This is a genomic window from Streptomyces sp. NPDC020965, assembly GCF_044333555.1.
GTDB lineage: Bacteria > Actinomycetota > Actinomycetes > Streptomycetales > Streptomycetaceae > Streptomyces.
The window spans coordinates 686,490-744,160 of record NZ_JBIRRE010000001.1 but is presented as its reverse complement, the minus strand read 5'-3'; the positions used below and the strand labels follow the sequence as shown (position 1 = coordinate 744,160).

The following is a 57,671-nucleotide window of genomic DNA, read 5'->3' as shown; positions in this document are numbered from 1 at the left end:
GACGGCTCCTTCCGGGTCCGGTACCCCGACGACACCTTTGGCCCCGACGGCTTCGAGGCCGGTGACGACTCGGTCGCTCCTGACGGTGAGACCGACGGGGTTCCCGACGAGCCGGCCACGCAGCCGCAGCGGCAGAAGAAGAAGCGTCCCACTCCTCCGGCCGCCACCCGCTCCGCCGCGAAGAAGGCTCGCCAGGGCGCGCCGGCGACGAAGGCGGAGCCGGAGGTCAAGCAGCAGCAGGCGGTGAAGGAGAAGAAGGCGGAGCCGGAGGGCGAGCAGAAGGAGTCCAAGGAGAAGTCGCCCGCCCAGGAGGTCGCCACTTGGTACTACGGGTTCGCGACGGAGCGCCTTGGCCCGTACGCGGGCAAGCGGAAGTCCGGTTGGTTTTTCGGCCTCGTCAAGCTCAGCCAGCAGGCTCTGGACGCCGACTACACGCAGAAGCAGGTGGCGAAGGCCCTCCAGCGCACCGGTGTGCACTTCCCGACCGCCTACCAGTTCCAGCGAGCGCTGAGCGACGAGCGCAACAACAAGCCGGTGCCCGGGATGCACGGAGGTCGACCCGCCCCGTACAGCGACGCCGAGACCTGGGGAACGGACGGCACGGGCGGCCCGCCCACGGACAGCGCCATGGAGGCGAGCCCCGACGACGATGTCACCTTCGGCATCGTCGCCGCCTAGAGAGAGGAGAGCAGGCGGTGAGCACCATGGCAGTTGAACGCTTCATCCCCGAGCGCGAGCCGAAGCCCGTGTTCGACATCGCGGACCGCGTGGTCGCAGCCCTGCGGCGTGGCGGGGCCGACCTCTCGAAGCTCGGCGTGCCCGACCCGGCCGACGAAGACGACATCGACCTGTGGGAGGACGTTTCCGTCCCGCAGGCCAGAGCCCGCGCCCTTGCCTGGACGAACAGCGTGAAGGCCGCCGACCACGACGACTACCTGAAGTGGCGGTTCGCCGACCTGGACGACTACCAGCGGCCCCAGGCGCTGAGCGGGTGGCTCGACTCCCTCGTCGAGGCGAAGCGGAAGGAGGCCCGACCCAGCACCATGCACTTCATCCTGTCCGGGAACATCGGCTCCGGGAAGACGACGGCGATCACGGCGCTGGGCAACGAGGCCAGCGACCGGGGGCTGTTCGTGCGGTTCGTGCAGCACTCCACCTACATCGCCTGGCGTCGTCCCGACGGCGGGCCCGGCGACCTGAGCGCCCACCAGGTCCGCAAGCGCTACGTCGAGGAACCTGACCTCCTGATCCTTGATGAGTTCTGCGGCGAGATGGACGGCGTGCAGACCGAGTACGTCCGTCGGGAGACGACCGATCTCGTCGGCTCCCGGCTGGCGTCGAACAAGCCGACCGCGTTCTCGACGAACATGAAGCGCGACCAGATCCGGGCAGTGCTCCGTGAGCGGCTGGTGTCCCGGATCGAGGACCGGGCGTACCTGGCGAAGGTCGTCGGACCGGACAGGCGCGCCCCCACCAAGGCGTTGGACTGGTGAGCACCAACGGTCGTGACGGTCCGTAACCTGTCGGGGGCAGCGCGCTAGGCGGCAGAGGCTATATCGTTTGGGGCAATCCGAGGGCCGATGAGCATAGGTCCCCGGGAAGACCCGAACGGAAAAGGGATCACCTTGCCGAACCTGTCTACCGTACGTGCCATCACCCAGGGTGAGCGGGAGCTGAGGGACTGGCACCGCAGCCTCCGCATCGGTGCCGCGACCGCGGGCTTCGGGATGATGCTTGCCTCCCTGTACCAGCTCCACTGGGCTGGGATGCTGATCGGTTTCCCCACGCTCGCCGCAGCAGCGATGGCCGGCTCTCTCGAACTCCTCCTCGCGTTCAACGCGGGAGCCGTCACCACCATCCGCAAACGCACCGCCACAGGGGCCGAGGGCGGCTACTACTGGTCGCTCTGGCTCATCTTCGCGTTCCTGCTGCTGATCTCGATCGCCGCGAACGTCGGCCACGCCCTTGTCGCACTGTCCGGGTGGTTCAGCACCGGCGCAGCGCCGGCCGTGATGTCAGAGAACCGTCTGTACGTGTACCTGGTCGGCAGCGCGGTGGCCGCCATGGTGCCGCTCGGCGGCTCGTTCGGCCTGCACATCTCCGGGTTCGTCCGTGCGCGCGGAGCGGGGTCGGACTGGGTCGACGCGGACGGTAGCGGCGCGCTGCTCGACGAGTCGGGCCCCGCGCCTGCGTCTCCGCAGCGGCAGATACCCCCGCGTCCCGTGGCGCAGGTTCTCACCGAGAGGCCCCACGCTCCCGAGGGGACCGACGGGCCGGCACCCGAAGTGAAGAGGGAGACGGAGCGCAGAGGGCAGTTTCCCGAGGAGGCGCCGGAGATCGGGCCGGTGACGGTGCTGCCCGAGGGCGAGCTGTACGGCATCTACAAGAGGGCGAGGGATGCCGACGAGCGGCACCGGTTCGGCCCGCGCGGTGACCTCTGCCCGACACAGCTCGGCCGCCGACTGGGACAGAGTCCGCAGAACGGCCGCAAGAACGTGGGTCCCCGCTTCGACTCCCGCTACCGGGCGGAGAAGCAGGCAGAGCAGGGCGACGGCGTGAGCATGGACGGTCTCGCGGCCGACAGCGAAGCCGCTCGTCCTTCCTGACGTTCCGCACGGCGCGTCTCGCGGCGGGCGTCCCATCCGGGGCGCCCGCCGTTGGTGTGTCCGGGTTCCCGCGCCCCGAGGGCCTGGTGCCGGCCGGGCGCAGGCCGTTCCGGCGGTGGGGAGGCCGGCCTCTGACCTGCGTTGATTCGGTTGATTCTGGGTCCGAACGCGATAGAATAATACAGCGGACGTCAGGGGGAGAGGTTAAGGCCCCCCGCGCCGCACCATCCGGGAGAGCAACCCGGACAGACCCGAATTGAAAGGCCCCGCTCCGTGGCTGGTATCACCGCGCCCCAGCGCGCCCGAAAGAGCCGGAAGCCCACCGGCAAGCCGAACCCTCCGCTCGTCCTGATCACCGGCCCCGAAAAGACCGGCAAGAGCTTCGAAGCCGCGCGCGGTTCCGGCTCCGACCTGATCGGCGTCACCTACTGGATCGAGATCGGCGGCACCGAAGGGACAGCCGACTACTACGGCCGCGTGCCCGGTGCCGACTACGAGATCGTCCCGCACGACGGCTCTTACCAGGACATCCTTGACGCCATCCGCTGGGTCAATGCCCAGCCCCGCACCGACGACCGGCCGAACATGCTCGTCATCGACACCATGACCTCGCTGTGGGACATGCTCAGCGACGAAGTGGCCAGGTACGCGCGCAACCGCGCCATCCGCAAGGCACAGAGCAACCGCACCCGCGTGCCCACCCTCGACGACCCCGTTGTCGTCGACCCCGACCTGTGGAACAGAGCCAAGGACCGCTGGGGAGAGGTGCTGTGGCTGCTCCGCCGACACGAGGGTCCGTGTCTCCTGCTCGCCCGGACCGAGATCGTTACCGCCTTCGAGAACGACAAGCCCACGCGCTCCACCACCCGGAAGGTGAAGGCGGAAAAGAACCTTCCCGCGGCGGTCGACGCGGTCGTCGACATCCACTCCATCGGCGAAGTGTGGCTTACCGGCGTCCGCACCCTCCACATGGAGATCAAGCCCGGCGAATCACAGCGGTTCACCGACTTCACCGTGGACAAGCTGCTACGCCGCCTCGGGCTCCAGGATGCCGCCGTCGTCCGCTCCACTTCTGAGCTGCGCCCCGACGCCGATCTGGGGGAGCGCAGGCAGGAACCTCCGCCGTCGCCCCCGCATCAGCCGTCCGCCGACCGGCGTGACGCCCTGACCGGTGAGCAGGCCGCCGCCCTGATCCGTGGCGCCCTGATGCACCCCACCGATCCGCAGAAGGCTCTCCTCGACGCACGAGAGGAGCATGGCCGTCGCACGCTCAGGACCGTGACGACGGAAACCGCATGGGGGGTGATGAGCGCTGACGAACTGATCACCAGGTCCCTCGAACACCTCCAGGCAAAGGCGGAGAAGGCACAGCAGGAGCAGGGGGGCCACGACGGAGGCGAGCAGCAGTTCCCGTCCGGGGGTGCGGGCGATGAGGGAACCGTGCAGTCGGACACGGGCGGGTCCGATCCGACCGAGGAAGGGACGCCGCCGCCCCCGGACCCGGCCGAGGAGCGCCCCCCTTCCGAACGGATCGAGGAGGTCAGCGAGGCCGAGGAGCCGCAGGACCTTCCCCCGCGTCGGCCCACCCAATCGCCGAAGGTCACCAAGGTGATGTCGGTGCTGCTCGCCGAGGCCGAGATCCAGGCTCGAATCCTGGGCATGACGATGCACGAGCACCTTCAGCCGGTCTCCGGCCCGGACGAGGGCGCGCCGCCGCCGATGATGAAGCTGCGCAACTTCGTCATCGATCACCGCGCGACGGTGATCGAACTGCTGGAGGAGCGCGGGGAGCGGGACATCGCCAACGCCTACCGGCGCGCCGGGAAGCCGGAGCTGAAGATCGCCGAGATGTTCGCGACGCTCTACACCGACCTCGCCACCGTCGGCTGAGACGGCGCGCTCCAGGCGCGCCCCGACCTTTTCGTACCGTGGCGGCGCGCGCCTCGCCTCATGGCGCTACGCCGCCCGACGAAGCGCGCCCGCGCCACTCGACCCCGCGCGGGCGCGCTTCCCTGCCGCTCTTCGGCGCGCGCCACCAGCTCGAAGCGCCACATACGACGGGTGGCGCGCCGGCCGGGCATCAGTGCGGAGCGGGCCGGGCGCGCTCCATGCAAACACGGGCGCACGTTCCCGGGCGCGCGCCACCGGTCGGCGCATCCGAACGGCCTCCGCAGCTCCCCCGTGGCGCGCCGCCACTTTTGGGCGCGCCGTCCCGGGGGCGCGCCGCGCGCTCCGAGCGCGTGGGAAGGCGCGCGCAACCGGCTGACCTGGAGGTTCACCCGGCGCGCCGGAGCCGGGCGCGGCCGATGAGCCGGCCGCGCTCCGTGGCCGCGCGCGGCTGGCCGGTCTCGACGAGAACGCGCCGGTGGCGCTGTGGTGCTCCGGCATGGGAAAGGGCGCGCCCGCTTGGGCGCGCCCTGGAAGAGGATGCGATTGTCAGGCCGTCGGGCGCGCTTGGCGGCGGCGCTCGGCGCGCCGCTGCTCACGCACCTCGGCACGCGCCTTCGCCGCGTCGTTGCGCACCGCGCTGCGCAACTTGGAGAACTCCTCCGGGAACCTCTCGGCGAGGAGCTGCATGGCCTGGAGCCGGAAATTCGGCGCGCTGGGCAGCCGCCCCCAGCGCGCTACTGAGTAGTTCAGCGCGTATTGGAGAAGGCGCAGCTCGGCTTCCAGCCGGGAGCGGAACTGATCGACCCGGGCCTGGTGCTTGTTGCCGGACTCGTTCTCGACCTGGGGCAGGAACTCGTGCGGCGTCCGCATCATGCGGTCGGACAGGGCGCGCGTGCGGGGGGCCACTTCGATTGAGCGGAACGCCAGGCCCTGGACGTAGTCGCGGCCGGAGCGTGAGCTGCCGGCGACCTGCTGGATGAACATCGACCACTCCGTGGCGAACGCTGCGTCGTCGAGCTGTGCCAGGAACTCGATCTCGTCGGCGGCGAGGTCTTCCACGGCGGCGATGATGGGCTGCCGGGCATCCTGGAGCTGCTGGCGAAAGACGCTGATGCGGGCCTGATAATCGCGTTTGGGCTCGCCGTCCCCGCGCTCGACCACTGTCTTGAACTCGCGGGCGGCACGGTCGGCTGCGGCGAGCGTACGGCTGGCCAGGTCCGGGGAGCGGAAGGCCGCCGCCTGAACTGCTGGCGGGGGGGCGCTCCGCTGGCCGGTTCTGCCCTGCACGTACGTGGTCCACGCCTCGAAGAACGCCTGGTGCGACATCTCCTTCAGGCGCTTGACCTCGGCCGTGATCACTTCGGCAGGTGGCTGCGCGACCATCCCTGCGGCTCCTCCCGCTCGTGTACATCGTGGCGATGGCCGCTTCGCAACCGAACCCACCCCGTGTGCCGGGTCATCGCAGGAGCAGCCGCTCTCCGGCCCTGGACGCTCTACACGCGCGCAGTTGCTTGGGCTGTGATCTGCTGGCCAGACCCAGGAGGAAAGGGATAGCCCAAACTCCCGGAACCAGCAGCAACCCTCAAACGCAGTGGGTTCGGCGGCGAAACGGCCACCTAAGTGCGGATGATACCCGTCGGCAGCCCGGCGGGCTTTCCGCCCGCGGCGCTACCCGGCCGGTGCCTCAGCCCTGGGGCTGGTGGCCGACTCGATCATGGGCGCGATCTTGCTGGGCTTCCAGAGCAGGTCGTACGTCGCCTGTGAGGCGGCCAGGACTGCGGCGAGCGTTGCGAAGGTGGCGGTGCCGTACTGGAACCGGTCCCACCCTCCGGCGCCGGCGACGGTGACGAGACCCGCCACCAGGGCGATGACAGAGGCGACGATCTTCTTCGTCTTCACCGACCAGGCCGGTCGCTGCACGATCGCGGTGAGCAGAGGGAGGAGGGCTCCGACCTGGACGCCGGTGGTGATGGAATCGATTGTTGACGACATGATTTTGCCCTTCGTGGCGGAAAACGGTGATGAGGGTTGAGCGGAGTGACGGTCACGGGGACTCGCGCTGCTCGACGTCGGCAGCGATCTCCTCGGGCGGATCGGGCGGCGGACGGTGCAGCACGTCGTGGATCAGGTCCCGCAGCTCGTGGATGTAGTCGATCGCGGCGGCCTTCCAGCGGCGCCACTGCCGCTGCTCCTCCTGGAGGTGTTCGACCCGCCGCTCCAGATCGCTGTACTTGGCTTCGAGGGACGCCATCCGCTCCTGGGTCTGGGTCGCGGCCGAGCGCTGCTGCTCCAGGAGGCTGGTGAACCCATCGATCACGGCTTGAATGGCGCCCACGCGAGAATCGCCGTCGTTCTTCTTCCTGGTCTGCCGGTACACCAGCCCCGCGCCCCCGAGAGCCCCGATCATTCCGAAGAGGGGTGTCAGTACAGGGGCCAGCGAGACAAGCCAATTCACTGGCGCTCCCTCGGTCGGTCGGTCATGGCAAAGGTGCGCGGGAGCCGGGGCCGAGGCCCGCGGCTCCCCGCGGTCGTGAACGGTGCACGACGGAGATCGCTTACGTCCCGTTCTGCGGCTGCTGGCTGGAAGCGGCGGACGGGCTGACGCCGGCAAGGATGTTCCACCCCTGTCTGATGGCGTCGAGGATCTGTTCGTCGGTGATCGCGGCGGCCATGGCTGGGGGCGCGGGGCTGGCGGCGCTCGACGCGGCGGCAAGGAGCGCCGGCGTGACGAGCAGGCTCGGCGCCATCTGCGCAGCCTGTTCGGTGCTGGGGCTCAGTGCGGTGCGCGCGAGGTTCCAGCGCAGGGGGTAGCCGGGAGTCGCCGGATCTTCGCGGAAGACCTCTTGAGCGATGACCGCGATGGCCATGCGCAGGCGTGGGAGTAAAGACGGCTCGCAGGCCAGGTCGCACATCGCGGCCAGGGACAGGGGCAGTACGGTCATGGGTGGCTCCTCACCGCGTGTAGGTGACGCGGAGCGTCGGCGGGTTGGTCTGGCCGACGCCTCGGGCGATCCCGTAGTACGTCGAGCTGGTGCTGTTGGGGTCCAGGGCGATCCCGCGCCACTTGGTGCTGTCGAAGATCGAGCTGATATCGACCCATTTGCCCTCGTTGCGGGCCCAGGAGACCGTCTTCGACTCGCTGTCGCTGGAGAACGAACCGGGACGGGAGGTGTGGGAGTGGGCCTTGATCACGGCCTTGCCGCCGCTGTTCGTGAACCAGTGCTCGTAGTACAGGTAGACCTCCGCCCGCTCGATCGTGGCACCGGACAGGTCGGTGCCCAGTGCCGAGGGAAAGCCGATGAGGCTGCTCTGCACCCCGTTCGTCGAGCTGTAGTAGCCCTGGACGCATTTGGACCCGTAGTAGCTGTTGTACGAGCCTCGTCGGGCATACGAGCCGGACCATGAGGCGGCGTATGTCTTGGTGAACCGCTGGGTGGGCGGGGCGGTCGTGCCGCCCCCGTCGTTGTATCCGCCGGTCTCGGGCAGGTACGGTCCGATGTCCTCGATGTAGAAGTAGCCGGGGTTGTCGCCGGCGCCGTACAGGGTGCAGGTCTGCCCGGAGGGGGCGAGCGCGTTGGTGAAGGAGATCAGGAACCGGTGGTTCCCGGCACCGAGCGTCCTTCCCGAACAGGTGTGTTCGAGCCGGGCTGTGAAGCTGTTGCCCATGGCCATGTGGTGCACAGACGTGTACCGCTGCGTCGAGGTGATGGTGGGAGCGCCCGCGCCTCCGTCGCGCAGGCGCAACTGAAGCTCGCCGCCCACCACCGAGGGGTTGGCCCGCGCCGCGAACACGAACCGGTACATGCGGGTGGCATCGATCTCGGTGGCCAGCTCGACGAAACCCATCTCGGTGCCGGACGCGGTGCGGGTGGAGACCTGGTAGTCGATGGCCTGGATACCGCGGGGGAACTGCGCCAGGTACTCCGTCCAGTCGGTGCCGCCGACGGTGAACCCGTCGGCAACGGCGAGGCGCTGGAAACCGGCGCCACCGTCCTGGTCGATGGTGGCGACGGGAACGCCGTCGGTCGCCAGGGTGAGGTAGTTCGGGCGGCCCGTCACCAGCGCGACGGCCTCGTCTCCGGCGTCGTCGTAAAGGAGCAGCCCCTGGGGAGACAGTTCGGCTCGGGCCCCGGCGACACCGGAGGCCATGACGATGCGGCAGGAGGCGTTGTCGTACGTCACGGTTCCCGTGGACGACTCGACGGTGGAGCAGGCGACGCGGAGTTGCACGGTGCCGGTGGGGGCGGCGTCGGCCGGGGCGCCGCTCATTGTCGTCCAGGCGCCCTTGACCGTTTTTTCGCCGGTCGTGATGGTGCTGTATCCGAGGATCGCGCCGGCCGGGTCGAGCCACTGCGCGTACAGGCTGATGCGCGCGCCGTTCCAGTCGGTGGAGGCCAGGTAGTCGACGGACAGCCACACCTTCTGACCGGGCACCGCGGGCAGTACTGCCAGCGTCATGGAGCGGGTGACGGCGGTGCCGTTGGCGGCGGTGACCTGAAGCGCACGGGCGGTGCCGTTGCCGGGGGCAGCGATGGACCAGTACGGGCTGGTCGTGACTCGCTGGTCGGATATGGGGCCCTCGAAGGACGGGTCCGCGACGATGTTGCCGTCCGCACCGAGGGCCAGGCGGTCGGCGGAAAGCGATCCCGCTTTGACGTGGGTCGCGTCGATGCTGCCCGCCACGATCGCACTCGCTGTCACCGCGTTCGCGGCCAGTTTGTCCGCGGTCACGGACAGGGCCCCGATCTTGTCCGCCGTGATCGCGAGGGCCGCGATCTTCTCGGCGGTCACGGCCAGGGCGACGAGCTTGTCCGTCGTGATGGAACCGGCGAGGATCTTCTGCGTGGTGACCGCGTCGTCGCCGAGCGCGGGGGTGCCGACGGCCCCGAGTGCCAACTTCCCCTCGGTGACCGCGGCCTCGGCTAGCTTGGTCTCGTTGATGATCCCGTCGATCAGGTCCTTCGGTACGGCCTGCCGGGGGGCGCCCTGCACGGCGACCGACGCGGGGCCGGTGATCGCCTCGGTGTTGATCGCGACGAGGCGCACCCACACGGCCGCGTAGCCCTCGACCGCCACGGTCGTGGTGCCACCGAGGACAGCGGTGATCGTGGCGACCAGGGTGGTCACGTCGGGCGTGAAGTCCTCGGTAGGCCCGAGGTGGACCTGTATGAGGGAGAAGTCCGTGGGTGTGCTGTAGGAGTCGGCGAAGGTCCCGTCCCAGCCGATCACCAGTCCGGCGAGGACACTTTCGACAGAGGGCAGGGCGGGCGTCGGCGGGGGTGTGCTGTTGACCGGGACCAGGGCCACGCCGCCGTCCGGCTGGACGCCGACGGAGCCCTTGTGGGTCCCGTCCTCGTCGTAGATGTCGAGGGACCCGCCCCCCTCGATCGCGGTGTATCCGGCCTGGGTGCTTCGCTCCAGGGCCTGGAGCCGCCGGTCGTAGTCAGCGAGCAGCGCCGCGAAGCGCTGCGCGTCGGACTGCGTGTCCAGGAAGTTCGCCATGACCGCGGATGCTGAGTTCCGGGCCCGGCTTGTGTCGCGCCCTGTCGTCGATGGGGAGCGGGTGGACGTCGTTCTCAGTAGACGAAGGAGTCCGTGCGCTTCAGCGTGAGGATGCAGAAATCGTCGGGGCTCAGCTCGTCGCTGACGATGCGGTGCCAGATCGCGACGTCACCGACCCACGGCACGTGGACCTGGACGAGGATGTCGTCGCCGACCGACCAAGTACCGAAGCGGGCGTTGGGATGGTTGCGGATCTGGAGCGCGGGGATCTGCAACTCCTGGCTGTGGCCTGCCAACTCGCGGCTTCCTCGACTGCGTAGCGCCGCGTCGGAGGACAGGGTCTTGTCCACCACGGTGACGACTCGGCGGAGCCGGCCGGTGCGGAGCCTGTGCATCTGGGCCCGCTTCATCTTGCGGCCCTCGCCCTTGCCGAGGACGAACACCTCGTTGGCGTACTCGCTGCCCAGTCCCTCGGGTTTGGCCAGGGCGACGACGTTCTCTCCTTCCGCGAAACGCAAGTCATCGCGCTTACGGCCGAGCCGGGGCCGGCCGAGCCGGATACGGTGCTCGATCTTGTTGCTCGTTCCGTCAGCCCAGGCGTGGGTCTCGATCCAGTCAAAGGGAATGTCCTTGGCCAGGGAGTCCAGGCTTTGACCGCAGTCGGGGTTGTTCCACCAAGCCAGCTCCCACGGGTCTGTACCGTCGGACGCTCCCAGCTTCTCGCCGAGGTCGTGGCTGTCGATCTTCATGCCGAGGTCTCCGTTCGGCCTGCTCTGGACGTGGTGCCAGATGTTGCGGAAGGCGTCGTAGACATCCACGCGCGGTCCGCCGTACGGCTTCGGGGGCTTGGGGACCTTCTTCTTCGGCTTGCTGCCGTCGATGTAGCCGTCGTGGTTTTTGTCCCGGCCCGCGTAGGGGTCTTTGGGGGTGATGAGCCTGCCGGAGAGCAGGTGGCTCTCGTACGGGATGCCGTGGGGGTAGGCGCTGAACCCGTCACAGTCGACGGTGTACTTGGCCTCGTCGAAAGTGGTGCGGGTGACGATGCCGCCCCACCGAATGCGCCCGTCGACCTCCGCGTACAGCGTCGTGCCCCACTCCTGGAGGATCGGCTCGCCGTCCGCGCCGATCATCCGGGCGTATTCAGGCTCGATGCTGCCGTTCATCGAGCCGGGCCCGGACAGGTCTCTGCGAGGGTTGGAGGACAGGGTGAAGGGCACGTCCCAGTCGATGATCTCGCCCCCGACCGCGCGCTGGGCGATGAACCGCCAGCCCTCGGGCATTCAGATCGCGTCCTCTGTGGGGTCCTCGACGAACTCCACGTCGAGGAACACGGCCGCGCCGCCGTCGGCCTCCAGGACACCGGTGTATCCGGACTCGCCGCAGCCTTCGAGGACGGCGTCGTACACGTTGCCGCGCATCGAGGAGGGGATGGAGACGGTGCCGCCGCCGACGAACGTGAACCGCTGGTGCGATCCGGTGAAGTCGCAGTGGAAGCGGGTCTCCGACGTTGCGACGGACCCGAGTTTGACCCGCAGCCGACCGTACGAGTCCCTGGCGTTGCGTTGGTCCAGGCCCGCCCAGGTCGCCATGATCGTGGCGGAGGTGGCCCACTCCGGAACCTCGATGTCCCACCGTGCGCCGTTGGGGAACTCCTCCCACGCCGGATACTTGGTGTTGCCGACTTCGTCCGGGGACGTCCATACACCGCGCAGCGCGCGGACAACCCGGCGACGGCGGGGGCTGGCCATCTCCCGCAGGTCCTTGATCATCCCCTGGGTGATGCTGCTCGTGTGGGCGGGGATGTCGATCCGTGCTAGGGCGATGGCGCTGTCGGCGGCGCGGACCTGCTTCACGCGGGTGGTGGTCCTCGGGACCCCGCTGATGGCCCGGGTGAAGACGTACGGCCCGTTGGCCGGGTCGTTGGGGTGCGGCCACGTCTCGCCGTAGGAGTACGGATTCTCGATCCGCGCGACGATCAGGTCCGACCGGGCGGAGGAGCCGGTGGCCGCGATGTTGATCTGGTCGGCGGACGGGAGCCGGGCCGCGTACGCCTGGTACTTTCCGCCGGACGCCCGGTTGAGGATGGCGCAGGCACCGGTGGTGATCTGCACTCCGGCCGCTGGGCTGGAGAGCGCCCTCACCTGGAGGTCGCTACCGCCAATGATGCCTTCGGCCCCGGCGAACGCCGCGTAGGCGAGGAGTCTGGCGACTTCGCTGGAGTGCTCCGCGCCGCCTTCGGTAAACCAGGGCACGCTGTCCCACGGCATGGTGACTTTCCTCTGCTGCTCGGTGGTCGGGGAGGTGACCGTCTCCTGTGGGAGGCCCTAGCGTCGCGGGCTCGCCGGCGCCGCGGGGCCGCGCGGCTCGCCGGCCGCGCGAGCACCCGCCTCATAGGTAGGCGTAGGCATCTCGCCAGGCGACGGTCATCGACGACAGGCCCGTGGCGTCGGAGCCCCGGAGGACGAAGTCCTGACGGCCGGGCGGCAGCCGCATGTCGGGAAGGCGCGGCGATGACCGGGACAGCTTCCCGGCGACCGAGGCGGACCCGTTGCGCAGGACGGTCAGCGCCCACGGCCGCGTGTCGATCGTGACGCGCTCGCCCTTCGCCAGCGTCAGGTCCAGTGACGCCTTCCACTTGCCGACGACTTCGCACACCGGCTGGGCGACCGGGCCGTAGAAGGTGATCACGGGCCACGTCGGCTTGGTCCCGCCAATGACCGCTTCACCCGGAACCTTGCTGGAGCCCGATCCCGTCATCCGCAGCGGAGTGGTCAGCGGGCCGGCCAATCCCCGGCGCGGGGCCGGGTTCATGGTCACCCGGACGGTGCGCTCGGTGTCGTCGTAGGCGACGCCGTCCAGGGAGAGGAAACTCGCGATGACCGGCGTGTGCCCCTGACGGGTCAGCCTGGACGCGGCTGGCGCGAACTTCCGCGGACGGCCGTAGAAGCGGCGGACCCGTCCGCCCTGAACCGTGCGGAGCACGGCGGCAGTTCCGAAACGCCGCCGCACCGCTTCCCCGTCCCATGCCTGCGCCATCTGAGAGACGGCGCCGAGGTTCGCCCCGTGCCGGCCCCGCTGGGTGTGGGCGGTATCGACGGTGTCCACGGCCACCTCGAAGGTGATGGTGGCCGTGGTGCGGAAGTCCTGGCCGAGCCGTACGCCGTCCCGCCGGGGGTTCGGTGTATCGCCCACGTCCGGGTCGCCGTAGGCGATCTCGAACGGGTCGAGGAGGTAGAACCCGCTCCGGAAGGACCCGAAGGTGAAGTCCGCCCCGGGGTGGATACCGCTGGAGCTGTAGGAGAGGTTCCATTCGCCCTCAGACAGAGACATGCGAGCCTCCCCGACGGATGCGGCGTAGCTCGAACATGGCCCCTCCCAGGGCTTCACCCGGACTCATGGGTGCGCCGGTCATGGTCAGGTGGAGGTCTCCGCCGACGAGGGAGGGGCTGACCGGCTGCGGGGAGGAGGCGCGCGGCGCAGCCGCACGGGTGCCGCGGTTGATGGCCACGGCGCCGTCCGCGTACTGGCGCAGTGCGCCGTTCGCCCATGCGACGACGCCTCCGAACTCGCTGACGACCTGCTCGACGATCGCCTTCGACCGCGTTCGCTTAGAGGGACTTAGTGGTACATAAGCCTCACCTCCGGTCTCCGGCTCCGCCCACAGCCGCCATTCCCCGGGCCGGGCGATCTGCGCGATGTGCCGCTCGGAGCCGGCCGCGAACGCCTTGATGCGGTTCCCGGCCCGCTGGATGCCTCCATCGGCGAAGCGCTTGATGCCGCCGTCGGCGTTCTCGGAGACGTACGGCTTGCCCACCGTGGAGTATTTGATCGTCACGTGCACGGTCTTGCCTGTGAGCGAGTTGATCTTGCCCTGGATCGCCGAGACGTTGCTGCTTGCCGACCCGGTGGGCGCGGTGATCTCGACTCGTTTGCCCTTGAGTTCCTTGACTTTGAACCCCAGGTCCTTGACCATCTGCTGCGCCGTCGCGGTCGGCGCCTCCATCTTCAGCTTCTTGCCCGGAGGCAGATCCACGACCTTGTCGCGGATGGCGGTGAGGTCCCCGGCCGCCTTCTTGATGATCGCGTTGACCGTCACATTTTTCCGGTTCGGCGCGTTCGCGATATCAGTGGCCAGGGCGCTGATGTCGACCCGGGCTCCCTTGGTCGGGGCGGTCACCCTGACGTTCTTGCCGCCGGGCAAAGACGTCACCTTGAAGCCGAGGAGTTCAAGCTGCTTGCGGGCCTCGCCTGTCGGGGCCTTGACGGTGATCGACTTGCCCGGCTTCAGGGACTCCAGCGTGCCGCGGAGCCCCAGGATCTGCGCTGTCGACTCCGGGATGCCCTTGGTGGTCATCAGGGTGGTGACGGTGTCCGGTATGAATCCCATCTGATCCGCGAGGGCGCGCGCCTGCGTCTTCGGAATGCCCATGTCCACGGCGAGCTGGATGGCTTTCGCGCGGGCCCGCTCCATCGCGGCCTGTCCCTTGTCCATCGCGTCGGACATGGGCATCACGCCCTGCTCCGCCGACTGCTGGGCGCTGGTGGCGACGGCGAGCATGGAGTCGCGCAGCTCGCCGAGCTGGCTGTTGAGGGTCTGACCGTTGCGGGAAGCGGTGTTGACCAGACCGTCGCTGTTGACCAGGGACCGGCCCCAGCCGTCCGCGCGGTCGGTGGCGCCCTTCATCGTCTCGTCGATCTGGAGCATGACGCCGTTGAGCTGCGCGGATGCGTCGTGGAAGGACTGTGCGTTGCCGTTGAGGGCGTCGAGCGCGCGGCGGAGGCTGTCGGTGCGCTCGTCGGCGCCCTTGGTCTTGTCGGAGTAGCCCTGCACGGCGGCCTGGAGCCGGTCGTAGGCGGACGTTCCGGTGCCGGAGGCGCCGTTGACCGCCGCGTTCAGCTCCTTCTGCTTCTTCTGGCCCGCTTCCAGCTCGCCGCGCACGGTCCCCAGGGCCTTCTTCGCGCGAAGCGCGGCGAGGCCCTGGTCGTCCCAGGACTGCACGGCGCCGGCCGATGACGCGTACCACTTCTCATGGGCGTCGGCCGTGGCCTGGAGTTCCGCTTCCAGGCCGGCGAGCGTTTTGCCCTGGCCGAGGTATGCGTTCGTCAGCTCCCCCAGGCCGACGTCGGCCTTGCGCATCATGTCGACCAGCTTTCCCTTGCCGTTGGCGAGGTCCGTGTCCTGGAGGAGCTGAGCGGCCTGGGCGCGCACGTTCGCGTCGATGACTCCGCCGGACTGCGCGAGCGCCTGGGCGAGGGAGTTGACGCGGTCGTTGTGCGCCTTGGTCGCGCGGGCGGCGGACTCCTGTCTGGATGCGAGGAGACCGAGTCCGATGGTGACGCCGATGATGGCGAGCCCGAGGGGGCCGCCGAGCGCGGATACCATGCCGCCCATGGCCGTGGACGCGGCGCGGTTCGCGGCACCGACCCCGCGCATGGCTCCGCTGAGCCGGTTGCCGTCGGCGGCAGCTCCCCGGTACGCACCCCCCATGCGCTGCCACATGGTGATCTGGGGTCCCATGACGCCGGGCCCCAGGGTGCCGCGCATGGTTCCGCCCAGGGCACCTACGGAGGTGCCCGCCGCCGCGATCGAGCCGCCGAAGTTCCGCAGCATCGACGTCACGCCCGTGACGACCTTGAGGGCCAGCAGCGTTCCGAGGAAAATGGCCAGGGCCGTGTTCGCGCCGGGTACGACGCTCATGACCCCGTTGAAGATGTTGAGCAGGCCGGAAAAGGCCATCAGAAGGACCCCGAGGCCGCTCCCTGCGGCGGCCAGGTTTCCGATCGCGGTGGCGAGGTTGGAGACGAGGCTGATCAGCGCGGGCCCGATCGACTGACCGATCGAATTGAAGAAGGTCCCGAGCGCGGGCATCAGCTCGGTCCTGATCTGCCGGATCAGGTCTGTGACGCCGTTGTTCTTCGCAGCCCGGCCCAGCCCCCGGAAGAAGTCCGCTACGAGCAGGTTCAGCTCGTGGAAGGTGGGCGCAGCGTCTGAGAAGAACTGCTTCATCGACGTCTGGCCCTTGGCCGAGTTTGCCCACTGCTGGAACTTGGCCATCGTTCCCTCGACGCCGTCGAGGAGGGCGTTCCCGGAGTCCTGGGCCGCCCTTCCGACGCCCCCGAGGCCCTTGACCAGATCCCAGGAGGAGCGTCCGAGCTGGGCCGCCTTGTCTCCGGCGTGGTCGAGGAACCGCGCCAGAGAACCGGTTTCACGCCCGGCCTGGACGGAGGCCCGTGCCCACTGGGTGAACCTTTTAGCGCCGCCGCTGACCCGTTCGACGAAAGGGCCGGAGGCCACCAGGAAGTCGACGGTCCCGACACCGAGGTTCGCGAGCCCATCGGTCATGTGGCCGATCGCCGTGCTGTTCGTCGACGCGATCGACTTGAAGTCCCGTCGGAACGGGCCCGTCTGCATGAACCGCGCGCCCCGGGCGGCCAGGGACCCCATCTGGTCCGAGGTGTCGCCGAGCGAGTCCGACAGCAGAGGGAGAACCGCCTCCGACACGGGCTTGATCTCGTCCGCGACCTGTGAGAAGAAACGTTCCTGCACGGACTGGCGCATGGTGCGCCACGCACCGCTCAGGGAGCCGACGACCGTGACGCTCTTGCGGGCGGACACGGACAGCCCTTCGAGGGACTGCTTCAACGCCGCCTGCTGCGCCGCGGTCTGTTTCGCGCCGGAGGCGGCCTGCTGCTGGGCCTTGAGAGTCTGCTTCAGGCCCTCGCCGAACCCGGCGAACGCCACCCGCGTGCCGATCGCCGCGGTGCCGGCCGCAGCGATCAGTCCGGGCACCGCGCCGAGTACGCCGACGGCGGGTGCTGCGGCCGAGGCGAGCGCGGTCACCGCGGCGCCGTACTGGGTGAGCGCGGCGACAGCGGGCTGCGCGAGGGAGAGCAGGGAGCCGATGCCGAGGAGACGCATCGCCCCCCGGCCGCGCGGCAGACGCATTTGCACCGGCACGGTGACCGGGGTGCGGTCGGCCTCGCTCTGCGCGCCGCCGATCAGACTACGGACGCCCGCGACCAGGCCGCCGCTGCGGCCCTGGCTGTCGGTGTCACCGTCGGCCTGGACCGGCACGCGGACGCCCGCCTGGGCGATACGCTGCGCGATGCCGTCCAGCCCGGCGCGGAGCCGCTGGTCGTCGACCGTGATCGTGACCCGGGCGGTGACACCCTTCGACGCCTCCTTGACGGCGGCTTCGAGCTTCTTGCGCAGGTTCTTGTCGTCGACCTTGACCTTGACCCGGGCGGCCAGGCCCTCGGCGGCAGACTCGATCTTGGTGCGCAGCTCGCGCGCGAAACCGCCGAGGTCGGCGACGACCGGCACGTCGAGGCGGCCGGCCTGAAGGCCCTCAGCCACTGCGGACCATTCCTCTCTGCATCGCTGCCGCGAGCATCTGCCGGTGCCCCGTGAGACGGGGGGCGGGCTGCGGCTGCGCGCCGGGCCGCTCGGCGGCGGCCTCGGCGGAGTCGTACGGGCGAGGGACGGACGTCGGCTCGTCACGTCGCCGGTCGGCGGCAAGGATGCTGACCTCTTCGATCAGTTGCGCCAAAAGCTCCGTTTCCTTGGTCCACCCCTTGATCTGGGCGGACTGGATTCGGGAGTCTTCGGGGAGGCCGTCGACCAGGACGATCAGACGCCTCAGTCCGAGGAAGCCGGGGTCTCCTGGCCGGCGCCAGATCCCTCGGGCGTCGAGTCCGTGGTATCGGCTGAGGTCGGACTCGACGTCTGCCCATCGTTCTCGGAGGAGCCGGCCAGCCCGAAGGATTTTCCCAGGTCGACGCCGTAGACCTTGATCAGGCCCATGGTGAGACGCACGTACGCCGGGAGGGAGGGAGCCAGGTCCTCGAACCGGCTGTACTCCTCTTCGCCCAGGAGGATGCGGTGCACCTCGTAGATCGCATCGACGAACGCGCGCGGCAGGTGCGGCCGTTTGAAGACCAGGTCGATGACGACGGACGCGGTCGGGTTCTCGCTGGCGTCGACGACGTCCCGCAGCAGGCCGACGAGGTCAAGTTCGGTGCTGAGCAGCGGGTCGAGTGCCTTGGCCGGAAGCTCGGCCGGGTAGATGAACTGCTCATCGCGGTAGAGCACCGGTATGCCGTGAGGGTGCTGGACCTCTCGGCGTTCGGCAGCGTCGAGATCGATGACGAAGGACATGAAGGGCGGACCTCTCGTGTGCGCGGGCTGGATCGCGGAGTGCGGCAGCGCGCGGACACTGACAAGCCGGCAAGGCTTGTGTCGCGCGCTGCCGCGGAGAGGTCAGGCCCCAGCAGGCGGAGTGGGGCCCGGGGCGAAGGACGGGTCATCGGTGATGACGTACCAAGGGTCGGCGTCGTCACCACCCTGGACCGCGAGCCTGAGCGGCAGCACGGACTCCTTCGTCTTCGCGAGTTCCTTGCTGACGCCCTCCATCTGCATGGAACGCGGCACCATGTAGCGGTAGTGCTTGCCGCCGTCGATCACCTCAATGCAGGCGGCGATCTCCGTGCGGCTGCCGATCCGCGGCGGAGTGAACCGGTAGTGCTTCTTGGCGTTCTGGGCGGTGACTTCGTCGATCTGCCCACCGCCGTACACGGCCTTGAAGTTCGGTCCGGACCACTGCTGGAGGTCCACTTCGACCGTCGATGCGTCCTGCGTCTGGAAGGTCCGGGTCGGGTAGCTGCTCTGGGCGCTGCGGACCTGCTCGAAGGACGGCTCGTTGTTGAATTTGAGCGAATCCTCGGTGGTGTAGCCCACGGGTCGCCAGCCCGAGGGCATTGTGACGGTGGCGTCAGCCGGCGCGGCGGTCCCGACCACGGCCAGCCACACCCGGGTGATTGCCGGGATGAGGATTTCGTTGTTGTTGGCGGTCTCGCCTGCCATGACAGGTCTCTCCTTGGGGGCTAGTGATAGGCCCCGGAACCTTCGGGAGAGAAGGGGGTTAACGTCGCGTGCTGCCCGGCAGGGGGCTACGGCGCTTCCCACAGAGTCCGTGCGACGTGCTCCGTTCCCGTCGGAGTACGCGGCCGGGACGCGCAGTGCCAGCCGCCTCGGGCGGGGCGGCGCGCGATTATGCGCCAGCCGGCCCCGCGCAGGCTGGCCCCGGACTCGCCGGCCTGCGTGTAGGTGATCAGCCTCGCGTACCCGAGCGCCTGAGTCGCGCGCCAACAGGCTCCGTAGAGCGCGCTGTTCGCATTGCGAACACCGTCTGTTGCGGTTCGGGTGACCTCCAGGGTCTCCCCGTCGTCCAGGTGGCGGGCGACGGGGCGGCCCACCATCGCGACGGCACGCAGAACACCGTGCTGGTCGGCGGCGCCGACGCTGAAGACGGCGCCGAGCGGCGGCTTGTGGTGCCGGTGCCACTGGGAGACGAACTCCTTGGCCTGCTTCTGCTTCACGGGCGTCAGGTGCAGGCGCACCCTTTCGTCGAAGTTCACTGGTCCGCCTATGGGTGCAGAGTGACCAGCAGGCCGAGGAGCCAGCGGGGCTGGCCGTCGACGAGCGGGGACCACAGCAGTGTTCCGGAGGGGCGGACGCCACTGACGACGGGCTGCCCCGGCAGGTGAGGAGCGCCGGGCAGCTCCGTCGCAGCGCCCGCGCAGTCGAGGACGATCTTCCGCAACTCGGCCTGTCCGGGCCAGCCCCCGGGATCGCCGTACGCCTCCAGTGTCACTTCCGGCTCCATGGCCCACGTCAGGGTGCGCATGTCCCCTCCGGGCCCGTGGGAGACCCGCAGGTGCGGCCACGGGGCCTCGGAGATCCCGGACACGCGGCCGGTGCCGCCCAGGGCCTCCGTCACGCGCGGATGCTTCTGGAGCCAGGCGAGCAGCACGGACACGGGGTCGGCGTCGGCGAGCGGGTTCGTCACGGCCGTCAGGAGCGGGCGACGTAGCCCGACAGCCGCAGACGGCGGGCGTAGTCGGGCGACACACGGACCTTGGCGCCGGGCAGGAAGGCGCGACCTCCGATATTGAGGTGGTTGGCCAGAGTGATCGTCTCCATCGGCGGCGCCGGGCGCGCGGGGACAACGGTCGGGACCTCGTCGGCCGACGGGTCGGTCGTGGCGGTCTTGGTGGTGGCGTTCTTGGCAGTCATGGCGCGCACTGTGGCGGCCCGGGATGTTTGTGTCGCGCGCTCCCCGACGCGGTGACGAGGACGGCCGCAGCTCCGGCCGGTCAACATCCCGGCGGCATCTTGTCGAGGATCAGGTCGGGAACGGGCGAGGTCAGCGGCGAGCGGCCACGATCGTCGCGGCGCGGGCCATGAAGTGGGCACCAGCGGCGATGAGGTTGCCGGGATAGACCGTTCCCACTTCGGCTTCGACGACCATCGGGCCGCGGGCGGTGACGGTCACGGTGACCGTCCTTCCGGAGATGACCGGCTGGCCGGTGGTGATGTTCCGGGCGAGGCCGTCGGGATCGATGGCGGTGACGCAACGGCAGTTCTTCAGGTTCGCGGTGGCTCTCGACGACCGGTCGCGGGGCTGGAGCATGTATGTGCTCGGGCCGACGCCGCGGTGCCGGCGGTCCCACTCCATGCTGTTGATCGCGAATCGCAGGTTGCCCGGTACGACCTGCCCGTGCGCCTGCCTGTGGGTGGGGCGGACCTTGTCGTCGGCCATCGTGACCCACCTTTTGGTGGGCGGCGCGAGTCGCCTGGCCTCGATCTCCACCTGGTGGGCGACGCGCCGTATGTGCGGGGCGACCATGCGCGCGAGCTGCGTTTCCAGCGCTGGGTTCGGGGTGAACCTCGCCATTCAGGGCACCTCCGGCGGGTTACGGGTGGCGGTGGCCTGGACGTAGTCGACGGCCGGGCAGCCCGGCACCTGATGGAGGCGGGCCGTGGTGAGAGTCCAGGTCATGCCCGTTTCGTCGCCGACGATGTCGCCGGGCTCGGCGGGCCGGGCAGCCGGGTCCAGGCGCAGGGACCATGAACCGTCCGGCTGCTCCAGCGCGGAGCCGGGCCAGGTGCCGCGTGGCTCAGGCCGCTGGTTCGGATCGGGTGCCACTGGCACACCGTTCGCGTCCCGGGCCCACGGGTGGGTGTGGGCGTACAGCGTCAGCATCCGGTTGGCCAGCACGACCGCCACGGTCAGCCCTTCCCCGGTGTGACCAGGGCCTGCCGGATACCTGCGGTGACTGCGCCGATGTATGTGGTGAAGACGGGGGTGGTGTTCTTCCGGTTCGCGCGGCTCATGTCACCGTTCTGGAAGAACTGCGCACGTTGAGCGGTGGTGAGTTCGAGCTGTACGCCCATGCCGCGAATGCCTCGGTTGGTGATATTCGCCGGATCGTTCCCGTTGAGTTCTTCGGCGGCCACGCTGACCGTGAAGCCGGCGCTGGCCAGGGCCTCGCCGATCTGGTCGCGCAAGTTGTAGTCGAGACCGCCCAGGTAGGTCATCGCGTAGGTGCCGGCTGCGCCGTGCCAGGACACGATGTGGGTGGCGGCCTTCGCCATAGCCAGGCCCTGCGGCTCGTCGAATCGAGTCGACGTGATGTGCAGGTCCGCGTTCGCCCCGGCCTCCCTGAAACCGTCGAGCTGGTAGAAGTCGTGGACATCGCCCGCGGCGGCGTCAGCAAGCTCGCTGGTTCCCTGCTCGATACCGCCTCCGTGAATCGCCAGGTGCAACAGGGTGGAGAACGCGCTCGTCCGCCAGGCCCGCTGGTAGTGGATGCCCTCGATCTGGCCGCTCGCCAGCTCCGCGTACGACTGGTAAAGGTCGCCCATGGGTCCCGCTCCTTCCTTCTGGTCAGCGCCGGGTTCTGCTGGACGAGTACGGCCAAGGCGCGCGCGGCGGACGGGACAGGGGCTGGAACACGAGACGGCGCAGCTTGTTGAGGCTCGCCATGGTCGGCGGGGCGCCCGCCTGCCCCGCAGCGGGCGCGGACTCGTACGAGACGGACTGCCCCTCCGCACTCACCGAGGAGACACGCCGCCCCGGCCCCGTCGTTGCCCCTGTGCCGGGTTCGGATCGCTGTCGGACGCATTCGGCAGCGTGCGCGACGACGTACCTGACCACTGACTCCTCGCCCGCACCGTTGAGGCCGACGAGGAGGTCCACGTCGTATGTCCCGTCGGCGTTGGCTCGGTAGGAGATCACCTCGGCGAAGTCGTCGACGGTCAGGTGCCAGGCGTCGGCGTCGTCGAGGCGATCTGTCCACGACGGCGTGATGCCGCGCAACGTCGTCGCGGTGGGGACCAAGGTCCGTCCGAGATAGGCGGCGACGTCGGCCTGAGCGTTGCGGATCTCCGTCTCGTAGGTACTGCGCTGGGCGGAGTCGAGCGGGAGCGGAATGCCGAGGGCATCGCCGACGGCTTCGGGCGACGCGACCAGACCCTGGCCGGTGGGGAGGTCCAGACGCACCGACGTGTCCGTGACGCTCTGCCCTCCCGAGTGAGGGGTGAAGGTGACCGCGCCCCAGTAGCGGCCCGGAGCGACCGTGGGGAGGACGAATCGGTACACCCCCGTGCGGAGGCGGACGGCTGGTGAAGCCGATGCGACCACGGGTCCGTCACGTTCAGCCGTGGCGTACAGGTCGAGACGCGTCACCTCACCGCCGGCCTGGGCCGGGTCGTAGCGCGCCCCGGCCCACATCGGCGTGTGGTCGTAGACCGACACCCTCTGTCTCCTTCTACTGGGTGCGGCCGGTGCGCGCTGCCTGCGCGACGAGCCGTTCGCGGATACGAGCGGCGATGCTCTCGGACAGCGTCGCGCCCTGGGGCTGGAGGAGCCGGGTGATCGGGTTGCGGTGCGGGCCGAGGAAGGTTCGCTCCACGAGACGGACCGTGCACTGGAGAGTCGAGCCGTACTCGGTGAGCGGCACGAACACCGCGTCGATGTCAGCGGGCGGCTTGCCGGTGGCGTCGTCGAGAATGATGTCGGCCAGGTTCTCCGCGTCCGGGATGACCTCGGTCGGTGTGACGTACGGGCTCTGCACCGGGGCCTCGGGAGCCGCGTCGGCGTGCGGCGGCTCCAGCGGCGCGGACTCCGGCGCCGTGGCCGCGAAGTCGGCGGGGGCCGGGGCGGTTGCGGCCGGCGATTCCTCGGTGGCCGCCTTCGCGGCGGTCTTACGGGTGCGGGTGGTGGCGGCCATGGGTGGCTCCTCATGCGGTGTCGGTCCGATCGCCGCACTCTGTACGAGGGGTTCGGCTTGTGTCGCGGGGTGCGGTAGCGGAGTGCTGACTCGGCCGGGGCCCGGCTCCGCGGGCTCCGGCCGGAGTGCGGGTCAGCCCCCTGCGGGGGAGTCGTAGGTGAAGGCGTCGGCCTTGGACACGCTGCCGCTGTCGTGGGTCAGCTCGACGGCAACGGTGCCGGGGCCGCCGGGCGGCGTCTTCACGCTCAGCTCGGCGGCTGAGCGGACGCGCAGTTCGGTGCCCGGGGCGTTGCCGAAGGTCACCGCCGAGACGCCGTCGAGGTGGGAGCCCGTGATGGTGACCACGGTGCCGCCGACGGCCGGGCCCGCGGCGGGGCTGATGCCGGTGACTGCTGCCTCGGTGAACAGCCGGTCGACGACGGAACGAAGGAGGACCGTCCCGGCCGGGTAGAGCATAAAGAGCTTGGAGCCCTCGGGCCTTCCGTCGCCCTTCCCGTAGGGCTCGGAGACGTAGATGTCCTCCGTGACCCGGACCGGTGGATCATCGAGCGGGACAGCAGGGAACGCCGCCTTCGTGATGCGGGTGCCGTTCTCGCGATACAGGCCCATGGTGTTCTTCCTCCGATGCAGTGGACTGAGGGAGGAAGGGTGTGCGCCGCTGGATGCTTGGGTCCTGCTCAGAGCAGCCGTAGGTGATCCCAGCCGTGCGGGCCGACGCTGAGCACGAGGAGTCCGGCGGATGAGACCTCGCCGCTGCGTGCCGTGTACCAGTCCGAGCCGCCGTCGAGTGTGGGGGCCTGGATGTGCAAGCGCCCGTTTCCGAGCTGCTGCGCACGGAAGTGGTGGAAATGCCCGGTGATCAAGATCGAGGCGTCTGCGATGGGCTGGCGGCCGAAGCTCTGCCCACGCCACCAGTCCCCGGCCTTCTCCGGGCGGGCGTACTGGTGGCCGTGTGCGAGGCCCACTGTGGTGCCGGCGACGTCCAGACTCACTGTCTCGCGCCACTTCTCCGGCATCACGAAGCTGACGTGTCCGTACGCGTCGGTGTTCCGGGCGTATGCGTCGGCGATCTGGGCCAGGACCTCCACGCCCCAGTCGTCGTTGGGCGGCCCCACGGCTTCGCGCCCTCGGCGGACCCGGCCGTGGTTGGACCCGCACGTCGCCGCGACGACACGGCCGAAGCGTGCGGCGAGGCGGTCCAGGCCCTCGAAGGTGATCCGCCTGTGCACACGGATCATCTCGGTCATGCTCAGGTCGTTGGTGTGCGCCTGCTGACCGGTGTTCTCGTAGTTCTCCACGCAGTCCCCGGCGTCCAACCAGTAGGCGGCCGAGGGGCCTTCGCCGATGGCTTTCAAGTCGCGGATGTGGTCGTCGAGCCGGTCCATGCGATCCGCGACGCGCGCGACCAGTTCCGGTGTGCCGCCGCCGCGCCCAACCTTGCCGGCCTGAGCGTCGGCGTACACCACGATCAGGGCTCGGTCCGCGGACTCGACGACGGGTCGGGCCTTTCGGCGGCGGCGCATGGCGTCGCGGACCAGGGCGTCGACGTCGCCTGCGGAGAGCCACGCCGGGGACGCGGGTTCCACGAGGTAGCGGCAGCGCCAGACGGGTCGGGTGACCGCGTCTTCGCCCTGGGAGTCGCGATGCCACGCGGCCGGGTCGTGCCGGGCTTCGACCAGGCGGACCTTCCAGCCGTCCGGTATGACGAGTCCGAGGTCTTCGACGCGCAGACGCCAGTCGTCTTCACTGGCCGGCGGCTGTGTGGCGGCGGGGGCGGTGACCACCATCGTGCCCCCCGCCTCGTAGCGCACTCCGGCTTCCCACCCGCGCGGGGCTGGTGCGGGAGAGTTCAGGACCTCGCTGGGCTGCGCCTGCGCGGCGGGCACAGGCCGGAGCAGGGACTCCAGGTCGTTCGTGAGGCTCATCGTGGGCACCGGCATCCGTTGGCGTTGCCCCGGCGGCGGTGGCGCGCCACGGTGTAGGAGGTGACGGTGCGGCCGTGACGGCTGAGAACTTCGGCGATGGCGGTGGCAGTGACCGTTGGGGTGTCGAGGATGCGGTGCAGTGCTGCCGCAGTGTCCTCGTCGACGCGGGTCAGGACGGCACCGACGGTGCATGGCGGTCCCTTGCGTGCGGGCTCCACTTCGGTCAGTGCGTCGAGGTCTGCGACGAGTTGCTTCTCGGTCACCGGGCGTTCCTCCGTGTCAGGTTGTGCAGAAGAAGTGGGAGAGGGGAGCCGTCGCTCGGGACCGGGACGGTGGGCGGCGGCTCCCCCTCGTCAGAGTCAGCCGGTGGGCTGGGTCCAGGTGCCGATCACGAAGGACTCGGGCCGGGGGACCTCAAGGGCGACCCGCTCGTCCGCACGGAAGGTGATCAAGCCCTTTTCGAAGTTGTCGGCATTCTCCGAGGAGACCGTCACGGAAACCGACTGCCTGTCGTGAAGCTGGGCACCGAGTCCGAACGAGCCGACGAGGAAGTTTTCATCGGACATTGCCGTGGTCTCGACGACGTCCAGTCGCCAGACGCGCTTGGTCGCGCCGACAGCGATTTGGAGCGCCACACGGAATGCGCCCGTCTTGTCCTCTTCGACTTCGACGTGTTCCCACATGGACGGCGAAAGGACGATGCCGGTCGGGTCGTACTCTGCGAGCAGAGCGCGGGTGATCGAACGCCGGATCTGAACACTGAACTGGTCGGTGTTCACGCCCCTGTACGACTGCACGCCCGGGGTGTTGAAGATTCCGGTAAGCGACTGTCCGTCGCCGACAGAATGCAGGAGATCCCAGTCCTCCTGGTACTTCACGCCCTCGACCATGCGCGAGTTGATGAAGGTCTTGAGCCGGGGCTCGTCGCTCAATATGTTCTTGTGGGCATCGAGTAGATGGGCAATCTCGCTGACCGGATACATGACGGGCACGAGGGACAGCTTGGAACGGGGCGCGCGCCCCCAGGTGTCGGACTCTGCGCCGGTCGCCGGGCTTGTGCCGTCGGCGGCGTAACGTTCCTTCACCTGCTTCGCATTGTTCGTCCAGCCAGTCTCGCGCGCTCCGTAGAGAACGGAGTGCTTGGTCGACGACTTCGGGAACAGGTCGCGAATGCGGAACTTGCGGTACTCGCGCTCGGCGATGCCGACGTTCTGCGCGGAACCGAGGGTCTGGTGCGTGACAGTGCCCGCGGACAGGCTGTGGATGGACTTGCCCTCCATTTCCGCGCGGACGTACGGACGGTCACGGAATCCGGCCTGGGAGGCGGACTTGTAGGCGTCACTCTCGACGAACAGGTCACCGAGAGACTTGCCTTCCATCGGGTTCTGCTGCCGCTGCCCGTAGTGGTGTCCCGCAGCGGAAACCGAGTCAGGCTCGGCGAGGTACTGCTTTACCTGGGTCATGCCCTCGGCGTCGGCGATGAGCTGCTTAAGCTCCATCGCATCTGCGGACACCTTCTTGAATGCGGCGGCCTGCTCGGTGGACACGACGAAGCCGCCGTTGTCCTCCACCCGGAAGGTCTGCGAGATTCGCTCTGCTTCGGCGGACTTCTCGGCGAGCTGGACCTTCAGGCTGCTGATCAGAGCCTTGTTCTCGGCCATTGCGGGGTGCTCTCTCCATGGTGCTGGGTGCAGTTGACGCGCGTCGCCCGCCCGGCCAGCACCGGGACGACCCGACAACGCGGGCATTGGAGAGAGCGGCGGTGCTTAACGTCGCGCGCTGAAAGAGCACATGGCCTCTGACCTGCTGTTTTGTTGTATTCGGCGGATGGGGCCGCGCGGACCGGCGACGTCCGGCTCTGCGGCTGAATCGCTGTCGCCTACCCCTGGATCGCGGCGAGCTGGGCCTTCACCTCGTCGGCGTCCAGACGGACGGTGTCCCCGTCCTCCTCGTCCTCGTCGTCGGTGTCTTCTGGGCTGTCCGGGAAGTTGTCAGGGGCAGGTCCGGAGTCGTGAGGCTCGTCGTACGGGTCGTCGTCCCACAGGTCGATGCCGCTGCCGGCCATCGGAGTCGTGGCCGTGGGCTCCTCGTCGTCCTCTTCGACAGGGTGGACGTCAAGGCCCTTGCGGGAGAGGGCGGCGATGAGTTCCGCGACGGGCGCGCGCAGGGGTTCGAGCTGGGGGCCGTCTGCGGCGTGGACACGGGCCGTGGTGTCGGTGAGGGCGCTCACGGCCGGCAGGACGACTCGGCTGTCCGTCGCCTCGTCGATGTCGGCGACTCGTACCGGACCGCCTTGCTCGGGGATGACCACGGTGGTCAGCTCGACGGGCTGCGGGGTGCCGAGGGACATCTCGGGGCCGCTGGTGTCGTACGGGACGGCGTAGGTGACGGGGTCGGCGCCGTCCTGGTGGACGGCGACGATGGCACGGTCGGGGTAGGTCGCCTCGACGCACACCCAGGTGTCGTCCTCGGTGGCGAGGAGTCGCCGGACGGCGGAGCCGACGCGGTCTCGGATCTGCTCGTACGAAGCGGGCAGGGGCTGGATCGGCGACACAGTGACTCCAGGGATGCGGGACTTGGCTTCGAGGACGGCGACGTGGGCGCTCTTGCTCTCGGGCGCGGAAGCACGGCGGTGTCGGCCGCGCGCGGCCTTCGCTTCGAGGACGGCGGCGCGGGCGGACTTCGCCTCGATACCGGACCGCGTTCCATGATCGAACTTGCCCAATTGGGCGAGCCCGTCGGCGGCCGGGTCGGCGGCAGTTCCGGTGAGGCGGACGGGGATGGAGTCGGGGCCGGACACGACGTGCACGGTGTCGAAGGCGACGGGCAAAGGCGGCACGGCAGGAGTGTCGGCAGGCAGGCCGTAGCCCAGGGTGATGTGCGGGGTGAACCCGTGGTTGGTGCGCACAGCATCAGCGAGAGGCGAGAGCGCGAGGACATTGATGATTCGGGCGCGCAGCTCGATCAGACCGGGCACATCGACGGGGACGAACACCGGCTCGCCGTCGCCGCCGTCGGGGAACCGGCCGATGCCGCCGATCTGCCCGGTGAGCGGTTCGACGCCGTCGAGCGCCGCTGAGACCGCTCTCGTGAGGTCGTCGGGGTGACCGGGGAGCTGGTCGGCGTCGCCGAGGTAGGCCAGGGTGATGTGCAGGTCGCGTGAGTCCGTGCCGTCGCTGTGGGCGATCTGCTCGGCAACGGCGGCAGGGAGGTAGAGCGCGACCATCGCCCCCCGGCCGGACTGCTGTTCGGCGGCCTTGATGTTGATGTGGCCGCTGGACGCGGTGGCCTTGTGCTCCAGCCCGGTGGAGTCGGGATCGGCCTTGACTTCGAGCGCCCGCGTCATGGGGTGTGCACCGTGCAGGACCGGGGAGACCTCGAAGAGGTCGAGCTTGGTGATCACGCGGACACCGTCGCCGCGCTTCGTCGCGCCGCTCGGCGGTACGCGGTAGCCGATGGAGAACTGGGCCTCACCGTGGGCGTGCCACTGGCGGACCTGCTCGTAGACGTCTCGGCCCTTGGTCGTGCGGAGGTTGAACGCGATGGTCGCGACGAGCGCTCCGGCCTCCGCAGGCCAGTTCGGGATCTCGCTGAGTCGAGGATCGCCGGGTTTCCACTCGGCGATGTCCAGGACGACGCCGATGGGCTCCCGCCACTCGTGGTGCCAGACCGTCTTTACGGGTCTGGTCGCCAGGGTGTGGGCGAAGGCACCCGGGATGATGAGGTCCGCGACGTCATCGACGACACCAGTGACAGCGAAGATTGCCCGGCATGTGCCCTTACGGGGTGCAGGTGCGTGGGTTGTGGGGGCGGGCGGCACGGCGAGGGACCTCCGGCGTGTGGACAGTTGGCCGCCGGGGACCGTGCCGTGCCTGCCTGGCTACTGTCCTGTGCTGGCCTCAGCCTGGGGGTTCCCGGCCTCCGCAGCCGTCCGGGCGGCCAGGTATCCCTTGGTCCAGTAACGGGCGCCGAACTGCTGTGCCTGGTCGGCGCTGTACTGGTCGTAGGGACAGGCGTCAGATGGGTCGCCCTCCTGGAATGCGGCCTTGCCCTCTTTGAGCAGCGCCAGATAGGTCTGGCGGTTCAGCTCCACCGTTGTCGCTCCTAACTCTGCTGGGGCGGGAACAGGGCGTCCTGGCCGCCGTGTTCGCCGGACGCGGCACCATCGTCGCCGCCGGCCTGACTGTGGGTGCGGGTCATCTGAGCGTCGTCGACGTCGATGGCCCACACGTCGGGGTCGGTGTACTGCCAGACCTGTCCGGTTACATCGCGGACCCACCCGGTCAGTGTGCCGTCCGAAGCTTGATCCAGCCACGCTTCTTCGCCGTCTGCTCCCCGGTAGGCAGCGAACGCGGCGGACGGGTCGGTCTCATCACCTTCGTCGTAGGGGTCCCCGGACCAGGGGCGGGAGTCGTCGTCGGGTCCGGGGCCGGGGGCGCCGGCCCCGTCGTCGGGGACCTCGGCGTTGTCGCCGGGGTGCGCGGCGTCCTCGTCAGGAGCCTCTTCGGAGGTCAGATCCTCCGACGTGGGGGCGGCTGCGGCGGGCTCCTCGCTGAGGTCCGTCCCGCCCGAGTGTGCGCCGGGTTCGGCCCCTTCAGCCGGGGCGTCCTGTTCCTGGTCTTCGTCGTCGTCCCCGAACGGCTTTCCGCGCTGAGGGAGGGCCTTGATGGCGAATCCGTATGTGGTCATCGCCGCAGGGTGTGAACGAAGTGCGGTTAGTGTCCTGCCCTGGGCCCGGGGCCGCCTTCCTTTCCGTGCAGTTCAGCGGCTGTCGAGGACTCGGGTGTAACGGTGCATGACCGCCAGCACGGACTGCGGGTCGGCCCCGTCCACCGTGCGCATCGGGCCGGTCGGTGTCAGCGCGACCCGCTCGCCCGTGTGGAGCGCCACGAGCGCGGCAGCACGGGCGGAGCCGACCACCGGCCGGTCCGCGGCTCCGGTGACCTGCACCTGGTAGGCGGAGCCGTCTTCGAACCGGCCGGTGACGGTCTGGGGCATTCTCATCTCCTTCATCGGGTGGCGAGCAGGCCGAGGAGGAATGCTCTGAGGTCGTCGTCCTCGTACCAGTCCCCGGCGAACATCGCCTGCAAGGAACGACCGAGGCTGTCACCCGTGTCCGTCTGCGTCTGCTGCTGCGCCAAGAGACGCTCCAGGGCGGAATGGTCCAGCGTGCGGGCGCCGGGCCGGCCGGTGTGTGTCCGCGTGAACCAGAACGCGCGCTGGGCCGAGGCCAGGTCCGGGATGTGCGTGGCGAGGTGCTGCGCCAAGGCGTGCGCGGCGGTACCGACTCCTGCGTCGTCCAGGTCGGCCACGGTCGCGCGCTGCACCTCGGGCTCGTAGCGGCCGGCGTCGCCGTCGACCGCCGTGAGGCGGCGTCCGTGCGGGGTGGCGAGCCAGTCCCGGGGGATGAGCTGCTGAACTCGGCGTACCGCACGCTCGGCGTCCGGGGTGCTCTCCGGGCCGAAGACGACGCCCGCAGTGCCCTGGGGGCCTATGGCGCGAATGTCGGCCAGCGCGGCGCCGACGGCAGTGGGCACCGCTGATGCGTAGCGGGCTCGAAGGTCTTGCCACTCGTGGCGGGCGGTCACGACATCGGTATGTGCCGCTGCGATCTCGACCTCGACGTCCGGGTCCTGGATCGTGCGGGTGCTGCGCGCGGCCTGGAGGTTGACGAGGCGGCGTTCCGCAGCGGCCAGCCGGTCGTCCGCGTCCCGCAGGGCACCGTGCGGGTCACCGTCGAAGTCATCGCCCAGGTCGTCGGCGAGGCGACGGCTCACGGCCTCGTCGACGGCCGTGCCGGCTGCCCGCAGCACGGCGAGGTGCCGCAGGGCGGTGAGGCCCGGTCCGCCGTCGGAGGCACGGTCCGGTACCCACCGTGTTTCGGCGGAATGGCCGGGGAGCCTGCCAGCGGCGAGCTGCGCCCAGGTCGACGGCTTCCACCAGGAGACACGCCGCGGAGCCTGACCGAACCGCCCCATTTCAGGGAGCAGGTCCGCCCACTGGGACACCCGCGCGGCTATTGTCCCGCTAGCCACGTCCGGCACGTCGAGGGCGGCGTGCAGGCGGGCCAAGCGGCGGGCCTCCGGCCAGTTGCGGACTCGTCGGGCCAGGCGGTGCAGGAACGACCGCAGTCGGGCGAGGCGGTCGCGGCTGTTGCGCCACAGCTCGGCGATCTTCCGGGCGGCGGCTTTCACCAGCTCGATCAGGCGGCGGCCTATCCGTGCGAGGAGGGCTATGGTGCGGGCGAGGAGACCGGGCTGCCGGCTGCTGTCCGGGGCTGTTCCGGCCGTGCGACGGACGATGCGCTGGGCGGTGGCCCGGCGCGTGCCGTCCAGGTGACGCGTCAGGAGGCGGGCCAGGGCGTCCGTGTCGGCCGGGTCGACGCCGGCCTCTTCGACCTGCCGCAGCAGCGCGGCCGTCGCGTCGTCGACATGCCCGATGGCGTCGGCCGATGCGTCACCGCCGAGGGTGTGGCGGGTACGCGGCGAGGACGGGATGCCGGGACGTGCGGCGGCCGGGGCGGTGATGTGGTCGGGGATGAGCCGCAGGAGTCCAGCCGCGCGCTGGGCCAGGTCCTCGTCCCGCTCGCCGGGCAGGGGTTCGAGGTCGTTGATCGTGCGCAGAGCGGCGCGGACGGTCCGCTCGTGCGTCTTCTCGCGGGCCCGGCGCAGGGCCTGCTGGACGGCGGCGCGGTCGCGGCCGGTGATACCTGCGGTGTCCAGGGCTGCGCGCGCATCGCGCCGGGCGGTTTCCCGGGCGTTTTGCAGGGCCTCGGGGGCGAGACGCTGGGCGATCTGCTCTCGAAGCGCGTGGATGTCGCCAGGCGGCTCAGTCCCGGCGACGGCCTCGTCGATGATGCGCGTGGCCAGCGCGCGGCTGTGGTCGGCGACGATCTGGCGTCGCATTGAGGCGAGCGGCAAGTTGGGGTCGCGCGGAGCGCGCGCGGTGTCCGGAGCCGTGCCGGCTTCGGGGGCGGGCTCGGGAAGCTGCCACACCGGCATCGCGGCATGAACGATCCGCCGCGTCCACTGCCGGCTCTCGTCTTCCAGGAGGAGGCTGCGCACGCCCCCGGGTCCTTCCTCCACGCCGATGACCCGGTAGACGTGGATCTCGTCGCCGCGGCGTTCGTCGGGCATGGCGATGACATCGCCTTCGGTGATCTGAGCGGCGGTGGAAGGGCGCGGCCGGTCGAGTCCTTCGGGTGCGGGGCGGTCGGCCGCGCGGTCGAGGTGGTCGGCGGCGCGGAGCGCGGCTCGTCCCTCGGTGGTGGCGAGGTCGGCGCCGGCCCGGAGCTGCGCGGCGAGTGCGGCGGTCTGGTCGGTGGTGACGGGGAGGTCCGCGCCGAGCCGGGCAGCGGCCTGTTGGGCGTCGGGATCGTCCTCGGGGCCGTTGCCGTTGTCGGCGATGGTGTCGCGGTCGGCCGGAGTGAGGGCCGGGTCGACGGTGGGGTCGGTGACCGGGTCGATGACGGGCAGCGGCTCATGCACTGTGAAGTCGTCGACGGGGGCCGGTGCGTCTGCCGGGCCGAGGTCGGGGGCGGAGCCGTCCTGCCCCTCCGCCGTGTGGACGACGGCGGTGGCGTCCATGTCGATGGTTCCGATCTCGCCTGTGGTGGTGTCGGTGTAGTCGAGGGTGACGCGGTCGCCGTCCCGGTTGGTGCCAAGGATCTCCACGGTCGTCGGAGCGCCGTCCAGGTCGAGGATGGCGATGTCGCCCTTGGTGATCTCGCTGGCGGGCTGCGGGTTGATGCCGGTGACGGGACTGGTCTCGGGGATGTCGTCGCGGACTTCACCGACGACGCGGAGGCCGGCCGCGTCGCGGGTGGCGGTCCCTTCGGAGATGGTGACGGTGATGCGGTCGCCGTCGGTCTCGTCGACCGGGCCGAGGAGCGCGCCGTTCTCGCCGGCGACGATCTGGCCGGGACGGAGCCGCTGGCCGGTGGATGTCCAGCCCGTGGGGCGGTGGTCGGCAGCGGGGTCCGCGGTGAGGGACGTGGGTGTGACATCGGTGGTGTCGCCGTCGGCCCACCGTACGGAGACGGTGGTGTCGGTGACGCCGGTGACGGTGCCCTCACGGTCACCGTGGTCGGTGACGCGACGGCCGGGGAACAGCCCTCGCCCCTGTGCGTCGGTGGCGATGGTGTCGGGCAGGTCGCCGCTGAGGACGTCGCTCTGGGCGCCGCTCTGCGGGGCTCCAGCGGCTGTGTCTTCCGGCGGCTGAGCGCGGGCGGCGGAGGCGTTGATCGGGGTGTACACGGTGCCCCGGCTGCCGGCGCGTCCGTCAGGGTTCTCAGCGATGATGGTCCGCAACATGTCCTCGGTGCGGCCCTGCCGGGTGACGGTCACCTGCTGCGGAGAGTCGAGGACATACCCGGCGCGGGTCACGGCGCGTCCCTTGCGGGTCGTGCCGTCGATACGGGCCGTGTCGCCCGGATTCAACTGGTCGACGCGGGCCCAGTGCGCCGGCCGGCCTCCGATCGGCTCCGGCTCACCCTGTGGCGCCTCCTGCGCCGGGGCGTCCGGGACGGCATCCGTCGGCGTGGGGACGGGCTCGGACCCCGGAGTGGTGCGCGTGGACGGGACGCTGGTGCCGGGCTCGACTTCGTCCGGGCGCGGACGCCGCATGATGCGGGGCCGCTTCGGGTCGTCGATGAAGAGGAAGCCCTGAAAGTTCGCGGCCTGTTCGCCGATCTGCTCGCCATCGGGGTTGTAGATACGAGTGGAGCTGCCACGGCCGACGGCGTAGTCGTCGAGGGCACCGAAGGGGAAGTCCAGTCCGGTGACGACCGAGTTGCGGGACAGACGGCTGGCCAGACTGCGTGGAGCCACGGTCACGCGCGCGGAGTTCGGGGTGAGGCCACCGCGGGTTCCGGCTATGGCGGAGATGTCGTCTTCGCCCTGCAAGTCGGCGGGCGACACCGGGATGGTGTACCCGGCCTCCTCCTGTTCGCGCCGCCACTGGTCGTAGTGCTCGTCGAGCCAGTCCTCGTCGGCCAGGACCCGGGTCGCGCCCCACTTCGTGTAGTTCTGCGAGTTCTCGTCCTCGCTGTACTCGTCGACGATGCTCCGGGCGAGGGCGACGCCGAACGTGTCCCCGTTGGGCCCGCGGAAGGCGTGTGCCTGCTCGGGAGCGTTCGGAGCATCCCACGGGAACGGCTTTCCATCCGCGTCTGTGATGCTCTCCATCGTGTCCGCCATTCGCAGGGCCTCGCCCCTGTCGCGGTAGGAGAACAGGGAGGCCATAGAGCCCGGCGCGAGGATGTTCCAGCGGAATGCGTCCTGGCTGTCCTTGTAGCGGGCCAGAGCCAGGCGCCCACCCGGGGTGAGCTGGAGAGTGCCGTTGGACGCGAGTGCATCCGCATTGGTGCGCGCCCAGTAGTTGCTCTGTACGCCCGGGTCGTCGAACGTGTCCTCCCGCAGGCGCAGACGCAGTTCGGCCACATCAGTGAATCGCGGCGTGCCAGCGGCCTCGGCATCGGATGCTGCTGTATCTGCGTCCTGCCCGGTGTCGCTCTGCTCGGGCTCGGACGGGACGCTCTCGGGAGCCGTGGTGTTTGTGTCCGCCCCGCTCGGGCTGGCGGTGCCCGCGGAAGCAGCGGCGCGCTGCTGCTCCTCGTACTCCTGCCGTTCCACGCGTTCCTGTGTACGGCGCTGCTTCTTGAACGCGTTGTAGGTGATGCGACCGCCGTTGAGGTCGTACCACTCCAGCAACTCCGGGCTGGCGTACTGCTTCCATCGGCCGAATTGAGACAGAGCCGCACCGGAGAAGAGGTCGTGTTCGCCTACGGGCGGCAGCTTGCGACTTGCGTTGCTGAAGAGGTAGCCGTTGGTGGCGGCAAGGGCAGCGGTGTACCGAGCCTCGTCGAAGACGCCGAATTCCTGTTGCAGGCGTTCCTCGCGGTTCAGCGGGCGGCGCGTGACACCCACGGTGTCGAAGGCCAGGGCGGCGTCCATCGCTTCGCCGCGGCGCTGCACTTCGGCGGCGTCGGCGGCCGGAGTGGTCGGGACGGCCGCTCGTACACGCTGTTCGGCGGCGTCGCGCCGGTCCATCTCCTCGGCGACGCGCATCTGGTCGGCCTCGGACAGCCCTCGGCCCCACGCGTCGGCGAGGTCGCCGTCGCCCAGTTCTGTCAGGTCCTCGGGGAGCGCGACGACAGGCCGGGGCTGCCGGGCGGCGTTGTCCTCGTCGTCGTCCTGGAAGAGATCGCGCAGGGCACGCAGGGCCTCGGGAAGGGTGCGCCCCTGCCGGTCGCGCCACTGGCTGATGGCCTCCGGAGTGAGCGGCTGGAGCCAGTTGACCGGCTGCCCGGCGGCGTCGGTGGCGATCTCGAACAGATCGGCGAGATCACGGGCGTCATCGGCCGACCGCGCGGTGAGCGTGATCTTGCCGAAGCGACCGCCGTTGCGGGCCTGCGCGAACTGCCACCCGCGCACTCCATCCGACGCGGTGTCGTCGGTCCAGGTGACGAGACCGCTGGCGGAGGACAGCGTGAGGGTCGGGTTGGCGGCGAGCTGTGCGAGGAACGCGCGCCGTTCTGGCGTGTTCTCCTCGGAAGTCAGCAGGTCCCCGCGACTCCAGGCGTCCCGGAGATCGGAAACGGTGCGTGGCGGCGTACGGTCGGCTTCCCTGCTGTCGTCCTCATCCGCGCCACGGTCGTCGTACTCGGGGACGTGGGGCGGGCGCGGCAGCCGAGGCCGGCGCAGCTCCGAATCAGTGCCCGGACGGCGACGGCGACGGCCACGATCACGTTCGCGACGGTCGTCGTCGTTCTGGGGTCCGGGAGCGTCGGCGTCGGTGTTGTCCTGGTCGGCGTCGGGGGCGTTGCCGGCACCTGCGGGCGACTGGTCCGTCGCCTCCTCGGGGGCGTCTGCGTCCCGGTTCCGGGGGCGCTGGCCGTCGTCGTGGCGATCTTCGCTGGTCTGGGAGCGCGGGTGGTCCTCGTCCTCCGTGGAGGACGGACTGGCGTCCGGGTCATCTGACGAGACTTCGTGGTCGGGGTCAGGTGCCGGCCGGTCATCACGCTCGTCGTCGATCTCCTCGTCGGGGTATCGCAGTCGGAGTTCGGCATCACGGGCGTAGAATCGCTCGCCGCTGCTGGTGACGATCCGGACTCGGCCCCTGCTGGTGAGCTGAGGCGGCTCGGCGACGGTGTGCGTGCGGCCGTCGGCATCGGTGTAGCGGTCGCCCGGGACCAGGTCCTCGGGGGTGCGGGTCTGGACGGGGCGGAGCTGGCTGGTGTCGCGCCCCTCGTGGTCGGCGAACATGTCCGGGGTGCCAAATTCATCGTCGACCCGGTCGAGCGGGTTGTTCGGGTCGGCGACGGCGAAAGACTCGGGCTTCGGCTCGTCGACGTCGAAGAGACCACCCTCCGGCTCGGCGGGCTCCTGCCTCTTCGGGGCGGGCTTCGGCGTACGCCCGGCGCGGCGGTCCTTCTCCGCCTCCAGCACGGTCATGCGGGTCCGGTCGGGGCCGGTAAGTTCGCCGTCGCTCATCTCCCGTTCCATCAGGGCCACGATTTCGTCGGCGATCTCCTGGTTGGACATGGCCGACGGAGCCCTGCCGCCGGCGGGGCGAATGGCGTCGAGCTGCTGGGCGACGTCGTCACGGTCGAGGGTGACTTTGTCGACCGGGCCCGGCTCACTTGCCCCGGTGGTCGCGGGTTCCGGGGCCGGCTCGTCGCTGTCGTCATCCATGTCCCGCCGTGCGGGCGACGTGTCGCCGTCAGAGGGTGAGACGCCCTCAGGGCGGAGCTGCGTGAGGGCCTGGGAGACTTCCTCGGAGGTGAGCCGCACCCGGCCCTGCTCGGTCTCCCGCTCACCCTTTGGCGGGGCCGGGTTTTCGGCACGCTCGGGCACGGGAAACTCGCGGTCGAACGCGTCGAGGGCGCGCACCGCAGCGCCCACGGCTTCCTGGAGCGGGATGCGCTCCTGCCGGCGTTCTGCGACGAGGTGACTGCGCTGGGCTTGTGTCAGCTTCGGGTTGAGTTCGGTCTCGTCGATCTCGGGAATCTTGTCGAGATCGGCGATCCTCCCGACGATGTCGTCCAGCAGGTTCGCGCGGGATCGGGCGTGCTCGATCTGCGGGGTGAGGTCGGCAGCGGCCTGTGCGGACTGGAGCAGCGCTATCTGCTCGTCGAGTTTGGGTATCCGGGCCCGGTCTGACTGCTGGAGGTCGGGGGCCTTGTCCAAGGCGTTGCCGAGCCGGGTGATCATGCCCGAGCCGGCGCCCCGCTTCTTCAGGTCTTCCGGCTTGCGCTCGAAGTCGGAGCGCGCGAGGTCGGGGAAGCCGACGTGCGCTCGCAGCGTGCCGTTCGCGCCGCGTTCGGTGCGTACGCCGAAGTCGAGGCCGCCGTACTGGCCCAGGATCTTCCAGGGGCCGATTCCGTCGCGGTTGTGCTCCAGAAGCTGGGTGGTGACCTGACGGTGCAGTGCGGCTGCGGCGTCCGCGCGCTCCATGTACGACGAGCCGCCGAGGCTCATGGCGAATGTGCTGTGAATGTCGCGGATGCGGGGGAGGGCATCCTCGCGGCGGGTGATGCCGTCGCGGGTGGTGGCGAGGTCCTGCGTGAGCTCCGCCAGGGCCTCCTGGCGGCGCACTCGTTCGGCGGCTTCGTTGTGCTGGTCGATCTCCAGGTCGCGCAGTGCGCGGCGGGCCTTCATGAGCTGGCCCATGAATGGGTTGCCGCCGATCTCGGCTTCCATCGTCTCGTAGTCGGGGTAGTCGACATCCAGCTCGACGACGGTGTCGTTCGTGTCGTTGTCGGCCATCTCCGGGCGCTGGATGTCGATCAGACCTTCCGCCTTGGAGGCGACGAATCCGGCCTTCCATCCGTCGAGACTGCCCTTGGTCGCGAAGACGTCGATCTCGACTATGGGGTTCTGGTTGCCGTAGCGCAGGACGCGGCCGTTGCGCTGCTCCATCTGCGCGGCGCCCCAGTCGAGATCAACGTGGGTGAGGCTGATCATGCGGTTCTGGGTGTTCATGCCGGTTCCGGCGACGCTGCTGGAGCCGATGAGGACGGCTATCTCGCCGTCTCGTGCGCGGCGGAACAGCTCCGCGACGGCCTCGGGCTTGCCGCTCTTCTTGTGGTCCTGGACGAAGGCGATCTTGTCTTCGGGGATGCCGCCCGCGACCATGTGCCGCTTCAGTTCGGCGTACGCGTCGAAGTTGCCCCTGTTGTTGCCGCCCGGCACCCCCTCGTTCAGGAAGATCATCTGGAGGGCGCCGGGGGTGGGGTGGTCGTCCGTGCCGCCGTAGTACGTCTTGTAGACGCGGTCCTTGTGCTGGTGGTATCGCTCGACGGCCTTGGCGGCGACCGCGGGGAGCTTCTTGCCCGCCGGGGCCTTGGCGTCGACGAGTCGCGGGTCCAGGGCGACGGACGTGCCCTCGTTGGAGACGGCGAGCATGTTGTCCTGCGACCGGTCGACGTCGCCGGCGTGGATCGCACGGCCACGGGCCACGAGCTTCTTCAGGCGGGCCGTCTGGTCCTTGGTCGGGTCGACCATGACGAGATTGGGACCGCCGCCCTTGACCTTCGGGCGGGGGATGCCGACGTCGTCCGCGCGCTTGGTGTCCGCGACCAGACCCCACATGGTCTTCATGGCGCGCCGGTTGCGGAACTCGGCGAACCGCTCGACGATCCTCAGACCCGAGCCGTCGGGAGCGTTCTCAACGCGAAGGGTCTTCCGGCCGAAGGTCGCCGCCCACAGGTCCGGAGCGCCGGCCTTGTAGGAGTCCAGGACCCACGGGGCTGCCAGGGCGAGCATCGTGAACTGCTCGGTGATGCTGTTCGACAGGGGGGTGCCCGTGGCCAGGGTGACCGTGGCGCGGCCCGCACGGCGACGGTGCAGGTCGCTGAGCTTCTGGTGCAGGTCGATGCCGCGGATGGACGCGGGGTCGCCCCCGCCCTCACGCGACCGGAACCCCACCCCCTTGTATCGGTGGGCCTCGTCGACGACCGCGTAGTCGAAGCCGAGATCGTCCCAGTAGGTCTGGCCGGGCTTCCGCATGGGAGCCGCGTTCTTGCTGATCTTGTTCTGGACCGTCGCGATCCGGGCTTCGATCTTGGCGACGATGAACGGGTGATCGGGATTCGAGGCGTCCTGGTACTGCCGATCAAGCTGCTCACGCAGAGCTTCCAGCTCTCGGAACTCGTACTCGTCCTGCGCCTCCGGACTCATCTTGATCGAGCCGAACGCGGGCTCGGTGAAGATCACGAGATCCGGCTTGTTGGCGCGCAACCACTCCAGGGTGCTGTCGCGCCGGCCGTCGGCGAGGTCGCCGCTGGTGATCAGGTGGATCTCGGCGTTCGGGTACAGGAACCGGGCCTCGTCATACCACTGCTGCGCGAGGTGGTCGGGGACGACCGCGAACGGCTTCTCGATCTGGCCGGACGACTTGAGGGCCTGGGTGCCCATGACGAGCGTGCCGGTCTTGCCCAGGCCGACCTCGTGGGCCAGGATCACCGACCGCTCGAACTGCATCCGGGCGGCTCCGCTGAGCTGCCAAGGGTGAGGGGTGCGATCCGGGGTGAGGCCGTCCAGAGACGGGCTCATGCCGTCGTACGAACGGACGATCTGACCGTTCATGATCGTGTTGTAGGAGTCGGTCAGCCGTGTGAGCCGGTCGACATTGGCGGTGGCGTACTTCGCGAACTCCGACCGCATCTGGTCGGCCTTCTGCCGCACCAGGCGTGACGTTTCTTCATCGACGTCACGGCGCTTGTCGTCGTGGTAGACCGTGAGAGAGCCGTGGCCCAGGACCGCGCGGACGATGCCGATCGCGCTCTTGCCCTTGGTGCCCTTCTTGGGGTCGGCTGCGACCCCGTGCAGGACGTTGTTGGCCTTGGGGATCTGGCCGTTGTAGAGAATCCAGCCGTAGCGGTCGTCGTGGGCGACGCGCAGCGTCTTGTCGCCCAGGTAGTCGCGCAGGAAGCCTTGCAGCAGCTCGGGCGGCGTCCAGTGCGCGCCCATTTCCGGGGTGAACTCGCCGATGGTGCGGTCGGCGGGCTGTACCGCTTCGAGCGCGGCGACGTTGACGGCGTAGGCCGGGTCCTTCTCGGCGGCGCGCCGGGCGTCGGCGAGCTTGTCGCGGACGGCGCCGGACAGGTATGCGCCGGCCAGTTCCATGCGGCCGGTGGCCGGGTCGGTGAAAACCTCTTTGCCCAGGGCCCGCAGCGCATCCTGGGGGTGCATCTTCAGGAGGCGGGCGATCCTGCCGAGGTCGACCTGACCGGTCGCGGCGACGACCGCGGACAGGGCCGTCAGCGGGTCGTTGGTCTCGTCGAGCGGCTGGCGGCGTGCGGCGGCGCGCTCGATGAAGGCACGGCTCAGGATGGGTTCCTGCTTGTCCGCGTCCCACCGTTCCAGGGCGAGGACTGACCCGGCGTCCGGGTCGGAGCGGAAGTAGCCCCACGCGGTCGGTGTGCGCTCCTCCGTTCCGTCCTCACGGATGCCGGTCCTCATGGTGCGGAATTGGCCGGGCTTGGACAGGGGCCCGAACTGCTCCACGTACGCGGTGTGCAGATCGCGGAGCTGGGTGCGCAGCTTCTCGGCGCGCTCGTCTTCCGCGTTTTTGCGGTCAAGGGCGCGCAGTTCGGCGGCGACGTCCCTTAGCTGCATGAGGGCGCGGAGCTGGTCGTCGCGTCCGTCGGACGGCTCGACCGTGACGGGGTTGCCGCCGTTGACGTGCTGGTACAGCCTGCCGTCGTCGCCTTCGTAGAGGCGGCCGGTCCAGTCGCTGGCGTGCTTGTCCCGCGCGGTCTGGAGGAACACAGGCGGCCGGCTCTCGCCATCAGGGTGCGGCTCGTATCCGCGTCCGTCGGCCTTCGCCTTCGCGGCGATGTCCTTCAGCGCGTCGCGGAGTTGATCGGCGGCCTTGGTCGGATCGCCCTTGACGGTCAGGCGTGGCCCGTACGGAGACGACTCGGTCGTCAGCTCGCCGAGGATGTGCTCCGGGTGCTGGGTGTAGTAGGCGTTGACGTGTTCGCGGGTGTCCTTGACCTTCCGCTCGGGAGCGGCGAGCCACGATGTGTCGGCGGGTTCCTCTCCGTCGGCGCGGCGCCGTAGCACCAGGACATCGGTGACCACGCTGGTGCCGGCGTCGGTGAAAACCCCGGACGGCAGGCGGACGGCACCGATGAGGTCGCCGTACTTCGCAATCTGCTTACGAGCCTTGTCGCCCTTGGAGTCGAGCGTGTGGCGGGAGGTGATGAGCAGAGTGATGCCGCCCGGCCGGGTCAGTGCCAGGTCTTTGGTGATGAATCCGTTGTGCAGGGATTCAGCGGGGTACCGCTTGTCGCCGAACGGGATGCTGGCGAAGGGGACGTTGCCGATGCTCGCGTCGAAGGTGCCAGGCTCGGCATCGGTCTCGGCGAAGTTCTCATTGAGGACGTTGGCGTCCGGGTAGATCGCCTTCGCGATCTGCGCCGTGGTTGGGTCCAGCTCGATTCCGGTGAGGCGGGCGCCCTCCGGCGACACACCGAAGAACGCGCCGCTCCCGGCACCGGCCTCAAGAACGTCCCCGCGCCCGAACCCGAGTTCCTTCAGGCCGGCCCACATCGCCTCGGCGATGGGCTGCGGCGTGTAGTGCATCGACAGGGTGCCACGCCGGGCCTGGTGCCACTCCAGCGGCGTCAGCTCGTCGGACAGCATCTGGCGGAGGTTGGTGTACTCCGCCCAGCGGGCGTGATCCTGAGCGAACTTTCCGTGCCGTGCGCCGCCCTGCTGGTAGCGCGGCTCCTTCTCGTTCGGCTCCGACGCGAACATGATCGGAACCGCGCCCCACCCGGTCCAGCGGGCGAGGGCGACCTTCTCCCTCTCGGTGGCCGCGCGGTTCTTCTCCCGCTTCAGCCGCTTCATCACCCGGATCGCGTCGACGTTCGCCGCAGCCCGCTCGATCGGGCCCTTTGTCGCGGCGTCGGCCTGGTCCGGGCGGAAGCGCGGTGCTACATGCCGTACACCGCGTCCTTCAGAGCTTGCAGCTCCCGCATCTCCGGGCTGAGCGTCGGCAGCTCCTCGGTCTCCGGCTCCGGCTCCGGCAGCAGCTCCCGCATCACCATCGCCGTCGCGTCCGCCCTGATCTGATTGAACTGACCGACCCGGGCCTCGTACTCCGTCGCGGCCGGCACGGCCTGCTCCAGCGCCTCCTCGGCCACCAGAATCGCCGTCTCGATCTCCCTGCCCTTGTTCAGGAAGAACCGCTCCGGGTCCTCCATCTGAGCCAGCTCCCGCGGCCGGTACTTCGTCCAGTGATCCCTGGCCGTCTGGCTGTAGATGCTCACCATCAGCCCCTTCGTCTGTTCCGAGAGCCGCGCGCAGGGCTGCCTGCTGCGCCTCGATTTCCTCGCGTGAGATGACCTTGCGGTCATCGTCCCCGCCATTTTCACGTACTGCCGCGCGCTCCGCGTCGATCCCGTGCAGCGCAGCGGAGATGGAGGCGAGCCGCGTGCGGGCCTTCGACCGGTCGGAGGAGTCCAGTTCACGGTCACTGACCCGCAGCATCATCGCCCGGGACAGTTCCTCGGTGACGCGGTGGAACTCGGCGAGCAGCCCCTCGGGCACATCCAGGTTGGCACCCTTGGCGACCTTCCCCGTGAGGGGGTTGGTGCCGGAGGACCAGTGGTAGGAGTACCCCTTGAAGAGGCCGTAGAGGGTCTGGCGTTCCTTGCTCGCCGACGGGAGCAGGTCCGCGCGCTGCTCGGCCTGGTACAGCTCGACGAACATCTTGGGGACCCATACACGCCTCGTCGACCCGTAGAAACGAACCGGTTCGGTCGCGGGGTCGGTGTCATAGCTGTCGACGAGCGCGGCCAGGGCCTCGGCCATGCTCGGGAACGCCCCCAGAAGACCGCCGTGCCGCTCTCGCTGCGCATTCCACCCGGCTTTGTGGCCGGTCCCGTACACGGAGTCGGTCTCGCGGTACTCGACCTGGCCGTAGCCGTTGCCGTCGACCTGGACGGAGATTCCGTACGAAGCGGAGAGCGGGTCCTCGCGGGTTTCGGCCCGGTTGACCGTCGTCTCGCGGCCCGCAGTACCGCGGCGGTTCTGCTCGTCGAAGAGGGCCTTCAGCCGCTCATCCAGGGCTTCCCGCACCACGTCCCCGCTGTTGAGAGCCCGGTCCCTGCGGACCTCCTTGAACGCCTTGCTCAGGTCGTCGTCGGTGAGCCCGGTGGGGGCGGGGGCATTGCGGTAGACGGCCGCCTTGCGGATCTGCTGTTCCTCATAGATCGCGCTGCGCCGGGCGGTCAGGACCTTGTTCTGTTCCGCGTCCAGGCGCCGCAGGCGAATGGGGAGACCCTGCTCCTCCTTCTTCAGCTCCGCGTCGTCGAGGTCCTGGACCGGCGGACGCTGAGCGATCTTTCGTAGCGTGCGAGTCTGGTGCTCGGTCTCGGCGGCGGCGAGCCGGCTGGTCAGGTCGTTCCACAGATCCCGTTCCGGGGCGAGGTATTCCTCTTCGTGGATCGATCCGTCCGGCTTGTGGGCGCGCTCACGCGCGGTCAGCGTCTTGATGTGCGCGGAGAGGTCTTCGTCGCCCAAATCCTGTGGATCACCGCTGTGGGACACCAGGTCGCTGGTACGGCGGCGACGGTCGGCGTACATCGCTCGTTCGTCGTCGGTTAGCCGGTCACCGCGGCGAGAGCCGTAGGTGCCCCGCTCTCCTTCGGAGCTGCTAATGGCCTCGGCGAGTTCGGTGTCGCTCATCGCGGCTGCGCGGTCCGGCGCGCTCAATGCTGTTTCGGGCTCGCCGCTGTTGGCCTCGTCGTTCACGGGGGCGCGGCGGCGGTCGAGTTCTGCTTCCACCTTGTGCAGGGCGGCGCGCGCCTTCTGCTTGCGTTCCGGGGTCTTGGCGACCTGTACGTGGATCTTGAGGTTGTCCCGGTGCTGGCGCAGTGTGGCCTCGGGCATCGCGCGCAGGAGCTTGGTGTCCTCGTCGAGCTGCTGCGGGGCGTCCTCAGCGGTTGTGCTGGTCTCGTCGGTGACGCGGACGTTGCGGCCCTGCCGGATGAACGCCGCGAGAATGTCGGCCGCTTTGCGGTCCCGGGTCTCCGGCTTCCACTTGGTGCCGGTGATCCGCGCTTCCACGACGGGCGACCATGCGAGCCTTCCGGCGACACCGACCGCCCGGTCATCTGCCGCGTCGTCCTTGATCGTGCCGCGCACGGCCAGGACCCTCGTGCCCTTGTGCATGGTCCATGCCAGGTGCACATGGTCCGCCTGGGAGGGGTTGGCGGTCGCCAGGTGGTGCCGGGCGATCGTCTGGCCGGCGAGGTTCAGGTTGTCGCCGATGGGCACGTGGACCCCGTCGACCTTGGCGTACCGGTCGTTGTAACCGCCGACGACGGACGCGATGCGTGCACCGTCCGTGCCGTACACGGTGAGGGGACCGGGGCTCCACGAAGTCGCCCAGTAGCCGGGCACACCGTCGATCGGCTCGGCGTCGGCCGGTACGCCTGCCGGCCGCCCGTCGGCAGGCGCTGCGGGCTCCGGCTGTGGCTCGGGAGCGGGCTCGGGGACAAGCTCCGGCTGCTCGTCCGGGACGCTCCGCTGCTCGCCCTGCTGCCGGCCCGGCTCATTGCCCGGGATGCCGGGCTCGTCGGCGGCCTCGTTCCCCGGGGCGGGCGGCTGCCCCGATTCCGCCTTCGGGGCCGGGGCGTCTTCGTCGCCGAAGGGACGGCGGCGCAGCGTCTCGGCGAGACGGGCGGTGGCGATGCTGTGCTTCGGCGGGTGCTTCTGGTCGAACAGGGCGCGGGCGGCGGTCCACTCCTGGTCGTAGTCGCGCCCCTTGGCGGAGCGCCAATTCCGGCGCTGCTCGGCGAACGCGGGGTCCGAGAAGTCGAGGGCGTTACCGTCCTTGTCGGTGATCTTCCCGACGATGTGCTCGGCGAAGCCCTTGGCATCGGCCTGCCGGTCGAAGCCGTATGACATCCGCTGGCCGGTGGCGGTGGCATACAGGTACCAGTCGCCCTCGATCCGGCGCGTGACGAACTGGCCGTCGCCGACAAGCTTGATGCGGGGCTCGTTGACCAGATCGTCGAGGTCACGGGCAGTGCGGCGGTCTTCCTCCTTCCCGGAGGCGCGCAGGGCGCCGGCCCTCTTCGACCAGTTGTCGCGGACCTGCTGGAGCGTGGTGTACCGGCCGCGTCCCTTGGGGCGCTGCTTCGGGGCCGGGGAAGGCGGGGTGGCACTGCCCGCGCGGGCGGCGCGGAAGTCTTCCACCGCGCGACGGATGGCCTGCCCAGCGTCCTCCCCCTTGGTGGATCGCCACGTCAGGAACCAGTCGGCGATGGCGGGGTCTGAGAAGTCGATCGGCTGGTTGAACTCGCCCGGCATGATGTGGCCGTTGCGGACGTTCTCGTCGATGTACTCGGCTGCGGCGTCCGCCTCCGCGCGGTTGGCGAAGTCGCCGACGTCGAGGTAACCGCCGGTGCCGGTCGAGGTGAGATACCAGCGACGGTTGGCGTCGTCGCGGGTGGTGACGAGGCCCCCGGACGGGGTGATGCGCAGATCCTCGTCCCCGGCCAGGCGACGTAGAGCCCGCGCGTTGGCGCCGGGCTGCTCGGCGAGGTCGAGGAAGTGACGGCGCACCGCCGAGGTGTCTGGGTAGCGGGCTCCGGCTCGGGCCTTGTGGTTCGGCAGTGCTCCCGTGTCGACGTCGTGGTCGCCGTCGTCGGGCTCGTCCTGATCGTCGTCCTCGGGGCGACCGTCGCTGGCTGCGTCGCCGATCGGCTGGCCCTCGTCATCGGTGGCGTGCGGCTCATCGGGGGTGTCCGGATCACCGTGGTCGTCGCGGGACAGGCCGAGGCCGCGCCGGTCGTCCTGCTCTCGGCGGTTGTCCTCGTCGCGGACCTTCTGCTCGTTCTTGGTGGGCGCACTGCCGTCGGGGCGCGCCACCATGGTGATCCAGCGGGCGCTGGTGCTGTGGCGTCGCCCGGTGTAGGTGCCGTCGGCCGCGCGGTCCTGGACGAGGACGCGGTCACGCGGGAGGGCGCGGACGATACGGGCGAGCTTGCCCGACCACAACCTCGCTACGCCGCCGGTCTCGATGAACCGGCCCCGCGAGTCCCGCGGGTGCAGGGCAGGGTTCCACGGCCGTCGTCGGACGGACTTGACCTCAGGGGTGCGACTCAGCTCGGCCGAGGAAGGACGATTCAGCATGGCGCGGACCATGCACTGAGCAGCCCTTTTACGTCGCGTGCTCAGTTCGGGCCCGCGCATACCTGGGAATGGATGCGGCTCAGGCGCCCCTGCGGGCCCTGGTGTCGACTCCGGCGCTTGTCAGTGGCCCTGGTGGTCGATGCCGCTGTCGCGGCGTTGTCTCACGAGCGGATTCCCCGTCCCGGCCCATGCGGAGACGAAGTTGGCAGTAGGGGCCGTCGGGGAACCGTTCGATTCGGGCCCTGCTGAACTGGATTGACATTTTGCGCTGAGAAGCGTGGCCCGGCCGATTGGATCACTTGCCGGGTTCGAAGGAGTCCGGGTCATGCTCGGGAGTGACGACAAGTCCCCAGACCCACCATCATCGTCACGTAAAGTGGGCGAGTCGCGGCGCTGTGTGAGCGTGGCTTTGTTGCTTAGCAGGGTGCGACGTTCCCCGAACGGGTGGTTCGAAAGAAATCCCGAACGCGTTACCCCCTGATAGATGAAGCGAATTGAGCACCTGACAACCCGTCATGCTGCTTTGCAGCGGACCGAATAGGGGTGCGCCCTGCGTATGCTCGCTCCTACGAGTTGAGCGCGACGACGGGAGCCCCTGCGGCACCGCTGCTTTGGCGGGCGTGGTGCAGCAGGAGGCTCACCGTGACGGCGCGGCCGACTCGTGTCCAGGATGGAACGCGAAATCATGGAGCATGAATGGCCACACATGGCGAAGGTACCTCTTCATCAAGTTATATGTGTCAAGAGGGCAGCTCTCAGCAGGATGACGTTGGCGGTGCCCTGCTGACGGCACACGCCGCGCTCGTGTTCGTCGCCGCGGCTATTCTCGGCGGTCTCGTGGGCTTTCTGACGCATCTCAGTGTTGGAAATGCGGCTGCGGCGGTACTCGCCGGGCTGACGGCAGGTGGGGTGAGTGCCCCCGTGCTCCACAGGCTCATCGGACCCTGAAGCGCTCGAAGAGATCCCCGGACCGGATCGGTCCGGGGATCTCCCCCCTGGCGGGGGTGAAACAGACGGCGGTCCCAGCCGAAGGTGTCATCAGTTCCATTTGCCGTTCCGGAATCAGCGAACAGGAACGTCCAGGTAGCTGGCCTGATTCATAGGACCTGTTCGACGGTGATGCCTGCGTGGTAGCGCAGTCGGCAGCGACAACCGATCGTGAGGTCTGCGGGGGCGAACGGGTCGCCCGGATAGCGCAGGGCGGACCTGTCGACCGTGTACGGGGTGCCGGCGGGCAGCGTGGTGCCGTGCAGTTGCTGGTGAGCGGGGCGCACACGGTCGTCCCGTCGGGTGACCCATGTCCGAAGGACGGCGCGGCCCGCGGACTCGGCGGCTGCGTCGGCGGCACCGTTGACGGTGGTCACGGCGCAGGACTCGGCGACCAGCGCGGTGAACTTCGCGGCCCGTGCCCGGAAGAAGGCGGCGACGCGCGCGACGAGTTCGTCAAGGGCGGCGTGTTCGTTCTGGGCAGTGTCCAGGGTGGTGGCCAGGTCGGCGAGCAGCGCGGTGACGGCGGCTCCGGCCATGGCGGAGGCGGCGAGCGCCGCCGCTGCCGCGCCGGGCGGCACAGTCGCGGTTCCGGTCATGGCCGTCCCGAACGCGGATGCGGCCTTAGCCGCCGCCTGCTGGAGGATCGGGCCGAGGGTCGCCGTGGTCTCCTCTTCCCAGCGGCCGGCACCGACGACTCGCGCCACGTTGATCGGGTTGTCGCCATGGCGTAGGTCGGTGTCGCCGTCCGGGTGCCAGTACCGGGTGCGCTTGCGGGTCTTCGGCGCGTGGAGCCGTGCGGTGATGACTCCTTCCTGCCGGGCGAGGAGCGCGATGAGCGCGGCGGTGACGGCGCCAGAGACCGTGTCGAAGTCGCCGTCGGTGACCTCGTACTCGTCGGACTCGGCATCGCGCGGCAGTTCCTTGCGCTCGATGACGGAGCGGGCTGCCGATACGTCGGCTGCCGCCTCACCGGAGGTGGGCTCGTCGACGGAGGCACGAGCTGCCGATACGTCGGCGGCGGCATCGCCGGGCAGGGTGAGGGACATGCTCTCCCGGGCCTGTTCGACAGCCGCCGCAGCAGTGCCTCCAGTCATGGGGGAGCCCGTTGATTCACGAGCTGCCGCCACGTCGGAGGCTGCGCCCCCGCCCGGGTCCTGGGCGCGGGCCTCGGCGACAGCGTCAGCCGCAGAGCCGTCCGCCGGCTCGGAAGAGCCGATGGCAGGGGGCGAAGTGCTTTCGCCGGGCAGGCTGGCTGCTCCTGCGGCCATGGGGTCCTGGCCGACACCGAGTGCGGTCGCGTCGTCGGCGTTGGCCGGGACGGGGGCCTTTTGCGGGCTGATCCACAGCGCCCGGGTGTGCGGGACGTCGAACGCGGGGCGCCCGGCGATCACGCGGTACTCGTCGACCGTGATCAGGCCGGCGTTCCACTCCTGGCGGGCCTCTTCCCGCCGCTGGCGCCGGGGGTACTCCAGCGCTTCCACCGTGGAGGTGTTGAACCGAAGCGACCAGCCGTCGTCCAAGTCCAGGTCGAAGGCGGAGGCGAGCAAAGCCAAATGCGGCAGTTCCGTGTGCTGCCAGAAATTCCACTCTTCCCTGTCCGCGTTGGCGTATGTCCGCTCGGAGGCGTTGCCCACGATGGACTCCGGGACGCCGAAAGCCGACAGGATCTCGTCTTTCGCGGTCCGGGCCAGCGTCTCGTAGTTCATGTCCCGCGGCCGGGTGCTCGTATCGACGTAGGTGAGGCCCCCCGGACCGCTGCCGACCACGACGGTCTCGCCGGCGCTCTGCGCGCCCGGTGCGAGACGCTGCTGAATCCGGTCGATCTCGCGCTGGTCCAGGCCGTCGACGTCGATGCCCACGATGCCGGACGGCCTAGCGTCGTTGTCGATGAAGGCGATGTTGTAGGCGCGGGCTTTGACGTCCAGATCGACGCTCAGCCCTGCGGCCTCAAGCGGCGTCACGCCGCAGTAGGGATCGGTCGGATGGGGATCTCTCAGCCAGACGACGCGGCTGGGCTCCAGCTCCCTGATGCGGCCGTCGTATGTCGTGAACTCGAAGTGCGAGATGTAATCGCCGCGCGGGTCGGGTATCGCCTCGACGCGGTTGGGGGGCAGCAGATCGAGGCGAGTGATCGTGCCCCCTCGGCTGCGGGTGATCTCGACGAAAGCGCCCTTCTTCGAGAGCAAGAATTGGGCGGAGAGCCGTTTCTTGAAGACCGGCCCCCGCTCCATCGGGTTGGCCTGCACATTCAGGACGCGCAGCAAAGGGTGATCGGTGAGCGTTTCCGCGAACCCTCGCTCGTCACCGCCACGGCCGATCTCGATGTTCAGCGAGCTGGGGTGCTTGGAGATCGCCTCGATTGCCTTGAACGCCCAGATGCTGCGCTCATAGCCCTCCTGGATGACGCGGTCGAGATCCCAGCCCGCCGCGCGGTCCTCCGTGCCCCAGATCGTGGTAGTCCCCGCGTACGTCATGGAGACGTACGAGCCCCCGGTGGCGGCCGTCTTCTCTTCGAGAGCGATCACCCGGCCTGGGGCGAGGAGATGGCGGAGGCCGGGCAGGAACTGGCGCGGCATCAGACGCCCTCACTGGCCAGCCACGCGCCAGCGGCACCGATGATCGCGCCGGCTTCGACCCAGCCCAGCAGGGGCCAGTACATGAACGCGCAGCCGACGGCAGCCGCCGTCGCGACAGCGGTGGAGACGCGCGTGATCATCCGGGTGACCGGGGTGCTCGTCGGCGCCAGGAAGATGAAGACGGCGTAGGTGCCCGCGGCTCCCACGCTGGTGCTCAGGACTGGGTGAACGGCGAAGAGAGCCACGAGGACGACGAGGGCGCCGGCAGCGACGAGGAGAAGGCCGGCGACCTCGCGGACGAGGCGTCGCGGGGAGGGTGTCTCAGGCGGTGTACTCACGGCGCGGACTGTGGGCGCGGTGAGCGGCTAGTGTCGCGTGCTCGGCGGGAATCGTGGGTGAGGGGCGCGGCCGGGGGGTGTCAGCGGGGGCGGCTCACTCCGGCCATGTAGGCGCCGATACCGCGGCGCTGTACCTTCTCCCCCGGAATGATCTTCGTGCCCTTCGGGACCGGTGGGAGCTTGCGCTTCTTCCGCGTCGACTGGTCTCCGCCGATGAGGTGCCGGTTGTCCATCTTCTCCGCGCAGTCCCGGCCCTTCACGTCGTCGAACGGGCGACGGCAGCCCTTGCAGTACACCTCCAAGGCATCGACGCGCTGTCCGGCGGCCGTCTTGAAGGAGCCGCGGTAGTCCGCGATGCTCGCGATACGCGGCTCGACCTGGATCTCAGCGGCGACGACCCAGGTGTGGGAGAGATCCGGTTGCTCGACCGGTCGAGCAACCGGTACTGCGGGGGCCTGGGCATCCGGCACGGGCGTCTTGGGCGCGGGCTCGGGCCGTGGCGGGAACAGAGGTTCCTGCCAGAAGGCCCGGCCCGCCATCGTTGAGAGAGGAGCAGTAGCAGTCGTCACTCATTCCTCCGCGCCGTGTGTCGACAGGGTTGACATAAGAGGACAACCCGTTCCACAGCGCGGAACGTCAGTGAGGCCGGATCTGTTACAGCTTCCGCGGGGTCGGCTCGCCAGGCGGGGGCGTTGCGAGGGCGGGCCTCTCGGTCCTACCGGGTCAGGCGCAGGTCCCAGCCCTCGCCGTCCGGCCCTTCCGTGGGAATGAGGCTCGGGGAGTAGTCGGCGCGGCCGGGTTGTCCAGCGGCGTTCCACCCGGCGATCCAGTCCCGGACGACGGTGAGGGAAGGGGAACCGGGTGCATCCGCGATGATCCTGCCGTTCTGGGTGAGAGCGGCGGCCGAGGTGGGCGTGGAGTGGCCGAACAGCCATCCGCTGGGGAGACGGGCGAGCGTCTGCCCGGGGTCGGCCGTAGCGGCAGCCCAGAACTGGAGCGGCTTCCACGGTGCCTCTGCGGGAGCGTCCTCGCTGTGACCGGGATTGATCAGGCGTTCCAGAGTGGTGCGGGCACCGGAGCGGTGCCAGTCGTCGTTCTCGCGCCACGCGATGGACACCCAGCAGTGCTCGGGAATCCGGGTCTCCCAGTCGACCCAGCGACCGGGCAGGTCCAGATCAGCCTTCGGCGAAGGAGTCGCGTCGATGTAGTTGCCCCCGGTGATCAACTCGACCTCGGGGCGTCCTTGGTTGACGCGGATGACGGCGAGAACGGTCAGGTCCGGTACGGCCGCGACGGGGAGGGTGGAGACGATCCGGCCGCCGTCGGCGGTCTGGTCCACCCACGCCTTCGGGAGCAGGGGCGGCGCGCACCAGGCGCCGATCCGGTCGTACGGGGCGGAGGCGGGGTAGCCGGTGGTTCCGTCGGCGGTGTGGCACCGGATGTGGGACAGGCCGCGCTGGTGGTGGATGAGGTTGGCCCAGCGGGTCAGATAGCTGTTGATGTCCAGGCTGGTGACCGACCCGGTGGGGCCGGTGAGCTGGGCGAGCAGCGCGCCCGAGTAGCCGGACCCGGTTCCGATCTCCAGCACCCGCGCGCCCTCGGTAACGTCCAGGTAGGAGATGTCGCGATGGACGAAGACCGCGTTCGTGCGGTGCACGGTGGGCCCGCGCCCGTCGTGATGGGTGTAGTGCTTCTCGGGCACCGACTCGGCGGTCTGGACGACCACGGGCGACACCGGGGCGTCGACGATGGGTGCGCTCAACGCTTTCACTCCTCAGAAGGATGGGGAACTCGTGTGCTCAACTGCCCCGGTCGGGTGAAAGTCACGGGATCGGGGCCAGTGGGATTCAGAGGGACAGGGCGGTGTGGTAGGGCCAGTCGGCGTCGGTGTCTTCGCCGACCGGGCCGTGGCCGGGGGCCTCGGCCCAGGCGTGGTACTCCACGGGTGGGGGGACGAACCGCACGCCGAAGCACCAGTTCAGCTTCCGGCCGGTGATCGCGGCGGCCAGGACTGCGGCGAGACTCGATTCCATGCACGCGATTCGCACCGGCCAGCGGCGGCCCGCGTACCGTACCGCCGAGACCAGGTCCTCGGCGCGCTCGGGAGCGAGGGGGCGGCGGCCGAAGCGCCGGGCGAGGCGTACGAGGCGGACGGTGAGCTGGAAGGGGAGAAGCCGCAGCAGCAGCATGGCGGCGATCAGTCCGAGCCGGGCCGCGCACCGCTGGGGGAACGTGCCGGCGCGCACCGTCGTATATGTCTGGGGCATGGTCATCGCCGCCACCTCCGGAGCCTCCGTGCGGGGGTTGCACAGGTGGCCAGGCCGGCTGTGTCGAGGGCGTCGGCCACCGCGGCGACGTCGGTCATGGCCTGGTCCCCGGTGAGGCCGTAGCGTTCGGCGTACTGGCCGGCGGCCTGTTCCCGCGTGGTGGAGGCGCACAGGGACATGACGGCGGCTGCCGCGGTGGGGGAGAGGTGGGCCCACCGGCCCGTGCGCTCGTCGAGGATGGCGCCGCCCTCCGTCGTGAGGACGGGGTGGGCGTTCTCACGCAGTCGCCACATGGCGGCTCGCCTCCTGCCACCAGGTGGCGCGGCGGACATCGAGCCGGCGCAGCCAGACCTCGGTCGCCACCGCCAGGTGCACGGAGCCCTGCGGCGTGCGCTGTCCGGTCGCGGCCCGTTGGAGTGCTGAGGAGACGGGTTCGGTGCTGACCAGGCCGAGTGCGGCCAGACGGGACGCCGGGCCCAGGAGTGCGGTGATGGTGGCCGCGTGGTCGTGCAACCCGGCGTAGGAGATGCCGTTGAACACGCCCTTCGTCACCCGCTTGAGGACGAAGGACGGCACCGGGCCGTAGGGGAAGGCCGCGCTCAGGAGCGGCTTGTACGTCCCTGGGGTGCCGCGCTCCTCGGCGGGGACGGCCAGGCAGGAGCGGATGACGGTGTTGTCCAGGTAGGGGGCCGCCACCTCGACGCCGAACTCGGACTCGGCCAGGGCCCGCCACCCGTTCATGTCCGCCCCCAGGCGGAGCAGATCCTGACGGTCCGACCAGGCGGACAGGCGCTCCGGCACCCGGGGAAGGAGATCAGCGGTGTCGTCGAGGGCGTCGGCCAGTGAGCGGCGGGCTGGGGGCGTCATCCACGCGGCGGACGCTAGCAGTGGGGTCCAACTGTGCGGCGGCCGGTGATCCGGGTTCCAGGAAGGTGCCGGTTCGCGCAGCTCGGCGGCGGTGCGCCGGATCGCCCCGGGCAGGGTCATCCGGGCTGCGGGCCGGGCGCGCCGCAGAATCGTCCACACCGAGGTGCGGCCGACACGGGCACGGGCCTGGGCGTGAGCGTGGGCGGTGCGCCACGATCGATCGCGCAGCAGATCGGGCAGGTAGCTGCCGGCCGACAGAACCGTGTCACCGCCCGCGCCGGTGAAGTGCAGGCCCGGCCCGCCGCCGTCAGCGGTGACGGCGGCCAGGACCGCCCGCTTGAGGCCCGCAGTGACGGTATAGGAGTGCGGGGCATCCGTGAGAGGGAGATGACCAAGGTCGTCGAGCCCGCTGTAGTAGACGGTGGAGGGGGTGCCGGTGACGACGCGGTGGCGCAGGCCGGGAACGGTCGCGGCGGTGCGCCGGGCGTAGGCCAGGTCGTCGTTGCGCAGGCGCGAGTCGGTGAATGTCGTCGCGGTCACGGGGCCGTGGTTGGCCGCGAGGCAGGCCAGGGTGGTGGAGTCCAGACCGGCGAGGTCCGCGCTCACCGGCCGGTGGCCGTCCAGCCGGGCGGCGACGGCGAGCCGCAGCGCCGCGCCGGCGGCAGGGGCCGCTTGGCTGAGCGGCACCGGATCGTAGTCGGCGGGCTCGTACTCCTCGACGGTCGCGATGCCGGCGTCGATGCGCAGGAGGCATCCGGGCGGGACCCGGTGAACGTCGCGGAACAGGGACCGTTCGCCGAGGAGGTCGGGCTGCCCGAGGGCCAGGTGCGCCCCGACTGCGACCGGATCGACCGGTGCGGAGTCCAACGCGGCCAGTGCCGAGGCGGCACTCGCCCACCACATTCCGCCGTCCACCCGTCGCCAGTAGACCGGGTGCTGCCCGGCCAGGTCCCCGATCACCGTGGTGATCGGCCCGTGCTCCGCGACCATCAGGCAGGAGCCGGGCCAACCGGTGAGTTCCTGCCAGCGCTTGGCCCGCACCGCGCCGAGGATGAAGCCGAGTTCCCGGGCGTCGGCTGCGTAGTCGCCGATCACCGTCACGGCGGTATCGCTTGTCCGGACAGTTCGTACCTGGCGCTCGGGCCAGCCCGACGACCACAGCGTGGGCCGGCCGGGCACCTGCCGTCCGCCCGCCGGCCGGACTGCCGGCGCTGTCCGGCCCGTCCACCCCGTACACCACCTCATGCGATGACACTCCTTCGTGCTCGTCCTGGGAGAGTGCGGGCCGGGCCCGGGTACGCCATGCGTACCCGGGCCCGGCCTCTGGGCTGTGCGCCGGTCAGTCGTCTGCCGACTTGACGTACTGGGACTCGTCCGCGGTGTCGAAGTTGTTCGTCCCCAGGGTCACTTCGGTGACAGCCCCGGCGTCCAGCACGACGGGCTTGGCGTAGACCTCGGTGGTCGGCTGCTCCATCGCACTCACCTCCTCGCACTTCTCGGTGACGGACTCTCCGTAACCGGTGTCTTGCAAAGAGTGAACCGTGGTGGGGGGTTCACCGGTAGCGTGGTGAACGGTCGAAGCGGTATATCGCGTATACAGGGCGGACGCTGATGCGGAAGCACGCACCGAATCACCAGCTCAAGAGCCTTCTCGCCGAGGCCCGGCTCACCTACGAGACCACCGCCAGAGCGGTCCGTGCCGTCGCCGACGAACTGGGACTGCGCTTACAGACCAACAAGACGGCCGTACACCACTGGGTGAGCTACGGGGCCGTACCCGAGGGCCCCACTGCCCGTTGCCTCGCCGAAGCGCTCTCGCGGCGCCTCCGCCGCATCATCACTCTGCACGACCTCGGGCTGCCTTCCGCTACCGGGGCCGGTGATGACAGCATCGGACTGGCCCTCGGCCCAGACCCGGTCGAGGTACTTGCGACGATCGGAGAGGCCGACGTGCACCGCCGCAAATTCCTGACCGCCTCCGTCTACTCCTTCGCAGCAACCGCACTCCCTCTCGAACACGTCACGGAACTCGCGGGACGCGCCGCCGCCGCCCGCAGCGGAGCCATGGCCGGCGCAGCCGAAGTCCGCGCGGTCCGCGACATGGTCGCCCTGTTCACCGAGATGGACGAACGCCTCGGCGGGCAGCACGGCCGCGCCGCGTTCGTCCAGTACCTCATCTCCGACGTCGCACCGCTGTGCCGGGCCCGCTTCCGCACTGCTGCTCTGCACCGTGAGATGCTCTCCGTCGCCTCCTCGGCCGCGCACCTCGCCGGGTGGAAGGCATATGACAGCGGCGAGCAGGGCATGGCCCAGCGCTACTACATGCAAGCCTTCGCCCTGGCGGCGGAGTCCGGCGAAGTGGGCCAGGACGGCTTTGTCATGCGGACCATGTCCCAGCAGGGCATGAAGCTCCACGCACCGGAACGCTGCCTGGACCTCGCGGCCACGGGCCTGTCCCGCGCAGCCGGCCGCATCCCGGCCCGCGCCCAGGCGCTGTTCCACATCACCCACGCCCACGCCCTGGCCAAGACCGACCGGCGCCGGGAAGCCGCCGTGGAGATGGAAGCCGCCCGCACGGCCCTGGACAGCGGCCAGGGCGAGGACGTGCCGTTCTGGGCCCTGGCCTGGGGGCCGCCGGAGGCGACCGTCGCCTCCCGAACGGCGAAGGTGCTTGACACTCTGGGAGACCACCGGCGCGCAGGCCAGCACTACACCCGCGCTGCGGCGTCCCGCCCCGCTGACACCTACGCTCGCATCGTCGCCCTTGACCTGGTGTCCGCCGCCGAATCCCAGCTCAAGCAGGGCAGCCTCGAAGAGGCGTGCGCCACCTGGGGACGAGCGATGGACCACATGGACGGCGTCGCCTCCGCCCGAACCCGCAAAGCGGTCCGCACCATGCGCCGAGACCTCGCCCCCTACCGCACTCGCGGGCTCCGCTGCGCAACCGACCTCGACGAGCGCGCCACCGCATTCCTCACCCCATCCTGACGGCCGGCACGCCGAGGGCGCCATGACCTGATGCTCCCCGCCCGGAACCACCAAGTGACGATCCCTGGCCCGGATGATCAGCCGCGCACAGAACCTCCCTCCGACACACCCGCTCACCGAGGGGCCGAAACGGCCCCACCAGCCTGGAGGACGATGTGAGACGCCGAGACCTCATGACCGCCGCGGCAAGCATCGGCGCTGCGGCCATACTCTCTCCCGCCTCCGCCCAGGCGACCGTCCTACCCGTATCCCCGATGGAGCCACTGGACAGGGCCCTGGCCGCGCCAGTGCCCGCCCACCAGCACACTCCCCGCAAACTCGACAAAGCGCTCATCGCTGCGCGCGCGGACTTCTCCAGCGCCCGGTACACCGCACTGGGCGCGGCCCTTCCCGCGATCTTGGCCACAGCCGAGGCAGCCCGGGACCGGACCACCGCCGGGCGGGCCCGCGATCACGCTCATGCAGCCGTGGCCCGCGGCTACGTCCTCGCCACCGAACTCGCGGTCAAACATCATTCCCCCACAGCATCAGCTACCTCGGAGCGGGCGCTGAAGTCCGCCCACGCCAGCGGCGATCCCCAGGTCATCGCCGCAGCCGCCCGGATGGTCGCCATCTCCCTGCGTCGCGCCGGCCAGGCGGCAGACGCCACCCAACTCCTCACCCGAACGGCGCTCGCGCTCGACGAGGCCCATCGCGGAGACCCGCCGACCGCCGCCCTTGACGCGAAGGCGGTCCTGCTCCTCACTGCGGGCTACAGTGCAGCCGTCGCCGGCAGTCGCGGCACCGCGTTGGAACTGCTCGACGAGGCGGAGGAAACCCTCCGCCGGATCACCCACGCGCACCATCGTCATGACGGACTCTTCAGCCACACCGCCACATGGGCGCAATGCGCGATGTACCGAATCAGCAGCTACACCGCCCTACGCACACCGGACGAGGGCATCGTGTACGCCAACCGGATCGAGCCCTTCCGTCTCCCTACCCCGGAACGGACGGCGAGGTACCTGACCGACAGCGGGCGCATGTGGCACCAGATCGGAGACGGGCCGCGCACCTACGCGGCGCTCCGCGCCATCGAGCGCGCAGCGCCCGAGGAACTGCGACGCCCGGCACTGCGGACCTTGACCACCGACCTTCTCCACACGCCCCAGCACCTTCCCGGCATCCGGGAATTCGCCACCCGCCACGGTGCCCTCGCCTGACGTGAAGGTCGTAATGGCAATGGGTCCGGTGAGGAATTCACCGGACCCATTGCCATCGCCCCGGCAGGGCGGGGTGTTCTACCGTTTGTCACCCTTGTGCCTGCACCTCAGGCCATTTTCCACTTCACCGATCGTCGGTCGACGCGGCTGTCCGCAGACGTCGCAATGGCAGTCCCACGGCATGGTCCGGGACCCGGGGTAGGGGCCGTAGGGTGTATAGCCTGCCTCCTTCATGAGGAGACGTGCCTCTGTCTCTTCGGGTGAGATTGCAGCCGCCGCGGTGTGGGGCTG

Annotated in this window: 43 protein-coding genes (1 of these 43 only partly in view); 6 read left to right on the top strand and 37 right to left on the bottom strand. The window is 69.7% G+C overall.

All coding sequences use genetic code 11. The features are described 5' to 3' along the window. The 4 genes from ACH4S7_RS03200 to ACH4S7_RS03185 all read left to right on the top strand — a co-directional run. Window positions 1–678: the 3' portion of a hypothetical protein gene (locus ACH4S7_RS03200; protein ID WP_398519324.1), read on the top strand. 372 nt of this gene lie to the left of the window's left edge; 678 of the gene's 1,050 nt are visible here — the last part of the coding sequence; its start codon lies off the left edge, out of view; it ends in the stop codon at window positions 676–678. 26 nt (window positions 679–704) lie between these two features. Further along, window positions 705–1,493, top strand: coding sequence for a hypothetical protein (locus ACH4S7_RS03195; protein WP_398519323.1), 789 nt, complete (start codon window positions 705–707; stop codon window positions 1,491–1,493). Between the two features lie 132 nt (window positions 1,494–1,625). Next, complete coding sequence (locus ACH4S7_RS03190) at window positions 1,626–2,606, top strand: hypothetical protein (RefSeq protein WP_398519322.1); 981 nt, start codon at window positions 1,626–1,628, stop codon at window positions 2,604–2,606. Window positions 2,607–2,879: 273 nt separating this feature from the next. Next, window positions 2,880–4,496: a hypothetical protein gene (locus ACH4S7_RS03185; protein WP_398519321.1), complete on the top strand. Its 1,617-nt coding sequence runs from the start codon at window positions 2,880–2,882 to the stop codon at window positions 4,494–4,496. A 546-nt stretch (window positions 4,497–5,042) separates the two neighbouring features. Here the strand turns inward: ACH4S7_RS03185 and ACH4S7_RS03180 are convergent. The 37 genes from ACH4S7_RS03180 to ACH4S7_RS03000 form a co-directional block, all read right to left on the bottom strand. Next, entirely contained in the window at window positions 5,043–5,879 is an 837-nt protein-coding gene (locus ACH4S7_RS03180; RefSeq protein ID WP_398519320.1) for a hypothetical protein, read from the bottom strand. A gap of 285 nt (window positions 5,880–6,164) precedes the next feature. Then, window positions 6,165–6,488: a hypothetical protein gene (locus ACH4S7_RS03175; protein ID WP_398519319.1), complete on the bottom strand. Its 324-nt coding sequence runs from the start codon at window positions 6,486–6,488 to the stop codon at window positions 6,165–6,167. Window positions 6,489–6,540: 52 nt separating this feature from the next. Further along, window positions 6,541–6,951, bottom strand: a complete 411-nt coding sequence (locus ACH4S7_RS03170; RefSeq protein WP_398519318.1) for a hypothetical protein — start codon at window positions 6,949–6,951, stop codon at window positions 6,541–6,543. Window positions 6,952–7,051: 100 nt separating this feature from the next. Further along, window positions 7,052–7,438 (bottom strand): hypothetical protein, encoded by a 387-nt coding sequence (locus ACH4S7_RS03165; RefSeq protein ID WP_398519317.1) that lies wholly within the window; start codon window positions 7,436–7,438, stop codon window positions 7,052–7,054. A 10-nt stretch (window positions 7,439–7,448) separates the two neighbouring features. Beyond that, on the bottom strand, window positions 7,449–9,998 hold the full coding sequence (locus ACH4S7_RS03160) for a hypothetical protein (RefSeq protein WP_398519316.1): 2,550 nt from the start codon (window positions 9,996–9,998) through the stop codon (window positions 7,449–7,451). A 74-nt stretch (window positions 9,999–10,072) separates the two neighbouring features. Continuing rightward, window positions 10,073–11,278 carry a hypothetical protein gene (locus tag ACH4S7_RS03155; RefSeq protein WP_398519315.1) on the bottom strand — a complete coding sequence of 402 codons (1,206 nt, stop codon included), beginning with the start codon at window positions 11,276–11,278 and terminating at the stop codon, window positions 10,073–10,075. Next, on the bottom strand, window positions 11,279–12,265 hold the full coding sequence (locus ACH4S7_RS03150; RefSeq protein WP_398519314.1) for a hypothetical protein: 987 nt from the start codon (window positions 12,263–12,265) through the stop codon (window positions 11,279–11,281). A gap of 121 nt (window positions 12,266–12,386) precedes the next feature. Further along, the gene (locus tag ACH4S7_RS03145; RefSeq protein WP_398519313.1) at window positions 12,387–13,328 is read right to left on the bottom strand and encodes a hypothetical protein; all 942 of its coding nucleotides are present in this window, start codon (window positions 13,326–13,328) and stop codon (window positions 12,387–12,389) included. After that, window positions 13,315–17,355, bottom strand: coding sequence for a hypothetical protein (locus ACH4S7_RS03140; RefSeq protein WP_398519312.1), 4,041 nt, complete (start codon window positions 17,353–17,355; stop codon window positions 13,315–13,317). The genes ACH4S7_RS03145 and ACH4S7_RS03140 overlap by 14 nt, the downstream gene beginning before the upstream one ends. Next, window positions 17,348–17,548, bottom strand: a complete 201-nt coding sequence (locus tag ACH4S7_RS03135) for a hypothetical protein (RefSeq protein ID WP_398519311.1) — start codon at window positions 17,546–17,548, stop codon at window positions 17,348–17,350. The genes ACH4S7_RS03140 and ACH4S7_RS03135 overlap by 8 nt, the downstream gene beginning before the upstream one ends. Window positions 17,549–17,637: 89 nt before the next feature. Further along, entirely contained in the window at window positions 17,638–18,156 is a 519-nt protein-coding gene (locus ACH4S7_RS03130) for a hypothetical protein (protein ID WP_398519310.1), read from the bottom strand. 102 nt (window positions 18,157–18,258) lie between these two features. Then, window positions 18,259–18,861: a hypothetical protein gene (locus tag ACH4S7_RS03125; RefSeq protein WP_398519309.1), complete on the bottom strand. Its 603-nt coding sequence runs from the start codon at window positions 18,859–18,861 to the stop codon at window positions 18,259–18,261. Between the two features lie 86 nt (window positions 18,862–18,947). Continuing rightward, on the bottom strand, window positions 18,948–19,415 hold the full coding sequence (locus ACH4S7_RS03120) for an XF1762 family protein (protein ID WP_398519308.1): 468 nt from the start codon (window positions 19,413–19,415) through the stop codon (window positions 18,948–18,950). Window positions 19,416–19,423: 8 nt separating this feature from the next. After that, on the bottom strand, window positions 19,424–19,846 hold the full coding sequence (locus tag ACH4S7_RS03115; protein WP_398519307.1) for a hypothetical protein: 423 nt from the start codon (window positions 19,844–19,846) through the stop codon (window positions 19,424–19,426). Window positions 19,847–19,851: 5 nt separating this feature from the next. Next, window positions 19,852–20,073, bottom strand: a complete 222-nt coding sequence (locus ACH4S7_RS03110; protein WP_398519306.1) for a hypothetical protein — start codon at window positions 20,071–20,073, stop codon at window positions 19,852–19,854. Window positions 20,074–20,203: 130 nt separating this feature from the next. Continuing rightward, window positions 20,204–20,734, bottom strand: coding sequence for a phage minor head protein (locus ACH4S7_RS03105; RefSeq protein ID WP_398519305.1), 531 nt, complete (start codon window positions 20,732–20,734; stop codon window positions 20,204–20,206). After that, entirely contained in the window at window positions 20,735–21,067 is a 333-nt protein-coding gene (locus ACH4S7_RS03100; RefSeq protein ID WP_398519304.1) for a hypothetical protein, read from the bottom strand. 2 nt (window positions 21,068–21,069) lie between these two features. Beyond that, complete coding sequence (locus ACH4S7_RS03095; RefSeq protein ID WP_398519303.1) at window positions 21,070–21,705, bottom strand: poly-gamma-glutamate hydrolase family protein; 636 nt, start codon at window positions 21,703–21,705, stop codon at window positions 21,070–21,072. 22 nt (window positions 21,706–21,727) lie between these two features. Then, window positions 21,728–22,597 (bottom strand): hypothetical protein, encoded by an 870-nt coding sequence (locus tag ACH4S7_RS03090; RefSeq protein ID WP_398519302.1) that lies wholly within the window; start codon window positions 22,595–22,597, stop codon window positions 21,728–21,730. A gap of 13 nt (window positions 22,598–22,610) precedes the next feature. Next, window positions 22,611–23,072 carry a hypothetical protein gene (locus ACH4S7_RS03085; protein WP_398519301.1) on the bottom strand — a complete coding sequence of 154 codons (462 nt, stop codon included), beginning with the start codon at window positions 23,070–23,072 and terminating at the stop codon, window positions 22,611–22,613. Between the two features lie 132 nt (window positions 23,073–23,204). Further along, complete coding sequence (locus tag ACH4S7_RS03080) at window positions 23,205–23,681, bottom strand: IPT/TIG domain-containing protein (protein WP_398519300.1); 477 nt, start codon at window positions 23,679–23,681, stop codon at window positions 23,205–23,207. A gap of 68 nt (window positions 23,682–23,749) precedes the next feature. After that, complete coding sequence (locus ACH4S7_RS03075) at window positions 23,750–24,997, bottom strand: hypothetical protein (RefSeq protein WP_398519299.1); 1,248 nt, start codon at window positions 24,995–24,997, stop codon at window positions 23,750–23,752. Next, a complete protein-coding gene (locus ACH4S7_RS03070) occupies window positions 24,994–25,260 on the bottom strand; it encodes a hypothetical protein (RefSeq protein WP_398519298.1) in 267 nt (88 codons plus the stop codon). Before ACH4S7_RS03070 ends, ACH4S7_RS03075 begins: the two co-directional genes overlap by 4 nt. Before the next feature lie 96 nt (window positions 25,261–25,356). After that, window positions 25,357–26,658, bottom strand: coding sequence for a phage major capsid protein (locus ACH4S7_RS03065; protein WP_398519297.1), 1,302 nt, complete (start codon window positions 26,656–26,658; stop codon window positions 25,357–25,359). A gap of 218 nt (window positions 26,659–26,876) precedes the next feature. Next, window positions 26,877–28,817 carry a 2'-5' RNA ligase family protein gene (locus ACH4S7_RS03060; RefSeq protein WP_398519296.1) on the bottom strand — a complete coding sequence of 647 codons (1,941 nt, stop codon included), beginning with the start codon at window positions 28,815–28,817 and terminating at the stop codon, window positions 26,877–26,879. Between the two features lie 60 nt (window positions 28,818–28,877). Beyond that, window positions 28,878–29,090 (bottom strand): hypothetical protein, encoded by a 213-nt coding sequence (locus ACH4S7_RS03055; RefSeq protein WP_398519295.1) that lies wholly within the window; start codon window positions 29,088–29,090, stop codon window positions 28,878–28,880. 11 nt (window positions 29,091–29,101) lie between these two features. After that, window positions 29,102–29,686: a hypothetical protein gene (locus ACH4S7_RS03050; protein WP_398519294.1), complete on the bottom strand. Its 585-nt coding sequence runs from the start codon at window positions 29,684–29,686 to the stop codon at window positions 29,102–29,104. Between the two features lie 72 nt (window positions 29,687–29,758). After that, window positions 29,759–29,995 carry a hypothetical protein gene (locus ACH4S7_RS03045; protein WP_398519293.1) on the bottom strand — a complete coding sequence of 79 codons (237 nt, stop codon included), beginning with the start codon at window positions 29,993–29,995 and terminating at the stop codon, window positions 29,759–29,761. Window positions 29,996–30,006: 11 nt separating this feature from the next. Further along, window positions 30,007–46,152 (bottom strand): hypothetical protein, encoded by a 16,146-nt coding sequence (locus ACH4S7_RS03040; RefSeq protein ID WP_398519292.1) that lies wholly within the window; start codon window positions 46,150–46,152, stop codon window positions 30,007–30,009. Between the two features lie 1,097 nt (window positions 46,153–47,249). Next, window positions 47,250–49,718 (bottom strand): phage portal protein, encoded by a 2,469-nt coding sequence (locus tag ACH4S7_RS03035; RefSeq protein WP_398519291.1) that lies wholly within the window; start codon window positions 49,716–49,718, stop codon window positions 47,250–47,252. After that, window positions 49,718–50,056, bottom strand: coding sequence for a hypothetical protein (locus ACH4S7_RS03030; RefSeq protein WP_398519290.1), 339 nt, complete (start codon window positions 50,054–50,056; stop codon window positions 49,718–49,720). The genes ACH4S7_RS03035 and ACH4S7_RS03030 overlap by 1 nt, the downstream gene beginning before the upstream one ends. A gap of 80 nt (window positions 50,057–50,136) precedes the next feature. Further along, complete coding sequence (locus tag ACH4S7_RS03025) at window positions 50,137–50,595, bottom strand: hypothetical protein (RefSeq protein ID WP_398519289.1); 459 nt, start codon at window positions 50,593–50,595, stop codon at window positions 50,137–50,139. Between the two features lie 176 nt (window positions 50,596–50,771). Continuing rightward, complete coding sequence (locus ACH4S7_RS03020) at window positions 50,772–51,818, bottom strand: protein-L-isoaspartate O-methyltransferase (RefSeq protein WP_398519288.1); 1,047 nt, start codon at window positions 51,816–51,818, stop codon at window positions 50,772–50,774. 85 nt (window positions 51,819–51,903) lie between these two features. Then, window positions 51,904–52,329 (bottom strand): lasso peptide biosynthesis B2 protein, encoded by a 426-nt coding sequence (locus ACH4S7_RS03015; protein ID WP_398519287.1) that lies wholly within the window; start codon window positions 52,327–52,329, stop codon window positions 51,904–51,906. After that, window positions 52,326–52,616, bottom strand: a complete 291-nt coding sequence (locus ACH4S7_RS03010; protein ID WP_398519286.1) for a PqqD family peptide modification chaperone — start codon at window positions 52,614–52,616, stop codon at window positions 52,326–52,328. Before ACH4S7_RS03010 ends, ACH4S7_RS03015 begins: the two co-directional genes overlap by 4 nt. Next, the gene (locus tag ACH4S7_RS03005; protein WP_398519285.1) at window positions 52,600–54,435 is read right to left on the bottom strand and encodes an albusnodin/ikarugamycin family macrolactam cyclase; all 1,836 of its coding nucleotides are present in this window, start codon (window positions 54,433–54,435) and stop codon (window positions 52,600–52,602) included. Before ACH4S7_RS03005 ends, ACH4S7_RS03010 begins: the two co-directional genes overlap by 17 nt. Before the next feature lie 94 nt (window positions 54,436–54,529). Continuing rightward, window positions 54,530–54,721 carry a hypothetical protein gene (locus ACH4S7_RS03000; protein ID WP_398519284.1) on the bottom strand — a complete coding sequence of 64 codons (192 nt, stop codon included), beginning with the start codon at window positions 54,719–54,721 and terminating at the stop codon, window positions 54,530–54,532. Window positions 54,722–54,801: 80 nt separating this feature from the next. On the opposite strand from ACH4S7_RS03000, the gene ACH4S7_RS02995 reads away from it, so the two are divergent. After that, window positions 54,802–56,178, top strand: coding sequence for a hypothetical protein (locus tag ACH4S7_RS02995; protein ID WP_398519283.1), 1,377 nt, complete (start codon window positions 54,802–54,804; stop codon window positions 56,176–56,178). Between the two features lie 254 nt (window positions 56,179–56,432). After that, complete coding sequence (locus ACH4S7_RS02990) at window positions 56,433–57,380, top strand: transcriptional regulator (protein ID WP_398519282.1); 948 nt, start codon at window positions 56,433–56,435, stop codon at window positions 57,378–57,380. The last annotated feature ends 291 nt before the right edge of the window (window positions 57,381–57,671 follow it).

What these genes read in the sequence shown, in the direction of transcription:
- ACH4S7_RS03080 (WP_398519300.1), bottom strand. Translation starts at nt 23,681, where the DNA reads ATGGGCCTGTATCGCGAGAACGGCACCCGCATCACGAAGGCGGCGTTC.
- ACH4S7_RS03125 (WP_398519309.1), bottom strand. Translation starts at nt 18,861, where the DNA reads ATGGCAGGCGAGACCGCCAACAACAACGAAATCCTCATCCCGGCAATC.
- ACH4S7_RS03035 (WP_398519291.1), bottom strand. Translation starts at nt 49,718, where the DNA reads ATGCCGCGCCAGTTCCTGCCCGGCCTCCGCCATCTCCTCGCCCCAGGC.
- ACH4S7_RS03130 (WP_398519310.1), bottom strand. Translation starts at nt 18,156, where the DNA reads ATGTCCTTCGTCATCGATCTCGACGCTGCCGAACGCCGAGAGGTCCAG.
- ACH4S7_RS03180 (WP_398519320.1), bottom strand. Translation starts at nt 5,879, where the DNA reads ATGGTCGCGCAGCCACCTGCCGAAGTGATCACGGCCGAGGTCAAGCGC.
- ACH4S7_RS03155 (WP_398519315.1), bottom strand. Translation starts at nt 11,278, where the DNA reads ATGCCCGAGGGCTGGCGGTTCATCGCCCAGCGCGCGGTCGGGGGCGAG.
- ACH4S7_RS03105 (WP_398519305.1), bottom strand. Translation starts at nt 20,734, where the DNA reads ATGGCGAGGTTCACCCCGAACCCAGCGCTGGAAACGCAGCTCGCGCGC.
- ACH4S7_RS03160 (WP_398519316.1), bottom strand. Translation starts at nt 9,998, where the DNA reads ATGGCGAACTTCCTGGACACGCAGTCCGACGCGCAGCGCTTCGCGGCG.
- ACH4S7_RS03165 (WP_398519317.1), bottom strand. Translation starts at nt 7,438, where the DNA reads ATGACCGTACTGCCCCTGTCCCTGGCCGCGATGTGCGACCTGGCCTGC.
- ACH4S7_RS03095 (WP_398519303.1), bottom strand. Translation starts at nt 21,705, where the DNA reads ATGGGCGACCTTTACCAGTCGTACGCGGAGCTGGCGAGCGGCCAGATC.
- ACH4S7_RS03085 (WP_398519301.1), bottom strand. Translation starts at nt 23,072, where the DNA reads ATGGCCGCCACCACCCGCACCCGTAAGACCGCCGCGAAGGCGGCCACC.
- ACH4S7_RS03005 (WP_398519285.1), bottom strand. Translation starts at nt 54,435, where the DNA reads ATGAGGTGGTGTACGGGGTGGACGGGCCGGACAGCGCCGGCAGTCCGG.
- ACH4S7_RS03065 (WP_398519297.1), bottom strand. Translation starts at nt 26,658, where the DNA reads ATGGCCGAGAACAAGGCTCTGATCAGCAGCCTGAAGGTCCAGCTCGCC.
- ACH4S7_RS03175 (WP_398519319.1), bottom strand. Translation starts at nt 6,488, where the DNA reads ATGTCGTCAACAATCGATTCCATCACCACCGGCGTCCAGGTCGGAGCC.
- ACH4S7_RS03015 (WP_398519287.1), bottom strand. Translation starts at nt 52,329, where the DNA reads ATGACCATGCCCCAGACATATACGACGGTGCGCGCCGGCACGTTCCCC.
- ACH4S7_RS03110 (WP_398519306.1), bottom strand. Translation starts at nt 20,073, where the DNA reads ATGACTGCCAAGAACGCCACCACCAAGACCGCCACGACCGACCCGTCG.
- ACH4S7_RS03040 (WP_398519292.1), bottom strand. Translation starts at nt 46,152, where the DNA reads ATGCTGAATCGTCCTTCCTCGGCCGAGCTGAGTCGCACCCCTGAGGTC.
- ACH4S7_RS03010 (WP_398519286.1), bottom strand. Translation starts at nt 52,616, where the DNA reads ATGTGGCGACTGCGTGAGAACGCCCACCCCGTCCTCACGACGGAGGGC.
- ACH4S7_RS02990 (WP_398519282.1), top strand. Translation starts at nt 56,433, where the DNA reads ATGGAGCCACTGGACAGGGCCCTGGCCGCGCCAGTGCCCGCCCACCAG.
- ACH4S7_RS03150 (WP_398519314.1), bottom strand. Translation starts at nt 12,265, where the DNA reads ATGCCGTGGGACAGCGTGCCCTGGTTTACCGAAGGCGGCGCGGAGCAC.
- ACH4S7_RS03025 (WP_398519289.1), bottom strand. Translation starts at nt 50,595, where the DNA reads ATGGCGGGCCGGGCCTTCTGGCAGGAACCTCTGTTCCCGCCACGGCCC.
- ACH4S7_RS03195 (WP_398519323.1), top strand. Translation starts at nt 705, where the DNA reads ATGGCAGTTGAACGCTTCATCCCCGAGCGCGAGCCGAAGCCCGTGTTC.
- ACH4S7_RS02995 (WP_398519283.1), top strand. Translation starts at nt 54,802, where the DNA reads ATGCGGAAGCACGCACCGAATCACCAGCTCAAGAGCCTTCTCGCCGAG.
- ACH4S7_RS03075 (WP_398519299.1), bottom strand. Translation starts at nt 24,997, where the DNA reads ATGAGCCTCACGAACGACCTGGAGTCCCTGCTCCGGCCTGTGCCCGCC.
- ACH4S7_RS03050 (WP_398519294.1), bottom strand. Translation starts at nt 29,686, where the DNA reads ATGACCACATACGGATTCGCCATCAAGGCCCTCCCTCAGCGCGGAAAG.
- ACH4S7_RS03145 (WP_398519313.1), bottom strand. Translation starts at nt 13,328, where the DNA reads ATGTCTCTGTCTGAGGGCGAATGGAACCTCTCCTACAGCTCCAGCGGT.
- ACH4S7_RS03045 (WP_398519293.1), bottom strand. Translation starts at nt 29,995, where the DNA reads ATGCCCCAGACCGTCACCGGCCGGTTCGAAGACGGCTCCGCCTACCAG.